This is a genomic window from Paenibacillus sp. NPDC056933 (assembly GCF_042674385.1).
In the GTDB taxonomy this organism is placed as follows: Bacteria; Bacillota; Bacilli; order Paenibacillales; family Paenibacillaceae; genus Paenibacillus.
The window spans coordinates 1-57,671 of sequence record NZ_JBHUQN010000009.1 but is presented as its reverse complement, the minus strand read 5'-3'; the positions used below and the strand labels follow the sequence as shown (position 1 = coordinate 57,671).

Below are 57,671 nucleotides of genomic sequence, written 5' to 3'. Positions count from 1 at the left end.
GAAAGCGTGATGGTTGACGCCACGATTGTGCGAGTTCACCAGCATGGATCAGACGCAAAAGGGGGCAAAGCAAGCAAGCGATCGGACGTTCCCGAGGTGGATTAAGCACGAAAATTCATGCAATAGTTGACGCGTTAGGAAATCCACTTCGCTTCAACTTGACCGGAGGTGAAGCGCATGACTCCGTCCAAGGTTTCAACCTCCTTAAAAGCATGAAACTGACCCGGAAGCAAGTTCTAGCCGACCGAGCGTATGATACGAATGCCATTCGGACCTTTTTGAAGGAACAACAGGCCATACCTGTGATTCCCGGGAAGAAAAACCGCCGAGTGATCCCGAAATATGATCGGGATGTCTACAAAGAGCGCCATTTGGTGGAATGCTTCTTTAATAAAGTAAAGAATTATCGTCGTTTGGCGACTCGATATGATAAATTAGCGTGTACATTCAAGTCTTTTTTGGCCTTGGCATCCATTATGGTGTGGCTTGCTTGAGTTTGAAGACACGCCCTAGTATCCTGTCAGTCTAAATTTATTTGATTTTTGAGATATCTGATATAGTCAGAGTAAAACGAGGTTATTTCATGAAAAAACGAGACTATGCCGTTAGCTTATCCCCTGAACAACAATTGAAACAGGCTCTGCAGTGCAAGGACCTCCACAGCACGTTCTTTGCGGCGAGCCCCAATTACTTTTATGGGCGGATGAAAATCGGTCCAATGTCAGACTTTCGGATGTAGAAATCGCGTTTATCTAGCTTTTATGGATACCTGATGAAACGGTTGGATTTTTCAAATATTTTGAGAACGCTTAGTTTCTAAAATTAGTCGATATATGGCCAATACATCGGTATTCCCCAATATAAGGCCTAGAACACCAAGAAGCCCGCGTCCTTCGCGGGCCATTACTTTGTTTACTGCGCTTATTCTTCTCCCGTAGCCACTGCATTCCCCTCATAACTAATCCAATCGCTCCAGCTTCCTGTATATAGCTTGAGCTAGCCTTGTTTCCTACCGAAGAAACGTCTATCAATAAATGAGGCAATTATTAAAGCTAGTATACCAAGTAAAATAGGTAGACCAAACGCTTCAAAGGAGAAAGGTTTGCCTTCCAGCTTCAGGTGGTCTGTGGCACGATATTCAAGACGCTTAGCTGCAAATTTCGCAGTTTGGATATCCTCCTGTTTTGCCAAATCCTCAAATGCAGGGTCCATCGCAAATCGCTCTGCCATATCACGGTGCAGGAACAGTAGCTCCGCACCATTGTCACTGTTATTCCATTGCTTAATGTCCTCGGCAGCTATAGTCTCAGCATCGGGACCAACGACAATCATTTTAGCGAGTTTTGGTACGTTTGGTGTTTGATAACGCGCGACTAGGTTCAGACCATGTTTCGTTACGATGGGTTCATTTTTATTGGATATCGTAAGTGTCCTTGTCGTGCCGGAGGCACCGTATGTATCAAATGCGGCAGACAAATCCAGTTCATCTGCGCCATTGTAAAGGAGTACGCCTGCTTTGGCTTTGTTCCATTGATAGGCATTATTTAATACGTATGTGATATCACTAAGTCCAGCATTAAAGGGCTCCATATTTGGATTTATCACATAATTATAAGAAGGATAGTTCATATTTTCTGCTACTTTTTTTGCAGCCGCATCACCCAGCTGCTGGGAGATGACATATAACGTGGCATCAATTCCTGATGTCAGACCCGCGGAAGATACGATATTTCCTTGCGCAACGTAACGTTGATCCTTCACCCAGTGAATGTCTGGATATTTTTTGATAAGTCGATTAATATCGCCCCAATGTGTAGCAGCTGATTTACCATTTAACAATCCAGTATCTGCCAGGTTCTCTGCTCCGTTACAAATAGAGAGTAAAATCGTCTGATTACCCGAATGCTTTTGAATCCATTCACGAACAGGAGCATACTTTTTATCGTTCAAAATCGGCATAAATGGAATGACGATAATGTCTGGACTTTTTCCTAACATCGTATCCATCTCATCGAATGAATAATGTGGGATAACATCGAGTCCCCCAGTAAGGGATTTGATTTTACGGTCAGGAGCAACACCATACACATTGTAAGCTTCTGTCATCGCAAACATCTCGTAAGGAACGAGAAAGTCGAACACCTCTGTCACTTCGTTCTCCAGTAGTACAGCCACTGTTGGCTTATTAGCGTCATATTTTGGTATTTGTACATTCGCTAATGAAGGCGCAGTTTTATCGTAAACTGACATTCCGGAATTCATGGTGTTGATAAATCCGATGGCTCCTGTCCCTCCTACGATAAACACAAAAACGATCAGATAAATGGTGATGCGTAATACAATTTTCAATTGATTATTCTCCTTTAGCTATAAATTATCTACCGAGTAAAATATAGCAATGTAAGATGAGTTTATCATCAGTCTTTGGAGGGTAGTGGGAGCTGGACTAATGTTGAGAAGAAAGCTAGCCTCAAGTCTGGTTTACTTTTTTTGCAAGACTCGGTAGGGCTATTACTATCTTTTTATTGTGAAAATAGTTTGTTTTTTTAATCTATGTAAGCTATAAACTTTACACTAGACCACTCCGATTGCAGTACCATCTTCCGATCGCTGTTATCCCCAGATTTTTTGGATTCCCTTCTCCAAAAGGAAAAATCCGGGGATAAAGGCGAACGCTTCGCTTCTTCAAATTGGTTCTGCACTCTCCGTTACGGTGTAAAACTCAGGTTCAACTAATATACATGAAGCTAGTTGCAAAGGACATTGGCTACTTTCTTTGAGGGTTTACTTTTCCCCTGTAGCCACGGGATTCTCCTCATAACTGAGCCAGTCGCTCTGGTGGAACAGTTTTAGCTTCCCGTAGGCTATTGACGATAACATGAATTCCGAATGAGAGAGCAACATTTCAAACGTCACCTTGCAATATAATTGACCATGAATTCAAAACAAGGAGATGAAGGCATGAGTAAGTTGAAGGGTAAAATCGCTTTAGTAACCGGTGCAAGCCGGGGAATTGGTCGTGGTATTGCGTTGCGTCTAGCGCAGGAGGGCGCAGTAGTTGCAGTACACTATGGAAAAAGACAAAATGAAGCAGAGGAAGTTGTTCATCAGATAGAGCAAAATGGAGGTGCCGCATTCGCGATCGGTGCTGACTTAAGTACCCTTAACGGCATTCATGATTTATATGCGGCTTTGGATGAAGCCCTTCAGGAACGTACAGGTGATAATCGTTTTGACATTCTTGTGAATAATGCTGGAATCGGACAAGTTGTAACCTTTGAAGAGACGACGGAAGAATCTTTCAACGAGGTCATGAACATTAATGTCAAGGCACTGCTTTTTGTTACCCAACAAGCTTTACCACGTCTGAGAGATGGAGGCCATATTATCAATATCTCTTCGTTTGTAACACGTGTGGCCTCCCCCAGTGTTTTCGCCTACAGCATGTCGAAGGGTGCAGTCGACACGCTTACGCACATCTTGGCTCAACAGCTTGGGAGCCGTAATATTACGGTGAATGCCATCCAGCCTGGTATCATTAATACAGAGATGAATGCCGGGACGTTGCAAAATCCCAATGGACAGAAATCTGCCGCTGGTCTTTCAACCTTTAAAAGGTGGGGGGAGCCTGAAGATGTTGCAGATATTGCTGCCTTTCTGGCCTCGTCGGACAGCCGTTGGGTCACTGGTCAATTAATTGATGCAAGTGGCGGATCTCATCTGTAAATTAACGGGTTCGAAAAACCTGTCCGAAGAGCTAGCGATTTATGTTTGACGGACACCTTAAATCGAAAAATCGCATTATCGCGGCAATCACTTGGGTGCATCTTTGCTCCGGTTGATTGCCGCTTGTCATAGCAATCGCAGCGAAGGAAAGTCGTGACGAAAGTTTGGCGGAGCAAGTTTTACTACGTTGTTACCAAAAGAAACCAATGCGAATCGAAATACCGGGAACGCACCAAATGCAATCGAATCGCTCCGTATGACGATCTTGCACTTGCTCCACACGAAAGGATGCACCGTTCCTGGTCTGAACGGACTGAGACAAGGGGGAAAGCATTCAAGAACAACCTGATGCGACCGCCCGCTGTGGCTGGCTCAGGCACTTACAACCATTTGCAACCAACGATTGTTTGCAAGCTGTTGACAGAAAAGTCAAAAGTGGGCGGCAACAGGTCCTCAAACAGCAACCTATCATAACCCCCCAAAAAAACCGCGTCCGACGCGGCCTCTCGCCCCTTACTCTTCCCCCGTCGCCACCGAATTCTCCTCATAACTAATCCAGTCGCTCCAGCTTCCAGCTACAGCTTTACATTCATAAACTCTGCCATTTATCAAACAGTTTTGAGCCGCTCTTTGATTGATAATTAATGTTTATCATTAAATAGTTATTGTTTTTCGTAAACTTATCATTTAGTATATATTGTAAGTTCACAAGAAAAGGAGATTGCGTATGAACGGAATTGAATTTAAAGCCAAACCTGGACTCAAAAAAATGCACATTGCACTTATGATCGGATACTGGGGAGGAATCGGGCTGCTCATTGCGTTGGTCTGTTTCAAACTCTGGATTGGATTAAAACCTCAGGAACTGTTTTCTGCAGAGAAAGGAATCGCGCACTGGTTCTTTTCAGTACCTTTATCGGATACGCTGACGAATAGCGTTATGGTGCCTTTCACTTATTTTCAACCGATCAATCCCGATATGTTCGATGCCAAGACTGCTTATCTGGTCGTCAGTTTGACCAACACTACGCTTATCTTCATTACTTACATCTACTCGATTGGTCAGATTCGTAATATAATAGGTAGCATACTTAGCGGAAGCAGCCCGTTTAATCAGGCGAATGCCACCCGTCTGAAAAAGCTGGGAATAGTCGTTATCCTGTATTCTTTGCTGGCGAAGCTCGTTCTCAACATTCTGATCTGCCTGTTCGTTACTCGTATCTTCTCAATTAATCTGGGCGGTATCTCTTTAATCGGAATTATCATCGGCATACTAGTGCTGTTCGTCTCCGAGATTTTCAAATATGGCGTTCTTCTGCAGGAAGAGCATGATTCGACTTTATGAGAATGGAGACTGATGACAGTGCCGATTATTATACGTCTCGACCGAGTTCTGGCCGACAAAAAAATGAAATTGAATGACCTGGCAGATAAGGTTGGGATCTCAAATGTCAATCTGTCCAATCTGAAAACGGGGAAAGTGAAGGCGATCCGCTTCTCTACCTTGGAAGCGATCTGCGAAATCTTAGACTGTCAGCCGGGAGACATTATGGAATTTGTTCCGGATGATAGCGACAGCCGTGAAATGAATTGAGAGTGCCTCTTCATCCTTTAATTGTTTCGGAATATTTCAGAACACTAATGTACCGAGGGTAAATCACCCAAGCCCTAACAAAAAGAACCCGCGCTCTGCGCGGGCTTTTTATCACTTGTACTATACGTTATTTTTCCCCGGTAGCCACCGGATTCTCCTCGTAACTAATCCAGTCGCTCCAGCTTCCGGAGTACAATCTCACATTCGTATATCCCGCTTCTTCCAGCGCAATCACATTCGGGCAAGCAGAGACGCCGGAGCCGCAGTAGACGATAATCTCCCCATCCTTATCGAGCTTCGCGAACCGTTCCTCCAATGCGTCAACACCAGACCAGCGACCATCCGGACCAAGCACGTCTTTCCAAAAATAGTTCACTGCGCCCGGAATATGTCCGGCCTTGGCATCAATCGGTTCCTCCAGCCCGGAATAGCGGCGGGCATCGCGAGAGTCGATGAGCACGGCGCTGCCGCTTACAGAAGCCTGCTGCACATCCTCTACACTTGCCAGCAGCAGCGGCTGTAGGTTCCACTCGAACGAAGAGGGAATCTGTACCGGTACATCCGTCGTAACAGGGAATTTCGCATTTTGCCAAGCAGTGAAGCTTTCATCCATTACATACACATGTTCATGTCCCATATAACGCAGCAACCACCATAGCCGTGAGGCGTTCATGCCACCTTGATCATCATAAGCAATGATGCGGCTATTCGACCCAAAGCCAGCTTTGGAGAGGCGGCTTGCCAGTGCAGCCGGATCAGGCAGGGGGTGACGTCCGCCATGGGCTGACACCGGAGAGGAAAGATCCTGTTCTAGATCGAGATAGACTGCCCCCGGAATATGACCAGCCTCATAAGCCTCTCTTCCGGCATTCGGTTGACCGAGCAGGAAACGGCAATCCGCAATGACAACATCTGGTTCGTACATTCTGGCGAGCAGCCAGCGCATGGATACAATATTTTTCATAACAGTACACCGCCTTATAAGGAATGAGATTATTTTGGAATGCATCCGTTTTATTTATATAAGTTGAACTAAAGATTTTACACAGTCCACTCCGATGACAGAATAACCTTCAAATCGCTGTTATCTCCAGATTTTTTTAAGAATCCCCTTTTACAAAGGGGAAAATCCGGTGATAAAGTCGACCGCTCCGCTTTTTCAGGTTCTTTCTGTCCTCTCCGTTAAAGTGTAAATGAATAGTTCAACTCATACAGCATTGCCCAGCTTACTTCACACAACAGTTGGTTTAGCAGGTGTGTTCCCTACGATACGGTCTTCAGTAGGAGCAATCTGAGGTTTGATTTTGCCATACCGAATGAAGATCCATACCCCGAAAATGATGACAACTCCGGCAGACATCTGCAATGCATTGAGCGATTCACCGAGGAGCATCCAGGCCAGTAGGGAGGAAAATACAGGTTCCCCCAGAACCCCCATTGATACGGTCGTGGCATTCATATATTGAAGCAGCCAGTTGAAGAGATAATGCCCAAAAATCGTTGGCACGATCGCGAGCAACAGGAAAATTCCCCACTCGGAAGCCGCATAACCGCCAAACGGGTGACCATTAACCAGATTATATACCGCAAGCGTACAGGCAGCTACGAAAAATACCCAGAAATTATAGGAGAACGCACTCAGACCGGCACGCAAAAACTGTCCAAGCAGCATATGTACTGCCACAGCGATCGTGCCGAGCAAAGAAAGAATATCCCCTCGCAGCGCTGTGCCTGCCAACTGGAAATCTCCAGCTCCAATAGCAATGGATCCGAGCAGGGCGATGCCCATGCCGATGATCATCATGCGGTTGATTTTGGCTTTGAACAGCCAGACCGAACCGGCGAGGATCAATATAGGTTCCAAAGCGAGAATGACCGTCGAACTGGCTACACTCGTGAGCCGAAGCGATCCCATCCAGAGCAGGAAATGCAGTGCCAGCATCACGCCGGATGAGAGCAGCAAAACCCACTGTCTGAAGTTCAAACGCATCATCTCATGCCGATATTTCCACACCAAAGGAAGCATCAGCAGATTTGTGAGGAACAGTCGGTACATCGCAATGACAGCAACATCTGCTGTGGACCAACGTACAAAGATAGAAGAAAACGAAATGGCAATAACGCCGACAAAGAATAGCAGAAAGATCGATCTGCCGGCACGGTTCAAGCTAGTCATGGGTGTAGCTCCTTCTTGAAGTCAAATGGCGTAAATCAACTTATTATACAGGACAATATGCCTCCAGGAAAAGATAAAGAGAAGAAATAGATAAGTAGATTGTAACCGGGCTTGTAACTATTCTGTCATTCTCCCAGACTATTTTTCTATTAATCTTCTATATAGAGACATGAAACGATATAATGTACCAATAATCGGGAAAAAAATGAAGGTAAGGAAGTGGCCTGGAAGTGAGAGTTCAACAACAGAGAGCGGGAGAGAGTGGCGGCATCCCGCATAGAACAAGCCGAACCAAGACGCATGGACGAAGAAGAATCCGGTATGGGAGACTGAGTGCTGCGCTGGCGTTTCTGGCACTGCTCATTATCGGTTTAACATATGCATTCATTGGCATGACGCACTGGATCAAGGATTATGTAACACCCCCTCCAGTAGCTGTAATTGAACAGCCAACCAAGCTTGGGATGATTGAAATGACTCCTGAAGCCAAAGAAGAACCTGCACGGTTCCAAGGTCAGGTGCGCAAGCTGGCATACATAACGTTTGATGATGGTCCTAGTGAATACACAGGACAATTACTGGATATTTTGAAGCAGCATGAGGCGAAGGCAACGTTTTTCATGATTGGACGTCAGTTGAATCAGCATAAGGAAGCCGTGGAGCGGCTTGTCAAAGAGGGCAGTTATCCGGGTCTTCACAGCATGACACATAACTATAACAAACTGTACAAGAGCGGAAACTCCGCCAATTTTGTGAAGGAATTCAAGAAGGAGCAGAAGATGGTCCAGGATCTGATCGGTTTTACACCGCATCTGATTCGTGCTCCATATGGCAGCAGCCCTCAGATTGGGGAATCCTTCAGGGGTGATATTGCTGCGGCCGGATTCAAAATGTGGGATTGGACCACCGACTCCCTCGATTGGAATCTTCCAGGTCAGCCGGACAAAATTGTGAAACGGGTCAGCAACAGTGTGCATCGGGATAAGGAAGTGATTCTGATGCATGAGCGCGAGCAAACAGTACAGGCGTTGCCGCGCATATTGGAATTGCTTGAAGATCGGGGCTATGAGTTCGAGGTCTACGATCCGAGTGCGCATTGGATAGCCAATTTTAGCGGAGATACTCGCTTATAATAACAACATAGCAGTTGCAAGAGAGGGGGCACCCCAAGGTGCTTAGAAGAAAAAAGATAGCTCTGACCGGAGTCAGCATACTGCTGGCTCTGCTTGTCAGCGCTTGCGGGCAGCCGCAGGAACCGGCAGCAAATCAAGTCAATCAACTGATTGTTACCGATCAGGAGATGAATCAGAGTCTGAAGGAGCTTGCCCGCCATGAACGGGAAGACATGGAATTGTATACATCGATTTTGAATAAAGGAAAGAACAGAAACAGTGATCTTGAGTCCTTGCTGGATCAGGCAGACAAACATATTTCCGAGCGAAGAACACTGCTGGATCAAGCGGAAGTGGTCATGGACAGGACGAAAGGACAGATGGAGGAGCTTCGGACTTCACTGGATCAATTATCCTTTGAAAAGGAAGAGAATCTGGCTCAGGCCCACACGGTATTGGACCAATATGAGCAAAGAGCTGCGTCGTTTGCAGTGTTTGTCGCCTCCTACAGGCAGAGTCTTGACGCGGACGAGCTGTTATATTCACTAATGAGGGGCAGCGTGGAGCCCAATCTGGTCAAAATCAAGCGTTCGATTCGGGAACGGAACAGCCAATATGCCAAAGTTGCTGAGTTAAGACAGCAGTTCAACAAGCAGACGAAAGCTTTCAACGTAGCCAACGCAAAGCTTGTGCAAATGGAGCAAGCCGGCTGAATATTCATGGTATCAAAAGGGTGTTGAGCACTTTGCATGATTAAGCGACTGGTCAGCCGTGTAAGTAATACTAAGCTGTCAAGTTAACAAAGTCAGGCAACATGGACAAGCATCATGGCGTATAAGCTAACGGAGGTGTTCATATGCGAAATACTATGAATATTAGTGCATCATTACTTGTTTTGGTTATGGGATTCTCGCTTGTGGCCTGTGGCAACAGTAGCCCTGCTGCTCTGCCACCCGCGAATAATACAGAAGTACAGACACCGGCACCGGCACCTGAACAGCAGCCTGAGGAAAGTGCTATGATCGAAGCCAAAGGTATTTTGACCGGATGGGCAGATCCGCACACGGTTGAAATTCGTGTGAATGAGGAACCGATGTCTTTCCAGGTGGGTGAAGATGTACAGAAGTCTTTGGATGACATTGACGATGAGGATTCGGTTCAATTCAAATATGTAGAAAAAGCCATTGAAGGCGATACAACGATCAAACAGCTGGTGCTTACGGAAATTGTCAAGATCGAGACGAAAGAGGACAGTAACGGTTCAGATACAGGCGGTAATGTTACGTCCGATCGTCCGAAGACGTCTGAGCTGGAAGTAACCGTAGAAGGGATGACCGAAAAGCGCCCGGTTACACTGGCTCAAGGCAAAGGGTACTCATTATATGTGTTTAAACCGATGACATTTGATGCGGATGATCATGAATTGACCATGAAGATTGATCCGGATTATGAGGTGAAGATTGATAAGCTGCCTTCGAATTATAACCTGAATGACCTGAAGGTGGATGCGAAAAAAGAGCTGTCAGAAACCGGAGCGGTCAAGCAATTAAGTGAGGAAAAGCTTAGCAAGGGCCCGATGAAAGATGCAAGATTGTTCATGATGGCTCAAAACGATAAGAAATCAGAATATGTTATCGTAAAAGAGCTGGATGGAACTGGCTTCGTATTCCATATCCATGCACCTGTTGGGGAACCATCTGAAGGCTTCCTGCCTATGGTTTATGCCTCTATTCATTCCATCAAGAATGAGTAAGCGTGCTTCGATAATGAGTGTAAAACTGAACGGCGAATGAGGGGTTATCGAATGCAAGAAAGAAAGATAAGGGAGATCAGGGTGACGGATGTTCTTGATATTTATTTGCTGAATCAGGAATTCAACCCGAATCTGCATGAATTTTCCGAGCAGCAAGTTAAGGAAAAGATAGAGGTCATTACAACGAAAACTAATGATAAGATTTTGGTATGTGAGCAGAATAACGAGGTCATTGGCTATATTCATGGAAGTCCATATCAGTTGCTTTTTGCCAACTCTTTATTAAATATTCTGGGCTTTGTTGTGAAGGAAAAGGCTAGAAATCAGGGTACAGGCAGCCTGTTGATAGCGTCTCTTGAGCAATGGGGAAAGAATAACGGGTACTCCGGGATTAAACTACTGTCTCATCCAAGTCGAATCCCGGCTCACCGATTTTACGAACGTCGTGGATATGTATTTACAAAGGATCAGAAAAATTTCATTAAAACATTTGAATAAATCATCAATTGAAAAGAGCCGGAAGGAACGATGCGACAGGCATAGGTTCTTCCCGGCTTTTTGGCCGTATGTCTATATAGAAGAAAGGCAACTCAACATACGGTTAAAGTTCATTTGCAATCAGCTTGCGTATTAAACACTTCTTTACGCCTTATCAGACCATGTGGGAGAATGGAAGAAGAAGTTATTTGAGAGTTGAATTGTAGAGGAGGGGGATGGACGATGCTGCTAAAGGATCGTTTTCAAGGTTGTTTAATTGGGCTTGCGGCAGGGGATGCACTGGGAACAACAGTGGAATTCAGCAGTCCTGGCACGTTTGAGCCTGTTACCGATATTGTGGGCGGAGGTGTATTCGATCTGGCTCCCGGACAATGGACGGATGATACGTCAATGGCCCTTTGTCTGGCTGAAAGCTTGGTCAGAAAAGAGAGCTTTGATCCCGAGGACCAGATGAGACGGTATACGAATTGGTATCAGGTCGGCTATATGAGCAGTACGGGAACCTGCTTTGATATTGGCGGGGCTACTCGCAATGCCCTTGAACGGTTTGCAGCAACAGGTGAAGCGTATAGTGGTTCAACCAACCCGATGACTGCGGGGAATGGTTCCATCATGCGGCTCGCACCTGTAGCCATGGCATATGCCAATCAGCCGGATCAGGCATTGTTGTATGCAGGGTTGAGCTCCAGAACGACACATGCCGCTGTTGAAAGTGTGGAAGCATGCGAAGTGCTGGCGGCAATCATGGTTGCGGGACTGCGCGGAGCGGACAAGGATACCATGTTGCGGCCTGATGCCTACTGTCAGTGGAGGAAAGAGAAAGCTTTTTCACCAGCGATTGCAGAAGTTGTCCAAGGATCATACCGCTATAAAGTACCACCTGAAATTCAGGGGAGCGGATATGTCGTTCGTTCACTTGAAGCGGCGTTATGGGCATTCCATCAATCTTCGACCTTTGAAGAGGGTGCGTTATTGGCGGTGAATCTGGGTGATGATGCGGACACCACGGGAGCGGTATATGGGCAAATCGCCGGAGCGTATTATGGATTAAGCGGCATTCCGTCACACTGGCGAGAGAAGTTGGCCATGCGAGATACGCTGGACGAATTGACAGAGGCACTGTGGTTAAAGGCAGAAACAAGATAGAAGAGACAGGAGAAGAGAACATCATATGCGTAAGACAGAATCAACTCAAATGGAATCGGAAGTTACGAAATCCGCCAAACGAGGGGCGTTTCCCTTATCCCTTTTATGCCTGACGGTAGGGGCTTTTGCCATCGGCATGACGGAGTTTATTATTATGGGCCTTCTGCCGAATGTGGCCGCGGATTTGAATGTAAGCATCCCCCAAGCAGGGCAGCTAATTACGGGTTACGCGCTTGGTGTGGCGGTAGGTGCACCTGTACTTACTGTGTTCACTTACAAGATTCCGCAGAAAAAACTGCTGGTGCTGCTGATGTGTATTTTTATCATCGGTAACGCATTGTCTGTTATTGCTCCAACTTATGGGCTGCTTATCTCGGCACGTATTCTGACGGCATTTGCTCACGGTACGTTTCTGGGTGTAGGATCGCTGATGGCAACACGATTGGTTGCACCGGAGAGAAGGGCAGGGGCGGTATCCGTCGTACTGGCTGGATTAACGATTGCCAACATTATTGGTGTGCCGTTTGGTACATTCATTGGGCAACAGCTTGGGTGGAGGTCATCGTTTGGAGCCATTACCATTCTGGGCGTCATCTCATTGATTGGTATCATTCGTTTCATTCCGGTGATCCAGCAGGGACCACCCGCAAACTTGGTTCAGCAATTCCGGAATCTGGTTCGCCCCCAAGTGTTATTGATATTGTTGATTGGTGCGCTCGGCTGTGGAAGTTTGTTCGCTGTGTTCACCTACATTACGCCGATGCTTGTCGATATTAGTGGTTTTGCCGAGCAGAGCGTGACCTGGATTTTGGTACTGTTCGGTGTCGGTGTTACATTGGGTAATATACTTGGTGGCCGTCTGGCGGACTGGAGGCTGATGCCTTCCCTGATGGTTAACTTTGGTATACTGGCAGTTCTGTTGGCCGCATTAACGCTGACGCTGGACAATCCGTATCTCGCGGTAATGACCATATTTTGTTGGGGCGTTGCGGCATTTGGTATTATGCCAGGCTTACAAATTCGAATCATGAATATGACCCGCGAAGCACCGCTGCTGGCGACTACGTCGAGTCATTCGGCCTTCAATCTGGGCAACGCAGGCGGTGCGTATCTAGGCGGGTTTGCAATTACGCATACGGGGCTCAACTCGGTACCGTTGTACGCAGCCGTCATTGCAGCATTTGGATTGCTGGGATTAATCATTAGTGTGACAATGGAACGCAAAACACGCTTGCCAAAGATCGCAGAGGTTGCATAAACGACCCCGACCAAATGAAAAGACAGTCAGAAAGCCTCAATTCTCCCGCTGAACACGGAGAGTTGAGGCTTTTATTTAGATTCGCACATATCACGGTTTACATGCGCCAACTTTCAGATTTTTAGAATAACTTTGTAAAGAGATATACTTTTTAAAGAAAATACAATGGAAATTTAAGTATTTGAATACTTAATAAGTAATTTAATGCGTTATAATGAAATTGATTGTAAACACAAAAATTCATGTTCTCATTTTCGTTCAAGAGGCAGTTAAGGGAACAGACCAATATATGCGGAAAGGGGGTGAAGTTCACGTTATTTATGTAAGGGTTTTCAAATTATGAGTTCAATGAAAGACCTGTTTTAAAGCTAGTTTTCACATACCAAAATAAAGTTGGAACAGGAGAAGTGATGATATGAAAAAACGCTTGTCTGTCATTTTAAATCTTTCCATAGCTGCTGCATTACTCGTGCCAACGATGGCTTTCGCCACTGAATCCAAGGAAGGTGTGACCGCCGCCGCTCTGCAGGAAATTGGAAGTGGAACTGCGAGTGTCTCGAACTATGCAAATGAAAATAGCTTGACTGCAAGTGCGGTTGTACCTGCACCGCCCGGTTATGATTCATACCGTAACAACATCCCACACGGAAATATGAATCTGATCTCATATTATTCCACTACCGTTGGCAACTCACGCAAGGCTATGGTGTACACACCGCCCGGGTATTCCCCGAACAAAAAGTATAATGTTCTGTATCTTTTGCATGGCATTGGCGGGGATGAGTATGAGTGGGTTAACGCGATGAAACCGAAGAACATTCTGGACAACCTGTATTCCGAAGGCAAGCTGTCACAGATGATTGTGGTATTCCCAAATGGTCGTGCCATGAAGGATGATCGTCCGATCGGTGACATTTATGCCCCGGATAAAGTGGCTGCATTTGAGAGATTTGAACAAGACCTGATTAAGGATCTGATCCCTCATATTGAAGCGAATTATCCGGTTTACAAAAATCAGAATAGTCGTGCATTGGCAGGTCTGTCTATGGGTGGCGGGCAATCCCTCAATTTCGGGTTGAAGAACCTGGATACCTTCGCCTGGGTAGGAGCCTTCTCCGCAGCACCGAATACCAAGCCAGTGTCGGAGCTGGTCACCAATCCGGGACAAGTAGCAAGTAAACTCAAATTGTTATGGATATCCTGTGGATCGAGTGACGGTCTGTTGTGGGTCAGCCAGAATTTCAAAAACGGCTTGAGCAGCATGAACATTCCGCATACCTGGTATCAAGATGTGGGTGGGCACGAGCCGTCTGTCTGGAACAGCGGGTTGTATCAATTCTCTCAACGCATCTTTAAGTAGTCACAAGCCTTCATGTCGTTAATGACTGTCAGCCTCAGTTCTGTAGTATACAGAGCTGAGGTTTTTGGTACGTGAGTTAAGCCATCGACTTGTTTCTCTCATTCTCGATGATAGGCTCTAGTGTTGCTGAGAGCATGTTGAAGAGAGTCTTCCTTTTTCGAATCTACTACGTGCGATTCCTAAACCTCTGCCTGCGACTCAAGAGTCCGTCCTTGTTCGTATATGGGCTCAGAGACAATTGAGCATATCTTTCAGACATGCGTAGAAGATAAGAGGTGGAAATTTTCTTTATTTTCTGTTTAAATGGAAACCAACATTTTGACATTTTTAATAGTCTGATATTTTCACACAGGGGTGAGTGCTGCCGAATCTGAGACACGTTATTTAAAGGTTTGAAGCGACTACAGTAGGCTAAGGAATCTGAGACACGTTATTTCGGGATTGGGGTCCGTTTGTAGCGTTTTTATGATAATTTTTAGGAAATAACGTGTCTGGTGTTCCTTAATGTTTGAAAAAGAGGGCTTGGTGTCCCAAGAAGGCGCCCTGGGTTCTTTAGAAAAAGAGCACGGCTAACACTAACACTACTGCCTCGCTTGAGGGCTGGGGCTATGAGGGAGTCGATGACATGTTTTACTACAAAGGTGCATTCAGAGAAACGGATAATTTTATCTATTTCAAAAGCGAAGTTCAATTATCTGAAAGTGATGTCGTTATATTCGGCGAGAAAAAATATTTTATCGAAAGTGTCGAGAAAGAATTCCTACTGCTTCAAAAGGTGGGATCCATCGTTTCAGTGAGTGTATAAAATCATCACGAGTCCATTTCCTTTTTCAAGTGTACGTGCACTTATGGGCCCCTGCCTACATACAATAAATCGACCCTGTTCCCACATGTGCTCAGGCCAGATCGTTGTAAAACTGCAGGAGGTGTCATCTGTGCCCGGATTGTTTACCGCAATTGCCCTGTTCATCAAAGAGTTAACGTTACTCGTCTCGTATGTCAAAAATAATGCATTTCCCCAGCCACTGGCTGAGGATGATGAAGCCAAACATTTACGCCTCATGGCTGAAGGCAATGCACATTCCCGTAATTTGCTTATCGAACACAATCTGCGCCTCGTTGCGCATATCGTCAAGAAATTTGACAATACTGGCGAAGACCAGGAAGACCTGATTTCCATCGGAACGATTGGTTTGATTAAGGCGATCGAAAGTTTTCAACAAGGCAAAGGGACCAAACTCGCTACGTTTGCTGCCCGTTGTATCGAAAACGAAATACTTATGCATTTGCGCTCACTGAAGAAAACACGTAAAGACGTATCCCTACACGATCCGATAGGAACGGACAAAGAGGGCAATGAAATCACTCTTATCGATATCCTCGGAACAGAAGCCGACGACGTTGTAGATAAGGTGCAACTCAAGATTGAAAAAAGTAAGATTTACCGGAATCTCGATATCCTGGATGATCGGGAGAAAGAAGTTGTTATTGGCCGATTTGGCCTGGAGGCAGGCGGGGAAGAGCGCACCCAACGCGAGATAGCCAAGGAACTTGGTATCTCACGATCCTATGTATCACGGATTGAGAAGCGAGCGCTAATGAAACTGTATCACGAGTTTTATAAGGCGAAGCAATGAGATCACAAGTTACAAGGTGGTATGGATAAAATAGAGTGTATAGGAAGCGACTTGTCTGCGGATGAGTTGCTTTTTTCAGCATAAAAACGGGATGCGGAAAGTCAACCTTGTATCGAAAACGAAATACATACGCATTTGCGCCCCCTGAAGAAAACACGCAAAAAGATTCCCATTCATAATCAAGAGGGATAGGTATTCTCTTCAGATTATTATATGATGAGTTGTATACAAGTTGGGCATCGTAGAGAGCATGTACAGAAAGAGAGTGGTGGTTACCATGCAAGAAGAAACTTTAACACGGGGATTGAAGAACAGGCATGTGCAATTGATGGCGATTGGAGGTGCGATCGGTACAGGTCTGTTTCTCGGAGCAGGCAAAACGATACAACTGACAGGTCCATCCATTTTGCTGGCCTATATCATTACAGGGATTGTGCTATTCCTCATTATGCGTGCGTTGGGTGAATTGTTGCTAAGCAACCTGCAGTATCATTCCTTTGTCGATTTTGTGCGTGATTACCTGGGAAATATGGCGGCATTTATTACAGGCTGGACCTACTGGTTCTGCTGGATCTCCATTGCCATGGCTGACATTACGGCTGTTGGATTGTATACGCAGTTCTGGTTTCCGCAGGTACCTCAGTGGATGCCCGGGTTAATTGCGCTGGTCATTTTGCTGATCATGAACCTGGCGACGGTCAAGCTGTTCGGTGAAATGGAATTCTGGTTTGCTCTGATTAAAGTAGTAGCCATTCTCGCACTCATCGTTGTTGGTCTATATATGATCTTCAAAGGGTTAACGACGGATCAGGGTCCTGCGAGCTTCACCAATCTGTGGAGTCATGGGGGATGGTTTCCGAACGGGATGCATGGATTCCTGATTTCATTCCAGATGGTTGTATTCGCCTTTGTAGGCATGGAACTGGTGGGACTGACCGCAGGGGAAACCGAGAATCCGGAGAAGGTTATTCCGAGAGCGATTAACCAGATTCCCATCCGTGTACTGCTCTTTTATGTTGGCGCACTGCTGATTATTATGAGCATCTACCCATGGAACGCCATTGTGCCCACTGAAAGTCCGTTTGTACAGGTGTTCGCAGCCGTAGGTATTGCGGCAGCTGCCGGCATTGTTAATTTTGTGGTGCTTACGTCTGCTGCTTCGGCTTGTAACAGCGCCATTTTCAGTACAAGTCGTATGGTGTTCTCCATGGCGAAGGATCGCAACGCACCCAAGTCGTTTACACGATTGAATAACAGGAAGGTTCCTTCCAATGCGTTGTTTTTCTCCACGATCGTTATTCTGATCGCAATTGTGCTGAACTATATCATGCCAGAGGGTGTATTTACGCTAATCACCAGTGTGTCGACGGTGTGTTTCATCTTCGTCTGGGGCATCATGGTCATCTGTCATCTCCGATACCGCCGTACCCGGCCGGAACTGGCGAGTTGCAGTCGCTTCAGGTTGCCGCTATATCCGTTCTCCAACTACTTGATTCTGGCGTTTTTGGTATTTGTGCTGGTGATACTGACATTGGCTGAGGATACGCGTGTAGCGCTATTGGTTACCCCTGTGTGGTTCGTCCTTATGGCAGTCATTTATATTTGCAAAAAGAAAAACGTGTAACAAGAAAACATTCAAGTCGCCCATGACTCGAACTGCAATCCAAATCGTAGACACAACGTATGATTGGAGTTGCTACTAGACGATGGGCGGCTTTTTGTGCTCAGGGTTGATTTTATTTCCCACGATTCAACCATTTGAGGATGATCTCCACAACCTCCATATATCGCTGGCCAACCAGCAATCCGGTATGTGTAGTATTCCACAGCCCCGCATATTCAGCGCCTAGCTGTTCTGCCGTCAGTTGACCTCTCCGCTCTTCGTCATCGGATTCTACGGCTTTGATGACCAGACTCGGACATGTAATTAAATCGCCATTGATGGATACACCTCCGCTTAAGCCGGATGCCGTCGAGAACGTGAGAAATGCCTGCGATGACTCCATCTGCAGATATTTACGCTGGAATGCAATGTCCTCCGCAGTTTCGTCGATACTGCTTTGCTCCTCGCGAGTTGGGGGAGGAATGATGATGTCAGGTGTAATTCGGCCACTCTCGGGATAGGGCATCAATTGATGAACTTCCTGGCTGACACTGGAATCAATGACGACCAATCCAGTTAAAGCATTCGTCTCTGCAATCTTCTGACTGAGTATTCCGCCCATGCTGAAGCCGATAAGAACAGGGGGCTCGTCGAACTCCGCCAGAACTTCCTGTATATCCTCCAGGTAATTGTCAAACGTAATCTTCGTTATGTCCATTACCCGGCTTTTGTAATGACTTCTCAGGTTCATGACGTAGCAGGTCCAGCCTTGTTCAACGAAGTGGGGGATATACTTGCTCCACATCCAGCTGCCTGTATATGCGCCATGAACAAACAGGAGGGGTGACCTTTTTATTGGATTTTCCGAGTGGGTAACCAGATCACTTTCATATATTTCAAGGAATAGATCGTGTTCTCCTAACGTTTTAACCTTATGTTTGGGCAGTAATTGAGTGAAGTCGATCATAGAAAATACCTCCTGAAAATTAGTTTTATATAAAACTATTAGTTCAAAAAAAATTAGAAATTCCCATGAATTTTCATCAAAATCCGGAGCAATTCCTTTTTCTCCGCTTCCGTAACATCCGCATAAAACGAGTTCAGCATGCGCTGCGAAATGTCTTCAAAGACTGGCTTTAATTCTTCGCCTTTTGCAGTCAAGGCCACATGAACAACCCGTGAATCTATTGCATCGCGCTCTTTGACGACATAACCGTTTCGAACCAACTTGTCGACAAGCGCTGTTACAGTGGATTTATCCTTGCCAATTTTTTTGGCGATTTCGGCCATGGTCATTCGGGAATTGTTGTACAGGGCATAGATAATATCCCCATGGGAAGTGGCCAGATCCTGAATTCCCTGCTGAGCCATCTCGGCTATAATGAAGCGGTTGACCTTCTCTTTAATTTTGGATATGAGTGATATAGCGTCTCTTGTTTTCATACGTGTAATATAGTTTGTTATCAAACTAATGTCAAGCCCGGATTTCAATATTGGTTTATAAAGCTTTAATCAGCTGTTCCACACTAACTTTACCTTGCATCCATCAAACGTATTTTTCGGTTTTAACAGGCTGAGTGCATCGAGCTGATACGTATCATTCTGCATACGGCTTACAGTAATTGTAACTTCCGTAGCAGGGACGAAGAACTGATCGTAGGCTGTCCGTTTGGTTCCATCGTGGCTGTTTCCAGATCGGCAATACTTGTAATCCCTTTTTCCCTCAGCTGCATCTCCAGTTGATCCACCGTAAAGCGCATACGTTTCAGATTCGGTAGATTCAACTTCCCATCTTCCACGACGACCTTCGATTTTCCACTCATCAGCTTTTCAAATCCATTGAATTTTAATTGTAATTGTTCAACGATAAGTAATGTGAGGATAAAAACCGATGCCGATCCGAGCGCTTTGCCAAACTCATGTTTCGCGACAGGCTGTACAATCGTCGTTCCGATCGAGATCATGATGACCGTCGCGGGACACTCATCTGCGAGATCGATTTACGTCCAGCAATCCGCAGCAGAATCATACCAATCAGTACAAGCACGATGGATTTCCATATCCAGTCCATTGGTTGTATTCCTTTCTGTACCAAATCATGTCTCGTATTTCATAGCCTGTTCTTGATCTGGTTGAAATATACAAGTGGCTTAGGACAAGAGATGTGGATGAGGAAAATAGTCCCGACATGATAAGGACCATTATACTACATCCTAAAATAAGGAAATGACCGATATTATTATGGAGAGCTTTCTTCTAACAAAATGAGGAGTGATACAACGTACAATGTATACAAACATGATCCAAAAGCATCTATCCCAAGGAGATATGGAAAGCGTTGTTAAACAAATTGCATATATTGGCGAAAAAAAGGATACCACCCAATTGCCTTTCTTGATTGAACTCCTGAAATCTACGGACAACAAAATACTACGAAACGAAATTGCTATTGCTTTATCTGACATTGGAGATGATCGAGCAGTTGAACCGTTAATTGAAGTCATCACAGACCCCAAGACATCAGGAAGCAGAGGCACGTTGCTATACGCTCTTGAAAACCTGAATTACATAGTACATATAGAGAACATTATTCCATTTATCGGTGATTCCAGTCTGGAAGTGAGCGCGCAGTCATTCATGTTGCTGGAGCAAATAATGGATAAGTTATCGGATTTACAGAACCTTAGGTGTCAACAACTTATTGAAATGCAAATCTCACATAACCAAAGCAAGCTTTTGGAAGTAGCTTTAGAAATGTTGAAGAAATGGAGGTATTAGCTGGAATAAGATAAACACGCTTCTTTCAATCTCCCCTCCCGATCGTTTACAATAAGAAATTGAATGCAACAAACGAAGGAGCGGTTAAGGATGGCCAAACAGAAATACTATGTCGTCTGGGAAGGAAAGCAGCCTGGCGTATACAGCACATGGGCAGAATGCAAAGCACAGACTGATCATTTTACCGGAGCAAAATATAAATCGTATGAATCGAAAGCTGCTGCCGAAGAGGCATATCGTGCCGGATGGAAAGGAAACTGGGGGACAGGTGCCGGTGGATCGGGCACTTCTTCGAAGACCAAGTCTGGCAGCAGCGGAAGAAGCTCAGGCATGGAAACATCCGCGGAAATTGACTATGACAGCATATCTGTTGACGTAGGTACGCGCGGAAATCCGGGCCCTGTGGAGTATAAAGGGGTGGACACGCGCACTGGGGAGATTATTTTCTCCGTTGGGCCGATTGCCAAGGGCACAAATAATCTGGGTGAATTTCTCGCCATTGTGCATGCCCTGGCTCATCTCAAAAAAGAGGGCAGTAACAAAACGGTTTATACGGACTCCGTCAATGCGATGAAATGGTTGAAGCAAAAAGCGGTGTCCACTACGCTGGTACGGGATGCCTCAACCGAAGAAATCTGGTTAATGATTGACCGAGCCGAGCAGTGGTTGCGGACCCATACGTACAATAATAAAGTACTGAAATGGCAGACTAAACAATGGGGCGAAATCAAGGCGGATTACGGCCGAAAATAACCCTTTTTCGCTACGTTTTCTTCATTATTAATTTTCTATGAGAAACGATGTTTACAATTTCCAGTTTCCATTCTATAATCAGTTCAATATGATAAGTTACACATATCGGGAGGAGCCTGTCATCAGCAGGCTCTTCTATCTTTATGGACCATCGTGTCCATAGAAATGTTGAATTGAGTACACTTTGCAGGAGGCAGACATGAGTTCCATTTATAGAAGTGAAGAAGGCAAGAACAGCATACTTGAGGAATATGAAGCGTATGTTGATCAATTGGGCGAAGGTTTCACACGAGAATACGTAGAGACACGTTTTGGACAAACGCATGTTTTATTAACCGGTCCTGAACATGGCAAGCCGTTATTTATTCTTCAAGGTGGGAATTGTGTGAATCCGATGACGTTATCCTGGTTTTCTTCGCTATTCAAAGAATACCGGATTATTGCACCCGATACGATCGGTCATCCAGGGTACAGTGAGGAAACGCGGATTTCGGCAAGGTTTGATAGTTTGGCTATGTGGGTTTCTGACTTGCTGGACCACTACAAGATCGAAAAAAGTGCGTTTATCGGTCCTTCCTTCGGAGGAGGAATCATCCTAAGGCTGGCGACCTACATTCCGGACCGAATTGCATGTTCCGTTTTGGTAGCACCAGCTGGATTGGCCGTGGGCTCCAAAATCAAAATGGCCCAGGATATTGTGCTGCCGCTCGTTACGTACAGAATGACTTCTTCTCCAACTTCTCTGCAAAAGATCGCGGATACCATGTCATGCAGCTGTATGAAAGAAATAGATAGAACAATTATCGGAAAAATCTTCAAACACGTCAGTCTGGAACAGGATATGCCCAAGCTAACAGAGCGGGAAGAGCTGGTTAACTATACGTCACCAACTCTATTACTCGTGGGGGAGAAGGATGTCTTTTTCCCGGCAGACAAGGTAATCGAACGTGCTCAGAAAATTATCTCGAATGTAAAAGCAGTCAAATATGATACTGGTCATTTCCCGTCTCCGGATGTGTTGATCCACATGAATGAGGAAATCCAACAGTTTTTACAGAAGAATTATTAAAAAGTAGTAAAGGATGGGGCGGAATTTTTTACCAGTTAAAATAAACCCAAATTAACCGCCCTGTCTGTCATAATAGTAGATGAGTGTATCTGGTTCCATTTAAGATTGTGGATTTCAATAAGGGATAACTCTAGTATACTGCATTGTATAGCCATTTTTATGTTGTGCGCATGGATGTGTTTCAATCTGCATCATTTGGTTTATATAGATGGTTGGCGATGAAACGCCTGTCCGGTTGGAACTGAGTGATGCAACATGCGACAAGTCTTCCGATCGACAAGGTTGAAAAGAGGTCTGTTATGAGAAAAGATAACTCCAAAATAGCTTTGCAGCGCAATGTTATTTTGAATGATACATATCAGGTAAGACAAGTACTGGCGTGCAGCGAGCTTGCCATTGTATATGCAGGTAGAGACAAGAATACAGGCGTAAAGGTTGCGATCAAGGAATTTTTCCCGCAAAGACTGGCTGCCCGTCAATCAGACAAACGGCGGGTATTCTGTTCTTCGAGAGGATTTGGTGGACAGTATCAGGAGCTTCTTGCTGCTTTTATGGTAGAAGGAGATCTGTTATCTACGCTGAATCATCCTCATATTATTCCGTATGTGGATCACTTTGAAGCGAATGACACGGGTTATCTTGTGATGGAATATTGCACAGGAGTGACCCTGACGGAATATCTGAACGAGCGCAATCACGCGCTGGATGCAGCTTTTATTACGAAGACGTTGCTTCCGCTGGTGGACACACTGGACTATATTCACAAACAGGGAATTCTCCATCGGGACGTGAAGCCCTCCAACATTATGGTGATGGAGGATGGGACACCCAAGCTCCTGGACTTTGGTTCGGCTGCTCGCTGGCCCATGCAAACGGGAGATAAACAGGTGATCTTTACTTCCGCAGGTTATTCGCCGCTTGAATTTTACTCGGAGAAATCCAATCAGGGACCGATGTCAGACATCTACAGCCTGGCGGCTCTGCTTCATTATTGGACATGCGGACAACCGCCGATGGATGTAAAGCAGCGGTTGTTCCGGGACGAACTGCCATCTGTACGTACGCATAATGAGTATGTGAGCCCGTGGCTCGCGCGTGTGATTCACTGGGGTTTGACGGTCCGCTCCGAGAAGCGCTGTGCTTCTCTGGCTTGGGTCAGAAGGTCGTTGCGGGTTCAAGCCTGGATGTGGACATTGCGTAAACCAGGCAGGGTGGAATGGACTTTGTCCGAAAATGAACATACCCAGATCTATGCCTTGGAGCCTCAGAATAAGGATGAGACGGCTTGAGGGATAAGCCTCTTATGCCGAAACGAACAGTTACAATTAATGAGCGTATGTGTCTTATATAATACAAGAAACAAGCCAGTTCATCTTCCTTGCGAGGGGCGGACTGGCTTTTTTCTGTGCTCTTTTTTAGCATGACGACAGCGATCGGAAGGTTGTTCTGGCAGCGGAGTGGCAAGTGTAAATATTCTTTAGTTCAATTTATAAAGATGTTCAGTTTGGCGCCCGCAAAAGAAAAATTATTTCTTTTTTTAATTATTTTATGGAAAAATACTTCATTCTCATTCCTGATGCTGCATATACTCCATTGGAAAGATGGAGTGATAAGTCAGGACATCGGACGCAAGCGCTGGCTCCCGTCTTACACCAAACTGAGGGGGAATGTTGTGTGACCACCAACAAAAAGGGTTTGACAGTATCTTTGCTGTTAGTCGTTATGATGTCGATGTTGCTTGCTGCCTGCGGAGGAAATGGCACTACTGCTGGTACGTCAAGTCCGGCAAGCGCTGGGGGAACAGGCACAGAAGCCGACAAAGGTGCTTCGACTGGAGAGCCTGTCACTCTGGAGTTTTGGACAATTGCACTGCAACCCACCTTCAATGATTACTTTAATGATCTGATTGCCAAGTATGAGAGCAGTCATCCTGGCGTGACGGTGGAGTGGAAGGACTACCCTTATGATGCGATTTCGCAGCGTTTGTTGACCAGTACGGCCAGCGGCAACAGCCCTGATGTCGTGAATCTGAACACCGAATTTGCCAGTCAATTGGGAAGTAAGGGAGCCTTGTTGAATCTGAACGAATACCTGACAGATGAGGAAGCAAAGAGTTATTTTGAAGGCATTTATAATTCCACGATCTTGAATGGCAAGGCTTACGCGCTTCCCTGGTACACAGGTACGGAAGTGCTGTTCATGAATACTAAGCTGGTGCAGCAAGCGGGCCTTGACCCGGCGAATCCACCTCAGACTCGGGAGGAGTTGGTTGAGTGGGGCCGCCAGGTCCATGAGAAGACTGGAGTTGCAGGATATGCGCAGCAACTTGTCTCCAAGCTGTTCCCGATCGATGGCATCCCTATTCTGAATGAGGATAAAACTGCCGCTGCTTTCAATACGCCAGAAGCCGAGGCAATGATCGCCCAAATGCGAGATTTGATGGCCGAAGGTGTGGTACTGAAGGAGGATGCGGAATTTAGCAAGCAGATCCAATACTTTTCCGGCGAGCAGGTAGCTTTCCAATTGTCGGGGCCAACCTTTATCAATTTCATCAAGAAGTCTGCGCCGGATGTTTACAAGAATACGATTGCTGTACCGCTTCCAACGGGCAAAGCCAACCTGCGACTCTCCAACTCCATGAACCTCGTTGTGCCGCAGAAGTCCAAAAATCCCGAGCAGGCTGTAGAATTTGCCGCTTTTATTACCAATTCCGAGAATCAGACTGCCTTCTCCAAGGTAGCCAACACATTGCCGTCGAGCAAAGCCTCCATTCAAGATCCGTTCTTTACGGAATCCGACGGCTCGCTGGAAGCAGAAGCAAAGGTCGCTTCTTCTCAGAGTCTGGACAAAGCGACGGATTATATGGTCGGCGTCCCGAGTGCTGCGGATATCAACTCCGCACTGACGCGGGGGCTACAGGAAATTCTGATGAATGGAGCAGACATTAAAGAGACACTGAATGCTGTGGAGAAGGAAGTGAACAATATCCTGAGCCAGGGCTCTTAAACAATCGCGGAAAAGCTTGTTGTGGGGGAGTGCGTTCTCCCCCTCGATCCTTGAGGAGAGGGAGGCATAACGGGGTGTATAAGGCGATTCGATCCGAATCTTTTACCGCATGGGCGTTTATGGCACCAGGCTTATTGTTTTTGGCAGTGTTTACCTTTTGGCCGATTATTTACGGAATACCGCTCTCATTCACCGATTATTCTGTTATTACGGAGACGCATTACGTAGGACTGGATAACTTCACTCGTGCCTTCAAAGATCACAATTTTCTGGTTTCGCTGTGGAATTCGCTGGTGTATGTGCTGATTGTACCCGTGATTCAACTCCTCTCAATCTTAATGGCGATTCTGGTCAACAGCCGGATTCCGGGTGTCAAAATGTTTCGGGCTGCCTACTATATACCGGTTGTAACCTCAATGGTTGCCGTAGCGCTGATCTGGAGCTGGCTCTTGGGCAATAATGGCGTGGTCAATTATCTTCTGCTGAAGGCAGGCGTTCTCAGCGAGCAGGTCTCATGGCTCTCTACGAGCAGTACGGCGTTGTATGTTTTGATGTTCATCACCATGTGGAAAGGCCTGGGCTACTACATGATGCTGTATCTGGCAGGACTTCAGGGCATTCCTGCTGATCTGTATGAAGCAGCCCGGGTGGATGGGGCTGGGCCGCTGAGAATGATTGTTCACGTAACCATTCCCTTGTTGCGGCCGCATATTCTGTTTTGTACCTTAATCTCGGTAATGGGGGCGATCCGCGTGTTCGACGAGGTCTACATTTTGACCAAAGGCGGACCGGGAACATCCACGTTGACCTCAAGTGTTTATATTTTTCAAAAAGGGCTGGAGCAGTTTAACTTTGGTTATGCCTCGGCACTTGGACTGATTGTCAGTGTGTTAGTAGGGGCGCTTAGCGTGCTGGTGTTCCGTCTGAACCGGAAAGGCGGGGTGAATTCCTATTGATTCTGAGTACACTTTCGTCTAAAAAAATGAAAACATGTCTTCGCTATGTGATCACCTATGTGCTGTTAATCCTGCTTGCCCTGTTCATGATGGGTCCTTTCCTGTGGCTGCTTAGTGTATCGCTAATGCCGGGTCGCAATGTGTTCGCCAATCCGCCAGCGATCCTGCCTACGTTCATCGCATTCGACAACTATGTGCAGGTGTGGGAGTTCATGGAGTTTCCGCGCTACATTATGAATACCGTAGTCATCACCCTGCTTGGTGTGGTTTTCAACATTATTTTGTCCTGTCTGACGGCATATCCGCTGGCGGTTTTCCGGTTCAAGGGAAGGAATCTGGTATTTACGCTGCTGATCTCGACCATGGTTATTCCGTCGGCAACGGCCATGATTGTGCATTATTTGACCATACAGGCCTTGCATCTGGGCAATACGTTTCTTGGGGTGGTGCTTCCAGCTGCGGTGTCAGTGTTCAACATCTTTCTAATGCGGCAGACTTTCTTGGGCATACCGGTGGATATCAGGGATTCTGGCAAAATGGATGGAGCCTCCGAGCTTCGTATCTTCGTACAGCTCGTCATGCCTCTGGTCAAACCGGGCATTGCCGTCATCGGATTGCTGGAGGTTATGGCGTTCTGGAACAATTTCCTGTGGCCGATTGTAGTGCTGGATGATCCGCAGAAATATCCGCTGGCAGCAGCACTTACGTATCTGAACGGTCAGTTCTCATATAACTTTGGCTGGATTGCCGCCGGAACGATGATTTCGGTGCTGCCCATTATCATTGTGTTTCTCTTCACACAGAAATACTATATGGAAGGCATTGCAGGTGCGATTAAAGGGTAGAACGAACGAGATACGAAGATGACCGGACCCCAAGTACAGAAAGGGTGATCACATTCATGCCAAAGCAGTATAAGCTAGCACTTGTCCCGTTGGATGAACGGCCGTGCAATTATAATTTTCCTTATTTATTGGCCCATGGGACAGAATTCACAGTGGAACGTCCGCCCTTAGAAATGATGGGGCTCAAGAAACGCCCTGGTGATGTGGAGCAGCTCTGGTCCTGGTTCGAGGAAAGCTGTACAGGGGCAGACGGTGCTGTTGTCGCGCTGGATACACTTCTATATGGCGGTATTATTCCATCGAGACTGCATGAGTTGAAGCTGGAAGAACTGACCGAACGTCTGGAGCGACTTAGGGGAATCAAGGAGCGTCATCCTCAGCTGACCTTATACGCGTTCCAACTGATTATGCGCTGTCCGCAATATTCCCTGTCGGATGAAGAACCGGACTATTATGCGGATTGGGGGCGGGAAATCTTCCGCAAGGGTTTCATCAGCCATCGGCTGGAACTGGGGATTGCGACTGACGAGGAGATCGCGGAACTGAATGATATTGATACCCGGCTGCCAGCCAAGGTGCTGGAAGATTACCTTGGGCGAAGGGCGATCAATATTGCAGCGAACCAACAGGTGATGGCTCTGGTAAAGGAAGGAATTATCGATTTCATGATTGTTCCTCAGGATGATTCAGCGCCTTATGGTCATACGGCGAAGGATCAAGAGAAGGTCCGGGCAAGCATTACTGCTCTGGATCTGGAGCTTAAGGTATATATGTATCCAGGAGCAGACGAAGTGGGCTGCGTACTGCTTACCCGGATGATGAACAAGACCCGCGGCCGAATGCCGCTTGTGTATCCCCGCTTGTCGTCTGTGCAGGGAGCGTTTGTTACGCCGCTGTTCGAGGATCGATTTTTCTATGAGACCCTGAAGTATCAGATTCTGGCCGCAGGCGGGCTCATTGCATCAAGTGCAGATGAAGCGGATCTGATTCTGCTGATCAGTACACCGGGTGAGACGATGGCAGAGGCGGTATCGCAGCAGCATTCTTTCTACAGTTATGATGTGTACCGGAACCTGATGGAATTAATTGAATACGGGGATTATCTGCTCCGATGCAAGGGGAAACCGATTGCAGTTGCGGATGTCGGGTACGCCAATGGCGGTGATCAGAAGCTGGTCAAGATGCTGCGGCAAAAAGACATGTTATTCGATCTTGCCGGATATGCGGCCTGGAATACCAGTTCCAATTCGCTCGGGACCGTCATCTCGCAGGCCATGATCTATCTGATCTATGGGCGTACACAAGAACATCTTGATTTTCTGGCGCTGCGGTATGCCGAAGATGTCTGCTATTGTTCAGTTGTGCGGGGAGAACTGAGTAATGGCCCGGTGCAGGAGATGGGGTATGGCAAATATCTGCTGGATGGGCCACGCGGCCGTATCGCTGCCCGAGTAGAGGAACGGCTGCGTCAGGAGCTTGCTGTACGAATAGACAGTTCTTCTGGGAGTGTAGAGATTACCAATTGTTACATGCCGTGGAACCGGATGTTCGAAGTGGGGCTCTCTGTACGGTTTGTTCCTGCCGCCCTTGGGCTGAAGAATTAGATGATGAGAGAGAAGGTGGGGAGCCTGAAAAAAATGGTCCTGGAGAAACTGCATCAGGGGCTGATTGTTTCCTGTCAGGCGCTGCCGGATGAGCCGCTGCACGGCGCGGTGTACATGGCGCGGATGGCTGCAGCGGCTGAAGAAGGCGGAGCAGCCGGGATCCGGGCGAACGGTGCTGCGGATGTGCGGGCCATCAAACAAGCCGTATCGCTGCCAGTCATCGGTATTGTGAAGCGCAATTACCCGGATTCTGCTGTATATATCACCCCCACGATGAGAGAAATCGACGAGCTGCTGGAGGCTGGTGCAGACATCATTGCATTGGATGCGACCCGGCAGAAGCGGCCGGAGAATGATACGCTTGAGCAAATTACAGGCTTTCTGAACGACAACGGAACGGTTTCCATGGCAGACATCTCCATTCTGGAGGAGGCGGTATATGCTGAATCGCTAGGAGTTAGTTGTGTCTCAACTACACTCTCCGGTTACACCCCTTACTCCCAGCAGCAGGATGGACCGAATCTGGAGCTGCTGAAGCTAGCTGCCCAGCGTCTGAAGATTCCGGTCATTGCTGAAGGCCGAATCAGCCAGCCTTCCCAGGTGGAAAAGGCGCTGGAACTGGGGGCCTACGCTGTTGTGGTAGGCTCCGCGATAACACGGCCCCAGCTGATTACCCGGCGGTTTGCGGCAGTGACGACAAAAGTGAGGATGAGAAACGATGGAAATGAACGATCGAATTAATACGTATTACCCTTCAATGACCAAGTCGGAGCAGAAGGTAGCGCGTTGCGTCGTGGAGCATCCGGATAACCTGATCTATCTATCCGTGACGGAGCTGGCTGATTTTGCAGGAACGGGAGAAACTACGGTGATGCGCTTCTGTCGTAAAATCGGGTTTAAAGGTTACCAGGATTTCAAGCTGATGTTGGCCCAGGGGCTGCCAAAACGGCAGAACCTTCCGGAAAGCGGGGGTGAAGAGAGTGATGTTGCGGACCAATTATATGCTTCCATGGTAGGTGTGCTTCAGTCGACTCAGGGGATGCTGGATCGAGAACAACTGAAGCAGACTGTACAGTGCCTTGATCAAGCACGACATGTACAGTTCTTTGGCGTGGGCTCTTCGGGGATCACGGCCCTGGATGCCAAAAACCGCTTCTTGCGCATCGGTCGGCGCGTGGAAGCCAATTCCGACAGCCATATTCAGTCCATGATGGCGGTGACGATGGGGGAAGGCGATGTTGCTTTTGGAATCAGTGTGTCGGGGAGCACGCTGGATACGAATGATATGCTGAGGAAGGCCAAGCAGAACGGAGCAAAGGTTATTGCCATGACGAATTATGCGAAATCCCCTGTTGCTTCCATTGCAGATATCGTACTTTTGACTGCCGGGAAGGAATCTCCGCTCGAAGGTGGGTCCGTCGGGGCCAAAATATCCCAGTTGTTCATTATCGATCTTCTCTGCCAGGGGTTGGAGGGACTGCATGTGGAAGAGAGCAAGAGGATGAAGGAATGGACAGCAAGGGCGGTAATTGACCGTATTTATTGAACCATGTATCTGAATGGGGGAGAAGCAGCTGCGGCAGGTCATTGGCGTGGATATCGGAGGAACGGGGATCAAGGGACTTGTGGTTAATGAAACCGGAATGGTTCTTGCGGAAATGGAACGAGCAACTGAGGCATGTCAGGGCCGGAAAGGTATACTTGGTCAGTTGAATGAGCTGTTGAGTGAGCTGCTGGCAAGATGTGCCGAGGTGGAGGCCATGGGCATCGCTTCAGCGGGCAGGGTGAATGCAACTACGGGGGAAGTAGTCTACGCGACCGACAATTTACCTGGTTGGCAGGGCATGCCGCTGACGCAATGGGCGAAGGAAACGTTCGGATTGCCTGCAGTTGCGGATAACGATGCCAATGCCGCGTTGATCGGAGAGGTGTGGCTTGGGGCAGGACGTGGCAAGCAAAGCCTGGTGATGCTGACTCTTGGCACCGGTGTCGGAGGTGCCAACATGTGCGAAGGACGGCTGCTGCGCGGAGCTGGCTGGCGCGGTGGGGATTGGGGGCACAGTGTACTTGTGCCTGGAGGGCATCCTTGCAATTGTGGCAAACAGGGTTGTGTGGAGCAATATGTCTCTGGCAGTGCGCTGCAGCGGATTGCACTAGAACAGACGGAGAGCACGTATACTCATGGCCGTGAAATCATGGCAGCCGCAGGAAGGGGAGAAGCAGCTGCGCTCATCGTTCTGGAGCAATACACTGCCGACTTGGCGCTGGTTATGGCCAATATCAGTGCATCGATGGATCCCGAGTTGATTATCCTCGGTGGTGGAGTGATTCATGATCATGCCATATGGTGGCATCGGCTTACCAACAAGCTGCACCGTGAAGGGCTGGCAGACCGGATTGTTGCTGCTGAACTTGGCAACCGGGCTGGTTGCTTCGGGGCGGCAAGACTGGCTATGGAGCGGCTGTACCAAGACGGATCAGCCTGACTCGGAGGCAGTGACAAGGAGGAGAAAGCGCATGGCTATGGAGCAGGAAAAATGCACTGATGTTGTTATTATCGGTGGCGGACTTGGCGGGACGGCAGCTGCACTGGCCGCAGCCAAAGCGGGTCAGCGGGTTCTTTTGACGGAAGAGACGGACTGGCTTGGTGGTCAATTGACCTCACAAGCAGTGCCACCGGATGAGCACCGCTGGATTGAACAATCCGGCTGCACCGCTTCGTACCGTGAGTTTCGCAGCAGGGTCAGGGATTATTACAGACGGAATTACCCGCTTACAGAATCCGCTAGGTGTAATCCCATTCTGAACCCTGGCAATGGCTGGGTCAGCCGCTTGACGCATGAGCCCAAGGTAGCACTTGCGGTTCTGCACGAGATGCTTGCTCCCTATGTGAATACTGGACGGATTGAAGTGCTCTATCATACCGTACCCGTTCATGTGGATACAGCAGGTGATCGGGTGACTGGCGTGACTGTGCGGGAAGGGCGAACGGGAGGATTGATTAAGCTCCGGGGGGCCTATTATCTGGATGCCACAGAATGCAGCGATCTGCTTCCCCTTGCCGGAGTGGAGCATGTAAGCGGAGCAGAATCTAGGCGGGAGACGGGTGAGCCTCATGCCCTGGAAGAAGCGGACCCGCTAGATATGCAGTCGATTACCCATGTGGCGGCGGTGGATTATGTACACGATGGAAACTTCACGATTCCCCGTCCTCGGGAATATGACTACTGGCGTCAGTATGTTCCCTCGTTCTCATCGTATCCGATCCTGAGCTGGTATGCTTCAGATGCCAATGATACCTCCAAGCTGAAAGAGTTCACGATGTTCCCGAATGAACAAGGTGTTGTCTCCTTATGGGATTATCGTCGGATCGTTGATCCCGAACTATGGTCAGAACCGTTGAACGATGGTGAAGTTACACTGCTTAACTGGGCGCTGAACGATTATTATGCTGGTCCCCTGATCGGGGTATCCCCAGAGGAAAGGCAACAACATCTGGATAGCGCAAGGCAGCTTACGCTCTCTTTGGTGTATTGGCTTCAAACGGAGGCTCCCCGCCTCGATGGAGGACGGGGCTACCCCGGCGTACGGTTGCGCGGAGATGTGCTGGGCACGGATGATGGTCTAGCAAAAGCTCCGTATATTCGGGAATCACGTCGAATCCGCGGCCTGTATACCGTAACCGAACAGGACGTGAGCAAGGAATTGCGTGGGGCAAAGGGAGCAAAACGTTACAAGGACAGCGTAGGGGTAGGCAGCTATCATCTGGATCTCCATCCCACAACCGTGAGTCAGCGGACCTTTTATATTCCTAATCATCCCTATGAGATTCCCTTGGGCTCGCTGATCCCGGTGCGGATGAAGAACCTGCTTCCAGCCTGCAAAAATATTTCCATGACCCAGATCGCGAACGGGTGTTACCGTCTGCATCCCACCGAATGGAATATTGGTGAGGCATCCGGTACCCTTGCGGCATATGCGATTGCCAATCAGGTAGAACCGACAGCAGTAAGAGAGACAGATGAGCATCTTCAGTCCTATCAGGCACAGCTGATTCGGCAGGGTGTTCAGCTTCATTGGACAGATGCGGAGCTGGAAGGGGATCGTTAGACAGACGTCTGGTAGAAAATCTCTATAATAGCTATACACTTGCATATTAGAGATAACAAGGGGATAAAAAAATGATTCCTGTTGAGTACAGGAATCATTTTCTGTTAGTGGATTAGCTCTCTTCAACACTCCGATTACCCCATGGCGTGCTGTGGATCTTTCTTTTGTCCTACATAGATATTGGTACTTGGTTTGATGGCTTTGTATCGAATTTCAATCTCCGTGACTCCATCCTCAAACGTAATATACAACTTTTCATTATACTCCAGAGCTTCTGTATGCCTGGGCTTCACGGGTGTTCGTCCCCGAACGACTGTGCAGTTCGTATCATGTCGTACCAATAACGTTTCCTTTTTACCAGCCTCCAGCCAGATTCGTCCTGACTCCGGTACCTTAATCCCAATGTCCATCCGATCAAATAGTTCACTGAGACTTACTTTCCGTCGCTCCAATGAAGTCAGTGGCCAATTCGTCACGGGAATATCTTCTCCGTTTGCAGTGGCCAAGAAGTATCCTTCCAGTCTTCCGCGGAATACAGGTTTTGGTTTCAGCACAAACCAATACAGGGCGAAGATGCCCCCGGCTGCGAGGAGACCGAGTCCCGTATATAGCAGTACCTTTTCACGTAAAGAATGAATTTGCAACTGAATGTCTGCGGTTACACTCGCGCCTTCGGAATCCGTTGCGGTTACCTTGATAGATGAACTACCGGTGTGAAGCGAAGACCAGCGCAGTATATTGCCTTCAATGACAGCGTCTCCGAGTTTGCGCTCACTCCCACCTTCTGAGAGGGCATACGTTAATGGGTCATTATTGGCATCCTTAAAATAGTTGCTTAGATCAGCCTCTGTATTGCTATCGTCTTTGGATAACACCATGGACTCCCCGGTTGCTATGGGGGCCTGATTCGTAATATCTACTTCAACGGGGGTGATCTCCCGATAAAAGTCAGGACCATCAATCCGAAGACCCCATGTGTATATACCCGATTTTGGAAAAGTGTAGTTCCCCTTAAACCCGCTGCCTGTATTGGCCAAAGGGATACGCTCTGTTTTGCCATCAGACGGGGTCACAATGAGTTCTGCTTCAAGTCCCTTGTAAACATTCAAATCCTGAATGGGTTTAGGGTTCACGGCCTGATCGTAGAGAGAGGCTTCAAATGTGATGCTTTTCCCCTTAACAGGCTGCTCCGTTGCCATATTTGCAACCGCAGACACGTTGTAGTTACCAAGTAGATTGATCTTCACCAAATCTCCGCTGCGCCCCTTGAATTTCAGCTTGAACTGTCCTTTGACCGGACGAATGATCTTCATTAGAGCATATTTATCAGATCGGATGAAGCTGACATTGCTCGACTGATAATACAGCTGAGCTTCAGAGACAGCATGATCCGAGAGCATGATAATGTTAGCATCCGCCATGCTTGAATTGGGAATGTCCACAGTTACCTCCTGCATTGCCCCTGTTGCTGTTACTGCTGCCACAGATACTAGAACAGATTGAATCTGATCTGCAAAAATCCGGTTGAAAATTTCAGGCAAGTCGTCTGCACTTCCCGTGATAAAGGAAGATCCACCCGTCTCCTGAGCTATCCGCTCCAGTTCAGCGGGGTTAACTGTACCATCGCGGTTTAGTCCGACGGTATAGATGGGATAATTAGCTTTTTGAGCCATCTCAATAACCTTGTCTACATCTTTGGAAGAATCAGCTGGTGTTCTGCTCGACGAACCACGCAAATCCGTTTCCCCATCAGAGAGCAAAATCATAAATGGCTTTCGTTTGTCCGTCTGGGACTGTTCGAGCAAGCTCGCACCTCGGCGCAAGCCAAGTCCAAGATCGGTATACCCTGAGCGTTTTAAGCCGTCAACACGACTACGAAGGTTATTTCGTGCCCCAGAGGATGATATATCCATTAGGGGTACGGATGAAGTGATTTGATCATTATAAGCTACAAATCCCAATCGAGTCTTAGGTCCACTACTCATATCCATAAACATATGTATAACTTCTTCGGCGATGCGATCTTTGTCGGTCTCATTCATGGAGTAGCTAACATCCAGGACAAACATGGCATCAAGCCCTTCATACGCGTGGGTCTTGACAGATGATTCCGCGTACGAACTCCCAATGTCCCATGCTGGAATTAAAACGCTAATCACCAATAGGGAGAGCAGTATTTTTTTGCATTTAATTAATATCATGTGAGGCTTCAAATCTCCTTTCTGGTTTGAAAACTTGAGTTCATTTTTTGGAAATACTAAAATTTTTTTTTAAAACTTTTGCTTATTCACGATATAAGGCCGTTATGCATAGTTTTTGTTTGTTAATAATAATGCAACACCGCATACTTTAAGTCTTTTTACTCTTAATTAGGGGGAAAACTCCACTAGTCTTAAATCATTGAACATCATCCAAATTATAGGATATTCTATATCATCGGCATGATTCGTAAGGAAGTGAAGTGAATTCTAGAAATTAGTTCTATAGGTATATCGAAGGTTATAAAATGAGCTTTTAGACCTATATTGGGGATTGTTGACAAAACATATCTCTGATGATTAAGATGAATTCCATAAATCTCCAAAGCAAACGGCATAATCTGGTACATAAGTTCCAGTCGTATGTTGACAGCTCGTTCTATTGGTCTTGTGTGTGCTGGGGATGTTGATTCTCCTGGATCATGACTTAAGGCTGATAGAGATGTGCGGAGTGTCAAAAATTGATGGAGGGGGGGAAGCATTCGCCCGAAATGAATCATTATCTTGGCGGATGTTGCCTGAATGGACATTATTAATCAAACGAACCGAACGATGCTTTTTGAAGAAATCAATCCCGAGAAGTTGGACTTGATCACCATTGTCGGTGATGTTAAGGGCATCGACAGTCTGAGTGACGATAAGATCAAGGAGATTAACGAACACTTGCTTGTTCGTAGCTTTGATGAGTTCTTGGACAAGTTCTCACCTAGCGTGTACTCCTTTTTCAATGCGGTAAACCAGAAAGTCATGTATACGCTTAAAAAGCCGGAAGGTATTCCCGAAGAAGCGATCTCGGAGATCAAGATTGACCATAGCAACGACTTTCTGAGAATGCTGTTCACCCTGATTGACACCAAGCGTAGTCAAGGGATTACGAACGTTGATTTCAAGTTTGAAAATCTGCTCGATATGATCTCACCGAAGAAAGTCATGGATGACATTCGGCAGGTGCGCAAAGAAATTCATTACATGTACGGCCAGCATGAGAAGCTGGATGACGGTGACCCGAAGAAGCTTGATATCGGGGATAAGCTGAATGTTATGTTTGAAGATGCAAGCCGGAACTACAACAATGTCATGGCCATGCTGCCACTCGCCATTGAAGATATCAAGACGCGTTTGTTGTTGGGCCGGGCTCAGGAAGAAACATCCTCTGAAGCGATCCAGGTGGGACAACTTACGATCGGTGAGAGCGGAGAATTGAAAATTATCGAAGCTCCGAAGAGTGATAACAACGAGTTGATGCTTCTCGATGAAGCGACAAGCACTGATTTGACGCAAGTATTTGCCGAAGATTATGACTCGCTCTCCGAGACACCTTCGCCGTATGTACAGGATCTGGTGGTCCGTACCTTCTGTCCGCTTCCTGCAGTACAGTCCGAAGTGGATACTGCTGTTGAAGTGCAGAATTACAATACATACCTGGAGTTTTACAAAAACGCCAAGGATGATTTTGTAAAAACGGTAAAACCGTTGGTCGAGAAAATATTGGGTGTCAAAATGTTCTTTGACCAATATGCGATTAAGAATAAAGGCATGCTGCCTTCCATGCTGATCTCCAATGCCAAACTGGATATGCTCGTCAAGAGCAGTAATATTCCACGGCTTGAAACATATCTCAATACTGTCAACGCGAAGAATGATTTTACCGATACGATCTGGTTCGGTATCGTTCCTTCCGTAGAACTGGAAAATACAGGCCAAGTCAAAGTCAGTCGTGCCCGTTTCCGTGGTAATGAGAAAGTGGTTAAACAAGACGGAAACAGCATGGAATCTCTGGCAATGCTCCTTCAAGTCGTTAAGGATTACAAGGTGCAGGTGTTCTTCAGTTTTGAATCCGGGGAAGAAACCACGTTCAGCAGTATGGCTACCGCAGGTATCGATAAGTATATCGATAAATGTTCAGTGTTGACCCGCAAGGAATACAGCGAGTTTGCCATTCCGAGTGCGCCAAACTTCACGATTATTCCCAAGGAGAAATCGGGTGTCGTGATCGACAGTCGCATGCTTCAGACAGAGAATGGTGTGGAACTCTCGAAGGAGAAGGAAGACATTCTGAAACTGTGGATTGAAGGCGTGTATGTTGGAGCGTCCTATGTATCTGCAGGGATTGTTGCTGCATATCAGTGTCCGGAATACCTGAAAGGGGCTTTCAAGAACGTCAACCGTGATTATCCGGGTGTGCGTTTTGACATTGAGGCAGGGGACAACAGCTTGCGTGTTGTAACAACAATGACCAAAGAAATTTCCGGATTTACAAATACCATCAAGGATTTGATTAACCGAAAAAACTTTGGATTTATTTTCTCATCGGAAAATGCCCAAATCCAGGATAGCGACATCAAGCGGATCACGGTCTATAAAGCGAGAAGCATGGCGATGTCCGAAGATGGTTTCGACTCCTTGTACAAAACACTTGTAAGTACTTACATTGAGCGCTTGCTCCGTTTCCAAACCGGTGATTTCAAGCATGAAAATATCGTCAAATTCTTCAGCAACAATCCGAGCAGTCAGAAGAGCCGGTGGTTGGGAACTCGAGGGTCGATCAATTCGATCATTCAGGAAGGCGACGACATGAGTTTTATCATCGATGAAAAGAGCAACATGTGCCACATTGATCTGGTATTTAACGGCAACGTGAAGAACCTGGAGGTCATGATTACTAAAGGCACCAGTGCGATGAAAGTGTAAGAATACATTGGAACAAGTCTGACTATTAAAAGTAATTCATCAAACAACGTATAATAGACATTTATTTTGGTGTTAGAGGCAGACTTCATCGTCTTGCCTTTATACATATATTCCGGTACCTCTCCCGAGATGGGGAGCATACCGGGCACATTTTTTCCTAATTTTAAGGAGGTTTTTATTAATGGGTTTTGTATTGAAAGTAGAAGGCGCAGAAACAATCGAATTGGGAATGGATAATATCCGTACAGTTGTGTATGACACGGATACACCAGATGATTCCAACGCTAGATCCACAGATGTAGGCGCTACACTTCGCATCAGCGGCAAAATTATCACTGCAACCGACGGTGACAATGCAGATGACACAATGAAACTTGCTTTGTGGTCCCTCGTGCCTGCTGAAAAAGCGGATTGCTACCGCAAAGTAACCCTGGAAGTGGTTGCAGCAGATCAAGTGGTACGCAAAATTTACATGCCTAACGCATTTGTTGTGGATTACACAGAGCGTTTCGGTGATACCGAAGGCGTAGGTGAATTCAGCCTGTTCATCAAACAGAAAAAAGACAAAACTGAATTCACTAAAATTGAAGGCGGCTTCCCTGTATAGAAGGGAACAACTGTTGTCTCGGGCCAGCTAGTTTTGTCCGAAACAACGCTGTCATGTTAAGGGGCCCTGGTGCCCCTTAATCTTTATTTACGCCCGAATACGGCAGGGAGGAAGGAACGAATACCATGAAAGATTATTATGCCGTGCTTGGTGTAGAACGTGAAGCTTCTCCGGAGCAGATCAAGAAGGCTTATCGCCAATTGGCGAAGAAATTTCACCCGGATGTCAATGGGGGAGATGCACAGGCAGAAGCGCGTTTCAAGCAAGTACATGAGGCATACAGTACACTCGGAAATTCCGAGCTTAGGACATTATATGATCAGCAGCTTCGCACTGGACGTAATACAGGTCAAGCGAAGGGATCAGCATCCGGTACAGCCAGATACAGTAAAGGCAATGCGAAGTCTGGGAGTGCAAATACCGAGAAAGTATGGTCGGATCCATCGCGGATGCAGGAACAGTTTGAACAATTTTTTGGCTATCACCCCAAAGGCAAGGAAAGTCCAAACGGTGGCAAAGCCGGTCCCAATAAAGGAATGGATATGTCCGCTATGTTTGACCGATATTTCGGAGTTCGAAAAAAGTAGACCGGTAGCTCGTTATGGATCATGCCGGTTCAGGCGGAGGTTATGGAAGTGAAACGAGGAAGGTCGGTATTGACGATGGGGCTTGACGCTTGCGTCGCCATGATTTCGTTAGCCGTGATGTATTACATATTTATGATTAACCGGGATATGAGTGCCCAGTGGGTAACTGGAATTATCGTGGTCCTCTCTGGAGGAGCATACCTGTATTTTAAATACATGCCAGCCGCCAAGGCGGAAAAGAAGAAATTGTCTTCGCGTGTCGTAAAGCTTGTCCTTCTGGACGACGACGGTACAAGTGTGAAGGAATGGTATATTCAGGGCGAAACGAGTGTTTTGATCGGGAAAAGTTCGAAGAACAGCGAGGCTGACATTGATCTCTCCGATACACCCTATGCGTCTCTCATTAGCTCGCAACACGCCGTATTGAACAAAGCCTCGGGTCAATGGTTTATCGAGGATATCGACTCGGCCAGTGGAGTAGGCGTACGTAAAGGAAATCAAAGCAGAGCATCCAAATTGGAAATCGAAGAACCCAGTCTGATTGAGGCAGGGGACTTAATTTATATTGCCAATACCCGCATTTTGGTGAAATAACGTTGGCGTACATCATACAAGCTTACGGGGGAATGAAACGAAATGAGTCTGACAAGATGTGGAAACGGACATATGTTCAGCACGAGACGGCACGGCAATACATGTCCATATTGCAATCTGGCCGTTGAATCGCCAGCTGCCAGCAATGGTGAGGCAGCGGGTGCAATCCCGCGCGCACCTCGTACGGCAGAGGATGACAGAACGATGCCATACCTGGGCGAAACGACAGGAATTGAACCGGTAACGGGTTGGATGGTGTGCATCGAGGGTCCGCAGATGGGCCAGGATTATCGAATAATGGCTGAAAAGAACTTTATTGGACGTTCGGAAGAGATGCATGTTCGCATCCTCGGAGACAACACCATTTCTCGGCGTAATCACGCGGTAATTGTGTATGATCCCAAAAAGCGGAATTTCTATTTATTGCCCGGCGATGCTTCAGGCCTCGCATACCACAACAATGAAGCGGTCTATTCTCCGGTGGAACTGGCTGCCTACGACGTTATTCAATTGGGACGAAGCAAATTCATTTTTATTCCATTGTGCGGTGTGCACTTTGAATGGGAGCAACAGTGAACACCTTCATGATTTTGTGGAACGACAAGGAGCTGATGCCCTACTGGGTACTTGCAGGAGGCTGTTTGTCGATCTGGTTGTTATTATTCGTGCGAAGCCGGATTCCGGTAAGGCAACGTGACGATAGACCGGTTGGAGTTCAGATTGGGAATGGACAGACCATTGGTGCTCGCAATGAACAGGATGATTATTTTGCCTGTGCCGTGCAGCCGCATGGTGTACTTGCTGTACTTGCCGATGGAATTAGCGGCTTATCTGGTGGAAAGGTCGCCAGTACGACTGCCGTAGAAACATTTATCCGGGAGTTTGAAGAGTTGGAACGTTTTCCTGACCCGGAAGAGTTCTGGGATGCTTCTTCCCATGCGGCAAATCAGGCCATTCTTCGTAATTTGCTGGGCGTTCCCGGAGGGACAACGTTGGTGTCTGCCATGATCAAGGGCAGGGATCTGTATTGGGGTGCGGTAGGGGACAGCATCTTGGCCGTGTTTCGCAAAGGAGAGCTGCTTGCCATCAATCACAAGCACACACTGGAAAGCCAACTTGAAGAACAGTATATGTCTGGAGAGATCTCGGAGCAGGAGGCGCTTGACAATCCGCAGCGCAAAAGGCTGGTCAACTATTTGGGGTACGACCATTTTAAACAAATGGAAATCGCGGACGAGCCGTTTGCACTGCAGCCGGCGGACAAGATTGTGTTATGCAGTGACGGGGTATACAACTCCCTCACGGAGATGGAACTGGAGACTATACTGGCGCAAGATATTCCGCCCTTTGATGCAGCCCAGGCCATCATTGATTTAATTGAAGAAAAACAGCTCGTGCATCAGGATAACGCCACGATTATCATTTTGGAGCAAGGATGGTAACGGATCAGGCTACGCACAGGGAAGGGAAATGGGGAGACGGATGAGGAAGGAGAACAGTGAATTCAAGACGGCTTTTGTCTCGGAAGCGGGGTCTTTCCTGAAAAATCGGGATTTCTACGGCTGCGTTGAACTGGAAGATTGGGCTTGTTATGTCATTGCAGATGGTCTGGACACCGATACGGAAGTGAATAGTGCACAGATCACAGTACAGACCATTCTGGAATCCTTTTTGGAAAAGCCAACCATGTCCAAACGCAGACTGACGGAATATATCAAGATTGTACATGAATGGTTGCAGTATGAAAGCCGCCGGGTCAGGCTCAAAGCGGGATTCGTCATTGTAGTGACGGATTATACACGCATGGTGTGGGCATCTGCCGGACATAGCCGCTTGTATCATTTCCGGGGAAATAGGCTTGCATTAAAAAGTAAGGATCACAGCGTAGCCGCCCAACTGGCAGCGGAAGGCCAGATTGCAGAGGATCGTGTGGATCAGCATGATGAACGCGGCAATCTGAATGAATACGCGGGCAAACCTGGCATGATCAAACCGTATGTATCCGATAAGATCAAGCTTGCCGATGGCGATGTGCTTGTTCTATGCACCCCTGGATTATGGGAAGGCGTACAGGATGCCGAGATGATTGATGCGGTGGAAGGTGCCAATGACCCGCAAGCGCTGGCGGATACGCTTGAAGAAGTGATGCTTAGCAAGCAACGTTCACGAATTGAAAATTATAGTGCGGCAGCCATTTATGTGAACAAGATTTTTCATGAAGAGCCCAAGAACCGTAAGAAATGGATTAAGCGGATTGCTATCATGCTGGTTATGCTCCTGATTTTTGGTGGAGCCGGCATCTTCTACGCGGTGAAAAGTGCAGCCAAAAAAGCCGAACTGGTAGTAGATATGCTGCAATACGAACAGAACGCTGACCAGTACGTGAAGGAACAGGAGTATGCCAAGGCCGTCTCGGATTACAGCCTTGCTCGCAACAATTCGATCAAAATAAAGGACCCTGTGCACAAAAAGCTGCTGACTTCGAAGATGACTGCTGCTCAGACATTGGTTGACGGCGAAGCTCATTTGAAAGAAGGAGATATTCCCAAGGCAACCGCCAGTTACACCAAAGCACTGGAATTGTCTGAGTCCTACAGTATGTTCAACCGGGAAGCCATTCAGGAACGTTTGGAACAGATGACCACCTTCCAGCAAGTACAAGACTGGATCACCGAGGGGGATCTGAAACTCCAGAACGGAGACTACAGTGGAGCGATCATTTTGTATAAAAGGGCCAGAACGGCTGCCACGGAAACCGCATACAAGGAAGCACTGAAGGAAGTTGTCACCAAATTGGAGACGGCCGAAACCAAACGGGCGGATATCAAGCGCCAATCCAGACAGCTTCAGGCTGATACGCTGGAACAGAAGGGTGACCGCTTCAATGAAGCCGGAGATTATAGTGGCGCCATGGATGCTTATGCTTCGGCACAGGAAATTTATCAGGAGATCGATATGTTGGAACGCGTGTTGGCAATGGAGCGGAAAATAAATAAGCTGGATGAGAAACTGAATCCACCTGTACCGGCGGCAGAACTTACGCAGGATGCGGCAGGATTAGGAACAACGGATACGTCTGGTTCAAACTCGGATTGGACCGGGAATGCGGGAGGGATGAGCACAGGCAATTCAGCGGGGAGCACTTCTTCCGCGGGTAATGCCTCTTCGGACGGAAGCGGGACTGTGGATGCTTCAGGCTCCGGTTCTTCTTCAGGGAAAACGACAAGCAATGCTAGCATTAATTCAGCCTCAAAGGCTAAAGAAAGCACCGACACCACCGAGGCTGAAGAGAATGAACAGGAAGCAACGGAAGGAGGGGATTCGTGATGAAAGAGATTATTCGTGACCGTCTAAACAAGATGGAGGATCTGGAACAACGCCGCATGCTCAAAGACCTCATGACAGGCGTTTTTCTTAATCTTGTGGAGTATCAGGAGACACTAAACAAACAGATCGAGCAACGTGTGTTTGACGAGGTGGTACCGCTGGAGGAACGCCACGATGTATATGTCACATTATGTCCGCGGGAAGATTTGGACCCCATTCATGAATTTCTGTATCCGATTCTTCCGGAGGATGCTGCACCACAGACTGTTTATTTGAGCGAGGCTTCAGAAGCGCTGGCACGTAAGGAAGAGATGAGTTTATTCACGTTCTACATGGAATGTGGGCAACAGGAACTCCAATCCCTGCTGAAAAGTAATCGGACATTTCGCGGGGAGATTGTAACGAGTGAAGGCAGACATGCCATAACGGTTCGGTTGAAATCAAGTACAGCGTATATCTCCAAAATTGAAGAACTGTACCGGGTCTTTCGTAAAAACAGCCTACCATGGAAATCGATTAATGCACCCTATGTGTTCAAATTCGTTGATTGTGTTCTAGTGGGTTCGGACGATGGAACTGCATGGGACAAACAGCATGTGGTCAAAGAACTTTCAATCCATTTGGAGGAGTTTGAGTCATATAAAAGAACGAATATGATCCCCCTTTGGAATATTCAGAAGCTTGATATGAAAACAGGTGGATTCCCTGTCCCGGCTTCGGACCGCATCAATTATGAACATGTGTTACCGCTCCGCAAAACAGGGACTGAGCACGGATATTTAGTGGATGGAGACGAATCGCATATTCGGTATATCAAAAGATCGGAAGAAGATATCACCATCGTATCTCCGCTGGAGAAATCCGATTCATGGACGGTACTGAAAATAGCCGGTCCCGTTGCAACCCGAATCGGTAGAATGGACTTTCCGCTGTTTTCCAACAACAAACGGGAAGGGTTTGCCGGTAAATATGCGCGTCAGGAAGGACGCTCTGTGCGATCCAAAGGGGAGATTGCTCGCATGGTTCATGCTTTCCAGGCAGCAGAGGGATTGGAACTGGAAGATGTGAAAGTGGTGGCACCTGGGCCCACCTTGGGCATCACGTACCCGCTTAATGGATTTGTTAGCGATCATGTCCGTGTTGAGGCAGATAAACATCGAATGATTTTAAGGTTCAGCAAACACGGAATTCAGCCAGGACAGGCTATTTTTCTGGATGATTTGCTGAGCTTTCTGGTATCCGAGATCCAGTTGGCTTTCCCTGAATATCGCTGCGAAGGGGAATGGATGTGAGCTCAATATGAATTATATATGGGATCTGATTATTCGCGCCAAGCGTAATGGAACTGATCTGAGAGACGTAACCTTTGTTCCTGCACGTGTATATTCGCCATACATGGAATTAAGTCATACGAACCTGAATGCTTCAGACGTGGAACGTACGATTGAAGTCAATCCGTATTATCGTTTTTTTGATATTTTCAGGGATTTGTTCGATATCAATAACGAAGAGCAGGTGGAATTGCGGGAGACGCTCTTTGATTTGGTCATTCATTTTCTGGCGGATATGGATTTGATGCAGGGGATGAATAAAAGGGAGTATTACATTCGCTTCATTTTGAATGATATGCATTCGGGTGTATACGGGAAACGGATACGGCAGCGACTGGAGTTGTTCGGACGGGAGGAACAGGAAGTGATCGCCTGCAATATGCTCCGTCTGTACGATACGGGAGAGGCCGTTCATCTGCTGAGGGATACCCTTGTCCGGATGTTCCCACGTTCAACCCTTTATGCCAATTGTGAGGAGAAGGATGAATTGCTCTTATATATTGGTCAGGCAGAACGGACGGAAGCGAAGGAAAAGTTGGAATTGATTCTTGAACTCTTCCTGCCGGTTCGTTTTGACACAGAAATCTACTGGGGTCATCATTTTGGCATTCTGGATGTGGACTATACGATGATACAGGACGGGATTGCCCTATATTAAGCAGCACCAGCAGTTGTAAGGAGGAAGTATAGATGAACGGCTATTCATACCGATTGTATCCTGACGCCACCAGCAGGGAACGTTCCAGAGGGACCATGCGTTATACGCGTGAAGAATTGATGGACATGACCACATTTCAATTACGGAACATTTGTTACAAGGAACGGTTGATTGAGGGATTGGGGCCTCGGACGGAGCGGGAAGAACTAATTCGGATTATTTTAAAATTTTTGGGAGCGGACGATGTATTGTGGATTGATCAGTCTGTTGAAGGCGGATTCGAGCGTATACAGAAGGCCATTTCTCGTCATATGACGGCTCCCATGAGCAGTGATGGAGGCATTAGTGTACCTGCGCGACTGATTCTATACGAAGGATTGAACGTGGACAAGCTGGATCGTTACGTGGTCACCGCACCGGGTGGATTAACCGAATCCAACGTACTTTTAGTCAATGAGAGCATGGAGCTGTGTGGTATCTTCAACCTGGTTAAGGACGAATCCGTAACGGGAACCTTTTATTTGACAGCAGGAAGTGGGTCGACCTGGAAGAGATCGGGAAACAGACAGTACAGTCTTCTCTTTTTCCGTAAACGCGACTCGGAATATTTATATCAGACCTATTATGCCAGCGGACCGCTTCCACCGGTTCATATTCAATATACTCAAATCCCACTGGCCGATCTGGACATCCGGGAACTTGAACCGACAGAAGCAGTGCTTGCGATTGATTTTGGCACCTCCAATACGACGGCAGGCGCCTATTTGCATAACGGTTATATTCAGGCTCCGAGCAGCCAGGATTTGCTGAATGGACGAGTGCGTATGGATGCCATCAACTACGTTTCTTTTCCCGATCCTTCATACAAAGATACGGACTGGATTGAGGTCCTGCCTACGGCCATCGGTGTGGCGGAGTGCTCGGATCCAGCGAACATTCGTTACGAGTTCGGCTATGAAGCGCTGCGAAGCATGCGTCGGGGAGGATACAGCAGCCGGGCGAGTGTCTTCCGCAGCATGAAGCGCTGGGTAAACAATTACAACAAAATGGAAGAAATCGTCGATGTTCATGGGAATGCAGCTATGGTTTCTCGTATGGATCTGCTGCGTGCGTACATGAATTACATCATCCGAACGGCAGAGCATCAGTTCAAGTGCAAATTTCGCCATGTGCATTTTACCAGTCCGGTGAAGATGAAAACACAGTTTTTGCAGATGTTTGGAGAGATGCTTCCCGATTATCGGATTGAGCAGACGTATGCGCTGGATGAAGGAATGGCTGTGCTCTATAACACCCTTGCAGACGGGATGGAACGCGGTGCTTTTATGGAAGGGCAGACGTATCATGCACTCGTGATTGATTGTGGCGGTGGAACGACGGATTTGTCATCCTGTGCGTTTACGATCGAGGACGGTCATATGGCGTATAAACTGGACATCCATACCACTTACGAAAATGGGGATACCAACTTCGGAGGTCACAATATTACCTACCGTATCATGCAATTCATGAAAATCGTGTTTGCCGACTATTACAGCGGACGTCGTCAGGTGACGGATATTGATAGCCTGATCGAGGCACCCGGTGCGGATGTGTTCCGTCAGGTGGACGAAGAGGGCGTGAAGTCCGTCTATCAGAAGCTGGAGCAGCGATATGAGGAGGCAGAACACATCATCCCTACCGCGTTTGCGCGTCGAGAGAATCGTTCACGGGATGAGTATCTGCGGGTGAGAGGCAACTTCTATTTTCTGTGGGAAATCGCAGAAGAGATGAAGCAGCAATTTTTTCGCAAAACAGGCATCTTACGTAACCGATTCCACTCCGAGATGGAGGGCGACGGGGACAGTGATCTGCAAATAACCACCATGGAGCGTTGGTTCCTCTCGGTAGAACGAAACGGTGAGCTGAAGGATGAATATGAGTTCCCGGATGTGGTGTTTAACATCAAAGAAATTACTCAGCTGATTAAGGCTGATATTTATGAAGTAGTCCGCAAGTTTTTGGATGATTTCTATCGTCAGGGGCGGATGAGCCAATACTCAATTATCAAGTTGACAGGTCAGTCCTGCCGCATTGATGTATTTCGGGAAGCGCTAAAAGAGTTCGTTCCAGGCAGAAGCATTGAATTTCGGCAAAAACCTGCGGAAGGGCGTGTACCTGATCTTAAACTTGCCTGCCTTCGAGGGGCAATCCGTTATCTGAGTGCCCGCAAAACAGGAAGCGTTCAAGCCGACATCACGCATGATGCCGCTGTAATTCCGTATACCGTAAGTGCCTACACGCATAATGGACGTGAAAAAACGCTGATCAGCAGTCTGGATCGGAGCGATGGCATTCCGGGCAGCATTTCCCGTCCATTCGAGACGGCAGAAGTGGAGTTGTACCTTAGCGGAAGCGATGGTCAGCTGAGACAGAAAATCGTCTATGCCAACCGTCCGGACTTCTATAAAGAGGTACTCTATGAAGATATCCGGGATCAATACGGAGATAAAATCCCGCAGGATGATACGGATTCCATCGTAAATGGAGAAACGAAGTTTTTTGTGTTTCCGGATGATCGCCATTGGGGCTTTCATGTATTGCCTGTAGCCCGGAGGAATGAACGGCTGTATCTGGGTCCGCAGAAGCTGCTCCCGTTTGAAACGGATTTATCGGAACTGGACTTTTTTGATGGAATGAAGTAAGGATCGCCAGCAGAAAGGAGGGATAGCGTCCATGTTCACGTATTCGTATCCGCATTTTCACAAAGGAAGAATCCTGAAAACGTCGATGCTGGAAGGACTGCGCAATTTCCCAAGAGACTACATCGAGCTGTACTACCGCAGTTATGCTGACGGCATCCTTGCAGGGGCGGAAGTGGAAGTGTTCCCGGACAAGCTGGTTGTCGCTCCGGGGATGGTACTGCACAAAGGAAGGCTTTATATGCTGACGGAGCCTATGGAACTGGCATACCAGGCTACGGGCCGGGTGAACGTGCTCAAGCTTCGGTTTACCGCAGATGAAACGGGGAGTGATATGACCACGAGTCATTCGGAACTGCATTTGGATGAAGAGACAACGTGCGCACCAGGGGAGATGGAGCTGGCCCGGTTCAAGCTTAAGGAAGGGGCTAGGCTACGGCGGGACTATCAAACCTTTGCCGATTTGGCAACCGAATTCAATACCTTGCATGTCATTCATGTCCCTTATGCAGCCGAGGGGGCAAGCACCTTATCCCCGGTTGTTATGAAGGATTATGCCGAGAGATTGCTTCGAACAGGGAGCACTGATCCCCAGGATCTGGTCTTCGCCATGATGTGTCTCAATGAAGGAACGGTTGCGCGTAGCGTCATTTTGCATCACATTGCCAGTCGATTGGGGCTGGAGTACAGAGAATACGATCATGCGCAGATTCATCGATATCTGGATCGCATATTGGCGAATGCAGGCCGGGGAACGGGACGCTCAGGGCACCCGGTAGGTGGACCACATCGAATGATTGTGGATTGAAATTTCAAGAGAATGGGAGGGTGTAATTCGCTAATGGAATATATGGATCGCAAAATAATCCCCATGTTATATGGTAAAACATTGAACGGCGAACCTGATCAAGGAACAGAGACTAGAGATGTTGAATCCTCTCCTGAATCAAGGGAAGTTAAACCATTCGAGCCATTAACAATGATACACCTTGAACAGGAAACGATACATCTGAGAAGAACTGAGCTATATGAGGGCAAGGTTACCGTATCTCTTCCCCGCTTATTTCGTTTGGTAACGGAGAGAGAAGCCCAGTTAAAATATCCATCGTCCCATCGTCCTGAATGGATCTATACCAATGATTCGGGAACGATCAACTTTACGTTCAAGGCGTTGGATCATCGTCTTACTCCGGAAGAGTTGAATTCCTTTACGGAATCGATGGCTGATGTGATTCGTGCAACTCAACCTGTACGAGAATGGAAAAAACATGGTGTTCGAGTGACGGATGCTGGTCTTTCCACAGGTTACTGCCAGTTCGCTGTTCAGGGATTGAATGATCAGATTTATAACCATATGGTGTTCACCATTTTAAATCAGAAAGTTCTTGTTTATGGCTTTAACTGTACGGACGAAGAGAAGAAGGATTGGATGGAACCTGGTGCCGCACTTCTGGATACACTCATTGTCGAATTGAATTAGAGAGGAGCTGAACCCATGAGTCTGACATATGAAAATCTGATCATTGAGCCTTATGAGCTGGTACATCTCCAGGAATTGACGATACGCAAAAAGATGAATGAGCACACCCGGCTTGTTTTCAAAGGCATGGTATCCGAGGAATGGAAGGATCGATATGTGGATGTTACCGATCAAAGTACTGCGATTGAAGTGTGGCAAAAGGATGAGGAGGGGAACAAAAGTCCGCTATTCAAAGGCATTCCATTATCTGTAGAAGTACAGGTTGTGAGGGGCGTATATACGCTCCAGGTTGAAGCGATCTCACATACGTACCTGATGGATGTCAAGAAGCGAACGCGTACGTTTCAAAACATCCAGATGACGCTCCCTGAATTGTTAAAGGAGTTGGATCAGGATTATCCGGGACTGGACGTGATCGATGAGGGGACCGGGGGAGCCAAGATTGGCAAGGTTGCTGTGCAATATCAGGAAACAGACTGGGCATTTCTCAGAAGACTGGCTTCCCGATTTCATACAAGTCTGATGCCTGCGGCTCAATTCGACAGTCCTAAATTTTATTTCGGCGTATATGAGCATGGTAACTCGATCCAACTGGATAATACACGTTATACCGTCCACAAAAACATGACTCCGTTCATGTACTTCACGGAGAACGAGACTGTAAATGTGAATGAAAGTGACTTCATTGTATACGAAGTGGAGACAGATCAAGTCATGGAACTGGGACACCATATCACATTCCGTGGCAGAAGTCTGTATCTTACAGAAGCCTATACGGAACTCGCCGGAGGTATTCTAAAGCATCAATATGTGCTGAGTCTTCACAAAGGATTGCGACAGAAGACGTACTACAATCCGCTGATTGCTGGAAGCTCATTATTGGGACGTGTTATCGGTGTTCATGGTGGACAGGTTCAGGTGCATCTCGATTGCGATGATAAACAAGGGATGGAAGATGCGCTGTGGCTGTTGTATCAATCCCCGTACATTGCAGAGGGAGAGACGGGCTGGTATGTCATGCCCGAAATTGGTGACCCAGTAGCTGTATATTTTCCAACGATGTATGAAGAAGACGCTTACGCCACGGGTGCTCCACGACTGGATAACAAGTCAACATCCACCAACAAGCTGAACAATCCGGATCATAAAATATTCCGCACTCCTCATGGGAAAGAGATACGTCTTACTCCAGACGCTGTAATCATTAGCGGCAAAGAAGGCGAGGTATATATTCGGCTCAGTGGAAATGAAGGTATTCATATTGCAGGTAGTCAGCAGGTAAGTATGTCAGCAGGAGGGAGCATTTCGTTAAAAGCAGGAAAGAAAATCACATTATCTGCTGGATCAGAGCTTCTTCTTGAAGGCGGAGGAGGGAAAATAAGGCTCGATGGTCAGGCTCAAATGAGCGGGACAGAAGTGAAATCCAATTAATGTTGGAAGGAGGAAAGTCAGTGAGCCGGAAGGAATCACTACTGCACTTTTATACGAATCAAGTGGAGCCTGAACGGATCAGGTTGATGGATGACCTTCAACATACGTTAAATAGCCAATCCCCAATGTTGACTGCGGAGTTCCTAGGATATTTCGAGGAATTGACCAGCAAAGTAAGGCACAGTCAACAGATTGGTGCCAAAGGGAATGTGGCTTATATCCAATATTCCATGTTGCGGACAGAAGTCGCCACTGGAGCGATGCATTATCTTGCCGAAGCCAGTGATATGTCATGGCTTCTCGACAGAGACCCTATACGGGCAATATACGATGCCAAGTGGGCCTTCGATTGTTTGGAACAGATGCTTGTTCGTTTGAAGAAGACTCTTCCTGATTATCAGGGGAAGATTTCAATGGTTGAACTGGATCGAATACGGCTTCGAGAGGCAGCTTTGGTCCACCGCTACGTTGTTTATTTTATTCGTCAATGTTTCCATCAGCTCTTTGATACTCAACTGATATCGGATATAAAGGTGGAGCCCGTATTTGAGATTCGTGTAGGGGAATATTTGGATTCCAGTGAATGTGTGTATCGCCTTGACCAACGAGAACGGAGCTTGGAGGAAATCGGCAGGGAGCTTGAAGAGGGTGATGGTTTGGGCGGGATGTATGCGGACTATCATGACCTGGACATGGAAGAGATGATATGCAGCGACCTAGACTTCCGGTATAGCAGGTTTAATGACATCAGATTAAAATCAACGGATTTTGAACGTTGTGTGCTGGTAGGCACACGTTGGCATAACTGTGATATGAGAGATACCAATTTTGCGGACAGTCTCCTATACGGTGCGAACTTCAGTGGATGTTCACTGGAAAGGGCTGTATTCAGGGGCATTAACGGGGAAGAAGGCCATCCGGATGGACGAATACAGGGTCCAGGGTACTCAGCTATCAACTTCGAGAATGCCAACTTGGCCGGAGCAGATTTCAGGGGAGCGCGACTCCGTGGAGCTGTGTTTCGTGGAGCGAACCTAACTGACGTGTTATGGGATGGGGCAGATCTGGAAGATGTAATATTTGATGAGTCCGTTAAGGAGGAATTGCCATGCGATACTTTAGGCTGATGCCGGATACCAGATGGATAAATCGTGTAGAGACAGAAGCGGTTGGTGAGGTACAGCGGCGAGAGTGGAATGCTTCTTTTCAGGAAGGGGGCAGTGATCACACCGCGATTAACCTTTCAGTCAAAAGCAGACCTAATGTAGACTACACCGATTATTTGGAGCGTCCTGTACCTCTCGTATCGGACCGAATGCTGGAAGTATTTACGTTGTACGATCCCGCCTTAATTCGCAGGGCAGCAGTGCTGACGGACAAAGCTCGTATGTCCCAGGAGACGTATTGGGCCATTTATCCAACGACTATGGATGTGCTCTCTCCCCAAACGGAACGTCATCTGGATGGGAATCTGAAACGGATTGTACTGGGTCGTGGTAGGACAGCACTTCCATTGTTTCAATTAAAGGAACCTCGTGAGTCTATCATCGTCGTTAATCTAGCTTTGGCGGAGAGTCTGTTGCGTCGGGATTTTGCCGGGATCCAGTTGGTCCGTCTGGAGCAAGAACAGACAATTTAGGAAGGAGAGAGGGGAAAATGGCACAAGGTAACCAAGAGAGTGAGATCAGTATTCAATCTGCTACAGGAGATTCCAAGAGCTATGTGGTTGCCGGGGCCATTGTGCGTTGCAGTTGTGGTACACAGCGCACCCGATTGAAGATCCCATTCAGTCATGGCGTTTATATCAAAGGCAAGGCCCAGTTGACGATTGAAGATTATGTTCCAGGAGTCCATATTGGATCATTTGGGAATTGCTCCAATCTGGAGAATCCGGCTGTATCCAACAGTATGATGGTGGATATCTATGGGGTGAAGAAAGCACCGTGTGTACCCGTCTTGACAATGCCTTGGCTGCATGGCAAAGGAGATGCCAAGGTGGAAGGGAAAGCTGCTCTACTTGGTCACTGTACGCATAAGTGTCTGTATGGTGGAGATATCGTCATCGAGGATGACGGACAGCAGCTGGATTTTTGAGATGAGTGAATCCAAGAAAAAGGTACAGGAACGCATAGGGTACGAGCAACTCCGTTTATATTGGCCGTATAAAGTGCAGTGGCTGGAAGAAGTCCGAATTACCCGCCAGATCAATGAGCATGCGAAGTTATATATTAGCGGAGTTATACCGGAGGAAGAAGGACCAGGTATCCTTCATGTTCAGGCTGAAGGGGAACCGATTGTACTAAGACAGCTAGATGAAATGGGGAAATCTGTAAGGCGTCTGTTTCATGGCGTGATGACCTCATTAACTATACATTTGGTTGGTGGCATTTACAGGTTTGAACTAGAGGCCATATCGAATACATATCAGCTGGACATTGAAGTATCCGAGCGAGCATTCCAGAACAGGGCGATGTCCTATGGTGAATTAGTTAAATACGTGATGAAGGCGTATACCTACTCGGATGTAATCGATAATGTCACAGAGAATACCCAATTGGGAGAACTTGTTTTACAATATAGAGAAACCGACTGGATGTTTCTGAGACGTCTGGCTTCCCGGTTCGGTACCGTACTGGTGCCTGAGGTGACAGCGGCTTCACCGAAATTGTTCTTCGGGTTACCCATGGGAAAGTTGTGGAAATGGCCTCTGGATCGTCCATATCATGTCAAGAAAGAAATGGGCCATCTGAATTGGCATGGGGATGAGCAGCATCGTTATATCGTGCAGAGCTCCAAAGGCACAAAGGGGGCACTCATCTACACGATGGAGAGCTATGAAACCTATGCTTTGGGTGACAAGGTAGAGATGCCCGACGGGAAGGAATTAACGGTAACTCAAGCGGAATCCCGCCTGGAATCCGGGTTGCTCATGACTACATATCGCATGATGCTGGAAGATCATATTCGGGTTCCACGATCCGATCTTCTGGATGTCATTGGCTTGTCCCTGTACGGTGAGGTTACTCGCATAATTGGTGATCGTGTACAGATGGAACTGTACATTGAAGATGGTCCGATTAAGCCGGAGTCTTCCTGCCCCTATCCGCTAGCGACATCCTACGTCGCCGAAGGTCACAGTGGACTCTATCTGATGCCGGAGATAGGCGACACGGTGGAATTGTACATACCCGGAAGTCGGGAGTCCAAGGCGTATGTCAGGAATGCAGTGCCGGAAGGCAAACGTTCGGCTTCTGGTGGAACGCAGCACAAAATGTGGAGTCATCCTGATGGACCATCGATTGGCATGTCATCGGATGAAGTGACCGTACAGGCTGGAACCGGACTTGTCATCACACTGAATGATCAGGGCGTAGTGATGCAGAGTGCAGGTAACATCTCGATTCAGGGTGGAAGTCTATCGCTTAAGGCAGGTCAGATCGAAGCTACCGCACCTGAAGCAATTTGGCTCCTTGGCGGGGGAAGCAGCTTTATTCTGGATGGACAAGCTGATGTTCGTGCTGGACTGCTCCAACAGGAAGGCAGTCATAAGGCACCGGTCGTAGTAGCCGATTTGCCGCCCGAGCCGGAGCCGCCCCTGATTCCGCTTGAACAATATGAGGCAGCTCAAGCAGCAGCTGCAGCCGAAGCAGCTGCTATGCAGCCTTCCGTGGTTAACATGAAGGTGGCCTCGCTGTTTGGCGCAGCGGTCGCCATGGCGGGCATGATCCCCGTCTTGGGTATGCTGGGAGGTGCACCAGCTGTTGCAGCACAGGCCGTTGCCGTTGGCGCTGCAGCCATCGGCATGATCTCGGGTATCCCAAGTACGGGGTCTTTTAAGCCTTCTGCCCTACAACTTCTGAATCGTTTAAAAGATGGTTTTGTAGGTATGCTGGAGGGAGAGGAGGGGTACAAGCGCCAGTTATTGGGCAAAGTTGTCTCAGCTGCACGAGAGTTAACCACGGCTACCTCCTTTCTGGATTTTGTGAAGAAACTGCATCAGCAGGATAAGGAAATTAGCCAGATGTATTATCAGATTCCAGGCTATACGAGGGAGAAGTGGGCTCATCAACAGATTGACCAAGAGTTGAAGGAAGCGCTGGTGCATTATGGGAAGGTGCAGCAGAATGACATTGAATATGAACTTTTCTTCGGCCCTTATCATAACGGTATTGCTCGAGATATCGGAAGAATAGACATCACTGCTGAGGAGCTTGGTGACTATAATTACTGGCAGAAACAGAATCTGACGGTCGAACAGAAGAAGTATCTTGCCCGGCGGATTATGGCTCCCATGAGCGAAGAAGAACTATCTACCCTGATGGGTGAATTCGAGCAACACGAGATGACTATGAAAGGATTGGACGGGGAGTTCAATGGATTTACGGGCAGAGTAGGCGCGAAAAAGGGCTCTTCAGGTGTACCCGAATCCTCAGACCATCCAGGAACAACGGGTTCTCCAAGTGCTGCTTCTAAAGGAACAACGATGACAGATAAACCGGCTACAAGCAAAACAAAGACATTTGTGAAAAAGTCAAAAGATGTGATTGTTAAAGCCGTCAGCGATTATTATAAAGAGAGCCAAATCATCCGGTTTCAGCCTTGGGGCAACTTGGGAAACAACAAGCCCAAAGAGTCGGGTAGTGCTGGGGAAGTTAGTTCCGGAGGGAAAACAAGCTCGAATGCTGGGAATAAGTCAAGCGATGGGGCAGGAACAAGTTCCTCCAGCAATGGCCATAAACCGAATCAGACCCCGAGCAGCAGTAAGAAGTCGCAATCATCGGGTGAAACTAATAGTACGGGTTCGAGTTCAGGTACAGGGAAGAAGCCTAGCGACGGTGAAGGAACAGGCTCATCAGGCAGCGGCAAGAAAGAGGATCCAACTCCGAATACCAGTAAGAAGACCCAAACATCCGGAGAAGCGGACACTACAGGATCAAATACAGGTACAGGGAAAAAGTCGAGCGAGGGTGAAGGAACAAATTCATCTAGCACTAACAAGAAAGAGAATCAGATTCCCAACAGTCATAATCAGTGGAAACAAGATTCATCGAAGAAAAAAGGAAAAGATAAAGATGATAAAAAGAAAAAAGAGGAGGAAAAACGTAAAAGGGAAGAGGAAGAAAGACAAAAAAGTGAATCAGAGGCTGAGGGGACGGGTGATGTTCCTAAGGTAAGTCATGGAAAAGTATTCCCAACAAGAGTAATTGATTTAGAAACAGAAGGTTTTATTATTGATAAAGTTAAAGTGTTAAGAAGTAAGCTTTCTAATAGGATTAAAGGTGATCTAAATTTTGCGTATGCGAAGGTAGAAATTGAAGGAATTGACAAGAATGAATTTTATTCTCATAGTAGTTTGAACGGGGATAATAAGGAAAAGACCTATGCTGATTATTCATTAAAACCAACAAAACCAAAGTACGAGGCTACTGAAGCACCAGATAGGAGTGGTAATGTAAGATTAAGAGACAATGATACTGAGTATAAAATTCTCAATGATTTGGCATCTAGACTTGATAAATTGTCAGATCCATCAAAAGCTCGTGGGAAAATTAAATTATTTACTGAATTAGATACATGTGGAAGTTGTAGTAGAATTATAGGCAAGTTTCACAAAGATTATCCCAATATTGATATTGAGGTAATCCATAATGGTGATAAGATAGTTGAGCCATAAGAAATTTATTGGGAGGACATAAAGTGAAACGAAATTATGAGGCTTTATTTGGAGCTTTTTATGAAAACTATTTTTATTTTAAAAGTGAGGGAATGAGTGGTCCTGAAGCTCTTGCTTGCACATGTGAGGCATACTTCGGTATGGATAAAAGAGGTGAAATGGAAAAAGCAGTATTGTCTATTGCGGAAGGGAGAATTCATTTAACACATTCAAAAATTTTTGTTAAATCGAAACAAAAGATAATTGATGCATTAAATTCTCTAGATTTAAATAAGTTACAACATGAAATAGCTCCAGATGATTATCAGGACATATTAGAACGAAGAGATATGGTGCTTGATGGAATTGAAAGTATACCTGTAGATTATAGTCCGAATACAAGATATTACTACTTTGAAATAGAAAAGGAAGTTAAAAATTACTTTGGGATTTTATTCAATGAGAAGAAAGATGCAATTGAGCTTGTTGAGGAAATAATGGAACGATTCGAGCGTGAATGTAGGAGTACATTAAGTGAAAAAATAGTTGTTAGAACAACACTTGCAGAACTACTTATCAGATATAGAATTAATGCTATAGGTGAGTTTTTGAAAATAAAAAATGAATTAGAGCAATTTGATATGAATGATGTGGGGGAACAATTGTCGGAAAATGAAAAGTTGGATCTTTCTATGCGAATCAAGGAAGTCTTAACTAAACTTCAAAATTTATAGATCAATTTGTTTTTTCAACGATCTGTATTTAGAATGATACAAACAACAACGCCACAATGCGAGCTAAACGCTGTATTGTGGTTTTTTATCCGCCTTTATTATCCAAACAGTCCAAACTAAAGTGTACCCTATAAGATGGACACTTTAAAAAAAGTCGATCTCATAGGGTACATTTTAGAATAGAAAATATGCAAGACGACATTTATGATCCTTATAGTTTGTATACACATGGTTCAGGATCGCATGCTGAGGTGTATGCAACTAATAAGGCATTATTGGATAATCCAAGTGCTGCTATTGATGATATTTTAATATATGTGATAAGACCTGGAGGCTCTTCAAAGCCAGTCATCGATGTACCATTCCAAACATGTGCGCACTGTAATTATATTTTACGGGATTTTAAAATAGAATCTGATTTACCCAAATAATCTAAATGGAGTGGATGATATTAAATGATTGATGTTAATATTTTGCGAATGGAAGACGTATTGTTAACAGGTATAGAATTTACTGATGATGTTTGTTTTTCTGGAAATAGTGGGCAAGAAGTTTTTGACTATCCTGGCCAATTTATAGAATATCGCGAAGGAAAGCTTCCAAATACAGACTTGAGTGGCTTCATAATTGCTCCACCAATAGATTTACCAGAAAT

Annotated in this window: 52 protein-coding genes (1 of these 52 running past the window's edge); 45 read left to right on the top strand and 7 right to left on the bottom strand. The window is 46.8% G+C overall.

The window, feature by feature from the left end; all coding sequences use genetic code 11:
* A protein-coding gene (locus ACFTRD_RS31040; RefSeq protein WP_379386755.1) for an IS5 family transposase occupies positions 1-494 on the top strand; the annotation gives its coding sequence in 2 pieces (ribosomal slippage) (positions 1-67 and positions 67-494; 765 coding nt in all); it begins 270 nt to the left of the window's first position.
* A gap of 502 nt (positions 495-996) precedes the next feature.
* On the opposite strand, the gene ACFTRD_RS31035 is transcribed toward ACFTRD_RS31040, so the two are convergent.
* Entirely contained in the window at positions 997-2,349 is a 1,353-nt protein-coding gene (locus ACFTRD_RS31035) for a DJ-1/PfpI family protein (protein ID WP_379386753.1), read from the bottom strand.
* A 612-nt stretch (positions 2,350-2,961) separates the two neighbouring features.
* Between ACFTRD_RS31035 and ACFTRD_RS31030 the strand changes: the two genes are divergently transcribed.
* The 3 genes from ACFTRD_RS31030 (at position 2,962) to ACFTRD_RS31020 (ending at position 5,320) form a co-directional block, all read left to right on the top strand.
* Complete coding sequence (locus ACFTRD_RS31030) at positions 2,962-3,726, top strand: SDR family oxidoreductase (protein ID WP_379386751.1); 765 nt, start codon at positions 2,962-2,964, stop codon at positions 3,724-3,726.
* Positions 3,727-4,453: 727 nt separating this feature from the next.
* On the top strand, positions 4,454-5,071 hold the full coding sequence (locus ACFTRD_RS31025; RefSeq protein WP_379386749.1) for a DUF2975 domain-containing protein: 618 nt from the start codon (positions 4,454-4,456) through the stop codon (positions 5,069-5,071).
* Positions 5,072-5,089: 18 nt separating this feature from the next.
* Entirely contained in the window at positions 5,090-5,320 is a 231-nt protein-coding gene (locus ACFTRD_RS31020) for a helix-turn-helix domain-containing protein (protein WP_192269328.1), read from the top strand.
* Positions 5,321-5,447: 127 nt separating this feature from the next.
* Here the strand turns inward: ACFTRD_RS31020 and ACFTRD_RS31015 are convergent, their stop codons facing one another.
* Positions 5,448-6,284, bottom strand: coding sequence for a sulfurtransferase (locus tag ACFTRD_RS31015; protein WP_379386747.1), 837 nt, complete (start codon positions 6,282-6,284; stop codon positions 5,448-5,450).
* A gap of 267 nt (positions 6,285-6,551) precedes the next feature.
* Entirely contained in the window at positions 6,552-7,496 is a 945-nt protein-coding gene (locus ACFTRD_RS31010; protein ID WP_379386745.1) for a DMT family transporter, read from the bottom strand.
* A 230-nt stretch (positions 7,497-7,726) separates the two neighbouring features.
* Between ACFTRD_RS31010 and ACFTRD_RS31005 the strand changes: the two genes are divergently transcribed.
* The 10 genes from ACFTRD_RS31005 (at position 7,727) to ACFTRD_RS30960 (ending at position 17,884) form a co-directional block, all read left to right on the top strand.
* Positions 7,727-8,629 (top strand): polysaccharide deacetylase family protein, encoded by a 903-nt coding sequence (locus ACFTRD_RS31005; protein ID WP_379386743.1) that lies wholly within the window; start codon positions 7,727-7,729, stop codon positions 8,627-8,629.
* Positions 8,630-8,667: 38 nt separating this feature from the next.
* The gene (locus ACFTRD_RS31000; protein WP_379386741.1) at positions 8,668-9,321 is read left to right on the top strand and encodes a YkyA family protein; all 654 of its coding nucleotides are present in this window, start codon (positions 8,668-8,670) and stop codon (positions 9,319-9,321) included.
* A 143-nt stretch (positions 9,322-9,464) separates the two neighbouring features.
* A complete protein-coding gene (locus ACFTRD_RS30995) occupies positions 9,465-10,361 on the top strand; it encodes an LptM family lipoprotein (RefSeq protein WP_379386739.1) in 897 nt (298 codons plus the stop codon).
* A gap of 51 nt (positions 10,362-10,412) precedes the next feature.
* Entirely contained in the window at positions 10,413-10,859 is a 447-nt protein-coding gene (locus ACFTRD_RS30990; protein WP_379386737.1) for a GNAT family N-acetyltransferase, read from the top strand.
* A gap of 222 nt (positions 10,860-11,081) precedes the next feature.
* Positions 11,082-12,005, top strand: coding sequence for an ADP-ribosylglycohydrolase family protein (locus tag ACFTRD_RS30985; protein WP_379386735.1), 924 nt, complete (start codon positions 11,082-11,084; stop codon positions 12,003-12,005).
* A gap of 49 nt (positions 12,006-12,054) precedes the next feature.
* Positions 12,055-13,263: an MFS transporter gene (locus tag ACFTRD_RS30980; RefSeq protein WP_379386771.1), complete on the top strand. Its 1,209-nt coding sequence runs from the start codon at positions 12,055-12,057 to the stop codon at positions 13,261-13,263.
* Between the two features lie 415 nt (positions 13,264-13,678).
* Positions 13,679-14,623 carry an alpha/beta hydrolase gene (locus tag ACFTRD_RS30975; RefSeq protein ID WP_379386733.1) on the top strand — a complete coding sequence of 315 codons (945 nt, stop codon included), beginning with the start codon at positions 13,679-13,681 and terminating at the stop codon, positions 14,621-14,623.
* A gap of 625 nt (positions 14,624-15,248) precedes the next feature.
* On the top strand, positions 15,249-15,428 hold the full coding sequence (locus ACFTRD_RS30970) for a hypothetical protein (protein ID WP_192269306.1): 180 nt from the start codon (positions 15,249-15,251) through the stop codon (positions 15,426-15,428).
* A 130-nt stretch (positions 15,429-15,558) separates the two neighbouring features.
* Complete coding sequence (gene sigK, locus ACFTRD_RS30965; protein ID WP_064636235.1) at positions 15,559-16,260, top strand: RNA polymerase sporulation sigma factor SigK; 702 nt, start codon at positions 15,559-15,561, stop codon at positions 16,258-16,260.
* A gap of 277 nt (positions 16,261-16,537) precedes the next feature.
* The gene (locus ACFTRD_RS30960) at positions 16,538-17,884 is read left to right on the top strand and encodes an amino acid permease (RefSeq protein ID WP_379386730.1); all 1,347 of its coding nucleotides are present in this window, start codon (positions 16,538-16,540) and stop codon (positions 17,882-17,884) included.
* A gap of 112 nt (positions 17,885-17,996) precedes the next feature.
* On the opposite strand, the gene ACFTRD_RS30955 is transcribed toward ACFTRD_RS30960, so the two are convergent.
* From ACFTRD_RS30955 to ACFTRD_RS30945, 3 genes are all read right to left on the bottom strand, one after another.
* Positions 17,997-18,830: an alpha/beta hydrolase gene (locus ACFTRD_RS30955; RefSeq protein ID WP_379386728.1), complete on the bottom strand. Its 834-nt coding sequence runs from the start codon at positions 18,828-18,830 to the stop codon at positions 17,997-17,999.
* Positions 18,831-18,883: 53 nt separating this feature from the next.
* Entirely contained in the window at positions 18,884-19,330 is a 447-nt protein-coding gene (locus ACFTRD_RS30950) for a MarR family winged helix-turn-helix transcriptional regulator (protein ID WP_379386726.1), read from the bottom strand.
* Positions 19,331-19,476: 146 nt separating this feature from the next.
* On the bottom strand, positions 19,477-19,827 hold the full coding sequence (locus ACFTRD_RS30945) for a DUF421 domain-containing protein (protein WP_379386724.1): 351 nt from the start codon (positions 19,825-19,827) through the stop codon (positions 19,477-19,479).
* 322 nt (positions 19,828-20,149) lie between these two features.
* On the opposite strand from ACFTRD_RS30945, the gene ACFTRD_RS30940 reads away from it, so the two are divergent.
* The 12 genes from ACFTRD_RS30940 (at position 20,150) to ACFTRD_RS30885 (ending at position 32,984) form a co-directional block, all read left to right on the top strand.
* Positions 20,150-20,641 carry a HEAT repeat domain-containing protein gene (locus ACFTRD_RS30940; protein WP_379386722.1) on the top strand — a complete coding sequence of 164 codons (492 nt, stop codon included), beginning with the start codon at positions 20,150-20,152 and terminating at the stop codon, positions 20,639-20,641.
* A gap of 90 nt (positions 20,642-20,731) precedes the next feature.
* Entirely contained in the window at positions 20,732-21,394 is a 663-nt protein-coding gene (gene rnhA / locus ACFTRD_RS30935) for a ribonuclease H (RefSeq protein WP_379386720.1), read from the top strand.
* A gap of 199 nt (positions 21,395-21,593) precedes the next feature.
* Complete coding sequence (locus ACFTRD_RS30930; protein WP_379386718.1) at positions 21,594-22,463, top strand: alpha/beta fold hydrolase; 870 nt, start codon at positions 21,594-21,596, stop codon at positions 22,461-22,463.
* Between the two features lie 299 nt (positions 22,464-22,762).
* On the top strand, positions 22,763-23,752 hold the full coding sequence (locus tag ACFTRD_RS30925; RefSeq protein ID WP_379386716.1) for a serine/threonine protein kinase: 990 nt from the start codon (positions 22,763-22,765) through the stop codon (positions 23,750-23,752).
* A 385-nt stretch (positions 23,753-24,137) separates the two neighbouring features.
* Positions 24,138-25,469: an ABC transporter substrate-binding protein gene (locus tag ACFTRD_RS30920; RefSeq protein WP_379386714.1), complete on the top strand. Its 1,332-nt coding sequence runs from the start codon at positions 24,138-24,140 to the stop codon at positions 25,467-25,469.
* A 74-nt stretch (positions 25,470-25,543) separates the two neighbouring features.
* Complete coding sequence (locus ACFTRD_RS30915) at positions 25,544-26,425, top strand: carbohydrate ABC transporter permease (RefSeq protein WP_192269281.1); 882 nt, start codon at positions 25,544-25,546, stop codon at positions 26,423-26,425.
* A gap of 26 nt (positions 26,426-26,451) precedes the next feature.
* A complete protein-coding gene (locus ACFTRD_RS30910; protein ID WP_379386769.1) occupies positions 26,452-27,270 on the top strand; it encodes a carbohydrate ABC transporter permease in 819 nt (272 codons plus the stop codon).
* Positions 27,271-27,326: 56 nt separating this feature from the next.
* The gene (locus ACFTRD_RS30905) at positions 27,327-28,874 is read left to right on the top strand and encodes a DUF4127 family protein (protein ID WP_379386711.1); all 1,548 of its coding nucleotides are present in this window, start codon (positions 27,327-27,329) and stop codon (positions 28,872-28,874) included.
* Between the two features lie 33 nt (positions 28,875-28,907).
* Positions 28,908-29,615, top strand: a complete 708-nt coding sequence (locus ACFTRD_RS30900; protein WP_379386709.1) for an N-acetylmannosamine-6-phosphate 2-epimerase — start codon at positions 28,908-28,910, stop codon at positions 29,613-29,615.
* A complete protein-coding gene (locus ACFTRD_RS30895) occupies positions 29,593-30,420 on the top strand; it encodes a MurR/RpiR family transcriptional regulator (RefSeq protein ID WP_379386707.1) in 828 nt (275 codons plus the stop codon). Before ACFTRD_RS30900 ends, ACFTRD_RS30895 begins: the two co-directional genes overlap by 23 nt.
* A gap of 13 nt (positions 30,421-30,433) precedes the next feature.
* Positions 30,434-31,360: an ROK family protein gene (locus tag ACFTRD_RS30890; protein WP_379386705.1), complete on the top strand. Its 927-nt coding sequence runs from the start codon at positions 30,434-30,436 to the stop codon at positions 31,358-31,360.
* A 37-nt stretch (positions 31,361-31,397) separates the two neighbouring features.
* Positions 31,398-32,984 (top strand): FAD-dependent oxidoreductase, encoded by a 1,587-nt coding sequence (locus ACFTRD_RS30885; protein WP_379386767.1) that lies wholly within the window; start codon positions 31,398-31,400, stop codon positions 32,982-32,984.
* Positions 32,985-33,118: 134 nt separating this feature from the next.
* Here ACFTRD_RS30885 and ACFTRD_RS30880 read toward each other — a convergent pair whose 3' ends face one another.
* Positions 33,119-35,185, bottom strand: a complete 2,067-nt coding sequence (locus tag ACFTRD_RS30880) for a VWA domain-containing protein (protein WP_379386703.1) — start codon at positions 35,183-35,185, stop codon at positions 33,119-33,121.
* A gap of 579 nt (positions 35,186-35,764) precedes the next feature.
* Here ACFTRD_RS30880 and ACFTRD_RS30875 point away from each other — a divergent pair.
* The 19 genes from ACFTRD_RS30875 to ACFTRD_RS30785 all read left to right on the top strand — a co-directional run.
* On the top strand, positions 35,765-37,933 hold the full coding sequence (locus tag ACFTRD_RS30875; RefSeq protein WP_062329792.1) for a hypothetical protein: 2,169 nt from the start codon (positions 35,765-35,767) through the stop codon (positions 37,931-37,933).
* Positions 37,934-38,114: 181 nt separating this feature from the next.
* Positions 38,115-38,540, top strand: a complete 426-nt coding sequence (locus tag ACFTRD_RS30870) for a hypothetical protein (protein WP_056695746.1) — start codon at positions 38,115-38,117, stop codon at positions 38,538-38,540.
* Positions 38,541-38,665: 125 nt separating this feature from the next.
* Complete coding sequence (locus ACFTRD_RS30865) at positions 38,666-39,127, top strand: J domain-containing protein (RefSeq protein ID WP_379386700.1); 462 nt, start codon at positions 38,666-38,668, stop codon at positions 39,125-39,127.
* A 42-nt stretch (positions 39,128-39,169) separates the two neighbouring features.
* Positions 39,170-39,721, top strand: coding sequence for an FHA domain-containing protein (locus ACFTRD_RS30860; RefSeq protein WP_379386698.1), 552 nt, complete (start codon positions 39,170-39,172; stop codon positions 39,719-39,721).
* A gap of 42 nt (positions 39,722-39,763) precedes the next feature.
* Positions 39,764-40,297, top strand: coding sequence for an FHA domain-containing protein (locus tag ACFTRD_RS30855; protein ID WP_062329786.1), 534 nt, complete (start codon positions 39,764-39,766; stop codon positions 40,295-40,297).
* On the top strand, positions 40,282-41,163 hold the full coding sequence (locus ACFTRD_RS30850; protein WP_379386696.1) for a PP2C family protein-serine/threonine phosphatase: 882 nt from the start codon (positions 40,282-40,284) through the stop codon (positions 41,161-41,163). The genes ACFTRD_RS30855 and ACFTRD_RS30850 overlap by 16 nt, the downstream gene beginning before the upstream one ends.
* Before the next feature lie 40 nt (positions 41,164-41,203).
* Positions 41,204-43,048 carry a serine/threonine protein phosphatase gene (locus tag ACFTRD_RS30845; protein WP_379386694.1) on the top strand — a complete coding sequence of 615 codons (1,845 nt, stop codon included), beginning with the start codon at positions 41,204-41,206 and terminating at the stop codon, positions 43,046-43,048.
* Positions 43,048-44,340 carry a normocyte-binding protein gene (locus ACFTRD_RS30840; RefSeq protein WP_379386692.1) on the top strand — a complete coding sequence of 431 codons (1,293 nt, stop codon included), beginning with the start codon at positions 43,048-43,050 and terminating at the stop codon, positions 44,338-44,340. The genes ACFTRD_RS30845 and ACFTRD_RS30840 overlap by 1 nt, the downstream gene beginning before the upstream one ends.
* Before the next feature lie 7 nt (positions 44,341-44,347).
* On the top strand, positions 44,348-45,037 hold the full coding sequence (locus ACFTRD_RS30835; protein WP_379386690.1) for an iron-dependent peroxidase: 690 nt from the start codon (positions 44,348-44,350) through the stop codon (positions 45,035-45,037).
* 32 nt (positions 45,038-45,069) lie between these two features.
* Complete coding sequence (locus ACFTRD_RS30830) at positions 45,070-47,721, top strand: molecular chaperone (RefSeq protein ID WP_379386688.1); 2,652 nt, start codon at positions 45,070-45,072, stop codon at positions 47,719-47,721.
* 31 nt (positions 47,722-47,752) lie between these two features.
* The gene (locus ACFTRD_RS30825; RefSeq protein WP_379386686.1) at positions 47,753-48,526 is read left to right on the top strand and encodes a DNA and RNA helicase; all 774 of its coding nucleotides are present in this window, start codon (positions 47,753-47,755) and stop codon (positions 48,524-48,526) included.
* Between the two features lie 33 nt (positions 48,527-48,559).
* Entirely contained in the window at positions 48,560-49,198 is a 639-nt protein-coding gene (locus ACFTRD_RS30820; protein ID WP_379386684.1) for a hypothetical protein, read from the top strand.
* 15 nt (positions 49,199-49,213) lie between these two features.
* Complete coding sequence (locus ACFTRD_RS30815) at positions 49,214-50,629, top strand: hypothetical protein (protein ID WP_379386682.1); 1,416 nt, start codon at positions 49,214-49,216, stop codon at positions 50,627-50,629.
* Between the two features lie 20 nt (positions 50,630-50,649).
* Positions 50,650-51,756: a pentapeptide repeat-containing protein gene (locus tag ACFTRD_RS30810; RefSeq protein WP_379386680.1), complete on the top strand. Its 1,107-nt coding sequence runs from the start codon at positions 50,650-50,652 to the stop codon at positions 51,754-51,756.
* Positions 51,738-52,268: a hypothetical protein gene (locus ACFTRD_RS30805; protein WP_379386678.1), complete on the top strand. Its 531-nt coding sequence runs from the start codon at positions 51,738-51,740 to the stop codon at positions 52,266-52,268. The genes ACFTRD_RS30810 and ACFTRD_RS30805 overlap by 19 nt, the downstream gene beginning before the upstream one ends.
* Before the next feature lie 17 nt (positions 52,269-52,285).
* Complete coding sequence (locus tag ACFTRD_RS30800) at positions 52,286-52,723, top strand: DUF4280 domain-containing protein (protein WP_379386676.1); 438 nt, start codon at positions 52,286-52,288, stop codon at positions 52,721-52,723.
* Between the two features lies 1 nt (position 52,724).
* The gene (locus ACFTRD_RS30795) at positions 52,725-56,303 is read left to right on the top strand and encodes a deaminase domain-containing protein (protein ID WP_379386674.1); all 3,579 of its coding nucleotides are present in this window, start codon (positions 52,725-52,727) and stop codon (positions 56,301-56,303) included.
* Between the two features lie 23 nt (positions 56,304-56,326).
* Positions 56,327-57,016 (top strand): Imm3 family immunity protein, encoded by a 690-nt coding sequence (locus ACFTRD_RS30790; RefSeq protein WP_379386672.1) that lies wholly within the window; start codon positions 56,327-56,329, stop codon positions 57,014-57,016.
* A 455-nt stretch (positions 57,017-57,471) separates the two neighbouring features.
* The coding region (locus ACFTRD_RS30785) for a hypothetical protein (RefSeq protein ID WP_379386670.1) at positions 57,472-57,671 on the top strand (200 nt) is incomplete at its 3' end.

What these genes read in the sequence shown, in the direction of transcription:
- ACFTRD_RS31030 (WP_379386751.1), top strand. Translation starts at nt 2,962, where the DNA reads ATGAGTAAGTTGAAGGGTAAAATCGCTTTAGTAACCGGTGCAAGCCGG.
- ACFTRD_RS31025 (WP_379386749.1), top strand. Translation starts at nt 4,454, where the DNA reads ATGAACGGAATTGAATTTAAAGCCAAACCTGGACTCAAAAAAATGCAC.
- ACFTRD_RS31015 (WP_379386747.1), bottom strand. Translation starts at nt 6,284, where the DNA reads ATGAAAAATATTGTATCCATGCGCTGGCTGCTCGCCAGAATGTACGAA.
- ACFTRD_RS31010 (WP_379386745.1), bottom strand. Translation starts at nt 7,496, where the DNA reads ATGACTAGCTTGAACCGTGCCGGCAGATCGATCTTTCTGCTATTCTTT.
- ACFTRD_RS30995 (WP_379386739.1), top strand. Translation starts at nt 9,465, where the DNA reads ATGCGAAATACTATGAATATTAGTGCATCATTACTTGTTTTGGTTATG.
- ACFTRD_RS30990 (WP_379386737.1), top strand. Translation starts at nt 10,413, where the DNA reads ATGCAAGAAAGAAAGATAAGGGAGATCAGGGTGACGGATGTTCTTGAT.
- ACFTRD_RS30985 (WP_379386735.1), top strand. Translation starts at nt 11,082, where the DNA reads ATGCTGCTAAAGGATCGTTTTCAAGGTTGTTTAATTGGGCTTGCGGCA.
- ACFTRD_RS30980 (WP_379386771.1), top strand. Translation starts at nt 12,055, where the DNA reads ATGGAATCGGAAGTTACGAAATCCGCCAAACGAGGGGCGTTTCCCTTA.
- ACFTRD_RS30975 (WP_379386733.1), top strand. Translation starts at nt 13,679, where the DNA reads ATGAAAAAACGCTTGTCTGTCATTTTAAATCTTTCCATAGCTGCTGCA.
- ACFTRD_RS30970 (WP_192269306.1), top strand. Translation starts at nt 15,249, where the DNA reads ATGTTTTACTACAAAGGTGCATTCAGAGAAACGGATAATTTTATCTAT.
- ACFTRD_RS30960 (WP_379386730.1), top strand. Translation starts at nt 16,538, where the DNA reads ATGCAAGAAGAAACTTTAACACGGGGATTGAAGAACAGGCATGTGCAA.
- ACFTRD_RS30955 (WP_379386728.1), bottom strand. Translation starts at nt 18,830, where the DNA reads ATGATCGACTTCACTCAATTACTGCCCAAACATAAGGTTAAAACGTTA.
- ACFTRD_RS30945 (WP_379386724.1), bottom strand. Translation starts at nt 19,827, where the DNA reads ATGATCTCGATCGGAACGACGATTGTACAGCCTGTCGCGAAACATGAG.
- ACFTRD_RS30940 (WP_379386722.1), top strand. Translation starts at nt 20,150, where the DNA reads ATGTATACAAACATGATCCAAAAGCATCTATCCCAAGGAGATATGGAA.
- rnhA (WP_379386720.1), top strand. Translation starts at nt 20,732, where the DNA reads ATGGCCAAACAGAAATACTATGTCGTCTGGGAAGGAAAGCAGCCTGGC.
- ACFTRD_RS30930 (WP_379386718.1), top strand. Translation starts at nt 21,594, where the DNA reads ATGAGTTCCATTTATAGAAGTGAAGAAGGCAAGAACAGCATACTTGAG.
- ACFTRD_RS30925 (WP_379386716.1), top strand. Translation starts at nt 22,763, where the DNA reads ATGAGAAAAGATAACTCCAAAATAGCTTTGCAGCGCAATGTTATTTTG.
- ACFTRD_RS30910 (WP_379386769.1), top strand. Translation starts at nt 26,452, where the DNA reads ATGAAAACATGTCTTCGCTATGTGATCACCTATGTGCTGTTAATCCTG.
- ACFTRD_RS30905 (WP_379386711.1), top strand. Translation starts at nt 27,327, where the DNA reads ATGCCAAAGCAGTATAAGCTAGCACTTGTCCCGTTGGATGAACGGCCG.
- ACFTRD_RS30900 (WP_379386709.1), top strand. Translation starts at nt 28,908, where the DNA reads ATGGTCCTGGAGAAACTGCATCAGGGGCTGATTGTTTCCTGTCAGGCG.
- ACFTRD_RS30895 (WP_379386707.1), top strand. Translation starts at nt 29,593, where the DNA reads ATGGAAATGAACGATCGAATTAATACGTATTACCCTTCAATGACCAAG.
- ACFTRD_RS30890 (WP_379386705.1), top strand. Translation starts at nt 30,434, where the DNA reads ATGGGGGAGAAGCAGCTGCGGCAGGTCATTGGCGTGGATATCGGAGGA.
- ACFTRD_RS30885 (WP_379386767.1), top strand. Translation starts at nt 31,398, where the DNA reads ATGGAGCAGGAAAAATGCACTGATGTTGTTATTATCGGTGGCGGACTT.
- ACFTRD_RS30880 (WP_379386703.1), bottom strand. Translation starts at nt 35,185, where the DNA reads ATGATATTAATTAAATGCAAAAAAATACTGCTCTCCCTATTGGTGATT.
- ACFTRD_RS30875 (WP_062329792.1), top strand. Translation starts at nt 35,765, where the DNA reads ATGGACATTATTAATCAAACGAACCGAACGATGCTTTTTGAAGAAATC.
- ACFTRD_RS30870 (WP_056695746.1), top strand. Translation starts at nt 38,115, where the DNA reads ATGGGTTTTGTATTGAAAGTAGAAGGCGCAGAAACAATCGAATTGGGA.
- ACFTRD_RS30865 (WP_379386700.1), top strand. Translation starts at nt 38,666, where the DNA reads ATGAAAGATTATTATGCCGTGCTTGGTGTAGAACGTGAAGCTTCTCCG.
- ACFTRD_RS30860 (WP_379386698.1), top strand. Translation starts at nt 39,170, where the DNA reads ATGGAAGTGAAACGAGGAAGGTCGGTATTGACGATGGGGCTTGACGCT.
- ACFTRD_RS30855 (WP_062329786.1), top strand. Translation starts at nt 39,764, where the DNA reads ATGAGTCTGACAAGATGTGGAAACGGACATATGTTCAGCACGAGACGG.
- ACFTRD_RS30850 (WP_379386696.1), top strand. Translation starts at nt 40,282, where the DNA reads ATGGGAGCAACAGTGAACACCTTCATGATTTTGTGGAACGACAAGGAG.
- ACFTRD_RS30845 (WP_379386694.1), top strand. Translation starts at nt 41,204, where the DNA reads ATGAGGAAGGAGAACAGTGAATTCAAGACGGCTTTTGTCTCGGAAGCG.
- ACFTRD_RS30840 (WP_379386692.1), top strand. Translation starts at nt 43,048, where the DNA reads ATGAAAGAGATTATTCGTGACCGTCTAAACAAGATGGAGGATCTGGAA.
- ACFTRD_RS30835 (WP_379386690.1), top strand. Translation starts at nt 44,348, where the DNA reads ATGAATTATATATGGGATCTGATTATTCGCGCCAAGCGTAATGGAACT.
- ACFTRD_RS30830 (WP_379386688.1), top strand. Translation starts at nt 45,070, where the DNA reads ATGAACGGCTATTCATACCGATTGTATCCTGACGCCACCAGCAGGGAA.
- ACFTRD_RS30825 (WP_379386686.1), top strand. Translation starts at nt 47,753, where the DNA reads ATGTTCACGTATTCGTATCCGCATTTTCACAAAGGAAGAATCCTGAAA.
- ACFTRD_RS30820 (WP_379386684.1), top strand. Translation starts at nt 48,560, where the DNA reads ATGGAATATATGGATCGCAAAATAATCCCCATGTTATATGGTAAAACA.
- ACFTRD_RS30815 (WP_379386682.1), top strand. Translation starts at nt 49,214, where the DNA reads ATGAGTCTGACATATGAAAATCTGATCATTGAGCCTTATGAGCTGGTA.
- ACFTRD_RS30805 (WP_379386678.1), top strand. Translation starts at nt 51,738, where the DNA reads ATGCGATACTTTAGGCTGATGCCGGATACCAGATGGATAAATCGTGTA.
- ACFTRD_RS30800 (WP_379386676.1), top strand. Translation starts at nt 52,286, where the DNA reads ATGGCACAAGGTAACCAAGAGAGTGAGATCAGTATTCAATCTGCTACA.
- ACFTRD_RS30795 (WP_379386674.1), top strand. Translation starts at nt 52,725, where the DNA reads ATGAGTGAATCCAAGAAAAAGGTACAGGAACGCATAGGGTACGAGCAA.